General features: G+C 38.1%; 42 protein-coding genes, 2 rRNA genes and 1 pseudogene (1 of these 45 running past the window's edge). 25 read left to right on the forward strand and 20 right to left on the reverse strand.

What is annotated here, in order from left to right:
* Positions 1-998 (forward strand): 23S ribosomal RNA (locus Q8P68_03450); the annotation flags it as partial.
* A gap of 168 nt (positions 999-1166) precedes the next feature.
* Positions 1167-1280, forward strand: a 5S ribosomal RNA gene (gene rrf, locus Q8P68_03455).
* A gap of 63 nt (positions 1281-1343) precedes the next feature.
* Here the strand turns inward: rrf and Q8P68_03460 are convergent.
* Both Q8P68_03460 and Q8P68_03465 read right to left on the reverse strand, forming a co-directional pair.
* Positions 1344-2054, reverse strand: coding sequence for a hypothetical protein (locus Q8P68_03460; protein MDP4008221.1), 711 nt, complete (start codon positions 2052-2054; stop codon positions 1344-1346).
* Between the two features lie 23 nt (positions 2055-2077).
* Positions 2078-2542, reverse strand: coding sequence for a PrgI family protein (locus tag Q8P68_03465; protein MDP4008222.1), 465 nt, complete (start codon positions 2540-2542; stop codon positions 2078-2080).
* Positions 2543-2709: 167 nt separating this feature from the next.
* On the opposite strand from Q8P68_03465, the gene lepA reads away from it, so the two are divergent.
* Complete coding sequence (gene lepA, locus Q8P68_03470) at positions 2710-4560, forward strand: translation elongation factor 4 (protein MDP4008223.1); 1851 nt, start codon at positions 2710-2712, stop codon at positions 4558-4560.
* A 13-nt stretch (positions 4561-4573) separates the two neighbouring features.
* Here the strand turns inward: lepA and Q8P68_03475 are convergent, their stop codons facing one another.
* Entirely contained in the window at positions 4574-6346 is a 1773-nt protein-coding gene (locus tag Q8P68_03475) for a peptidoglycan DD-metalloendopeptidase family protein (GenBank protein MDP4008224.1), read from the reverse strand.
* Between the two features lie 362 nt (positions 6347-6708).
* Between Q8P68_03475 and Q8P68_03480 the strand changes: the two genes are divergently transcribed.
* The 6 genes from Q8P68_03480 (at position 6709) to Q8P68_03505 (ending at position 11237) form a co-directional block, all read left to right on the forward strand.
* Positions 6709-7845 (forward strand): HNH endonuclease signature motif containing protein, encoded by a 1137-nt coding sequence (locus tag Q8P68_03480; GenBank protein MDP4008225.1) that lies wholly within the window; start codon positions 6709-6711, stop codon positions 7843-7845.
* Between the two features lie 173 nt (positions 7846-8018).
* Positions 8019-8300 (forward strand): 50S ribosomal protein L27, encoded by a 282-nt coding sequence (rpmA, locus tag Q8P68_03485; protein MDP4008226.1) that lies wholly within the window; start codon positions 8019-8021, stop codon positions 8298-8300.
* 95 nt (positions 8301-8395) lie between these two features.
* Positions 8396-9205: a hypothetical protein gene (locus tag Q8P68_03490; GenBank protein ID MDP4008227.1), complete on the forward strand. Its 810-nt coding sequence runs from the start codon at positions 8396-8398 to the stop codon at positions 9203-9205.
* 197 nt (positions 9206-9402) lie between these two features.
* Positions 9403-10260, forward strand: a complete 858-nt coding sequence (locus Q8P68_03495; GenBank protein MDP4008228.1) for a nucleotidyl transferase AbiEii/AbiGii toxin family protein — start codon at positions 9403-9405, stop codon at positions 10258-10260.
* Complete coding sequence (locus Q8P68_03500) at positions 10250-10867, forward strand: hypothetical protein (GenBank protein MDP4008229.1); 618 nt, start codon at positions 10250-10252, stop codon at positions 10865-10867. Before Q8P68_03495 ends, Q8P68_03500 begins: the two co-directional genes overlap by 11 nt.
* Before the next feature lie 94 nt (positions 10868-10961).
* Positions 10962-11237: a 2Fe-2S iron-sulfur cluster-binding protein gene (locus Q8P68_03505; protein MDP4008230.1), complete on the forward strand. Its 276-nt coding sequence runs from the start codon at positions 10962-10964 to the stop codon at positions 11235-11237.
* A 5-nt stretch (positions 11238-11242) separates the two neighbouring features.
* Here Q8P68_03505 and Q8P68_03510 read toward each other — a convergent pair whose 3' ends face one another.
* Positions 11243-12172 carry a Fic family protein gene (locus Q8P68_03510; GenBank protein MDP4008231.1) on the reverse strand — a complete coding sequence of 310 codons (930 nt, stop codon included), beginning with the start codon at positions 12170-12172 and terminating at the stop codon, positions 11243-11245.
* 294 nt (positions 12173-12466) lie between these two features.
* On the opposite strand from Q8P68_03510, the gene Q8P68_03515 reads away from it, so the two are divergent.
* Positions 12467-12715, forward strand: a complete 249-nt coding sequence (locus Q8P68_03515) for a hypothetical protein (protein MDP4008232.1) — start codon at positions 12467-12469, stop codon at positions 12713-12715.
* Here Q8P68_03515 and Q8P68_03520 read toward each other — a convergent pair.
* The gene (locus tag Q8P68_03520; protein ID MDP4008233.1) at positions 12689-13324 is read right to left on the reverse strand and encodes a hypothetical protein; all 636 of its coding nucleotides are present in this window, start codon (positions 13322-13324) and stop codon (positions 12689-12691) included. The two genes, Q8P68_03515 and Q8P68_03520, sit on opposite strands and share 27 nt — an antisense overlap.
* 171 nt (positions 13325-13495) lie before the next feature.
* Here Q8P68_03520 and Q8P68_03525 point away from each other — a divergent pair, with 171 nt between their 5' ends.
* The 3 genes from Q8P68_03525 to Q8P68_03535 all read left to right on the forward strand — a co-directional run bounded on the left by Q8P68_03525 (position 13496) and on the right by Q8P68_03535 (position 15115).
* Positions 13496-14284, forward strand: coding sequence for a hypothetical protein (locus Q8P68_03525; GenBank protein ID MDP4008234.1), 789 nt, complete (start codon positions 13496-13498; stop codon positions 14282-14284).
* Positions 14285-14366: 82 nt separating this feature from the next.
* Positions 14367-14804, forward strand: a complete 438-nt coding sequence (locus Q8P68_03530; protein MDP4008235.1) for a hypothetical protein — start codon at positions 14367-14369, stop codon at positions 14802-14804.
* Between the two features lie 158 nt (positions 14805-14962).
* Positions 14963-15115 carry a hypothetical protein gene (locus Q8P68_03535; protein MDP4008236.1) on the forward strand — a complete coding sequence of 51 codons (153 nt, stop codon included), beginning with the start codon at positions 14963-14965 and terminating at the stop codon, positions 15113-15115.
* A 78-nt stretch (positions 15116-15193) separates the two neighbouring features.
* Here Q8P68_03535 and Q8P68_03540 read toward each other — a convergent pair whose 3' ends face one another.
* A complete protein-coding gene (locus Q8P68_03540) occupies positions 15194-17512 on the reverse strand; it encodes a hypothetical protein (protein MDP4008237.1) in 2319 nt (772 codons plus the stop codon).
* A gap of 195 nt (positions 17513-17707) precedes the next feature.
* On the opposite strand from Q8P68_03540, the gene Q8P68_03545 reads away from it, so the two are divergent.
* From Q8P68_03545 to Q8P68_03560, 4 genes are read left to right on the forward strand one after another with little or no spacing between them, the layout of a single operon-like run.
* Positions 17708-18535, forward strand: a complete 828-nt coding sequence (locus tag Q8P68_03545) for a hypothetical protein (protein ID MDP4008238.1) — start codon at positions 17708-17710, stop codon at positions 18533-18535.
* Between the two features lie 24 nt (positions 18536-18559).
* Positions 18560-24769 (forward strand): hypothetical protein, encoded by a 6210-nt coding sequence (locus tag Q8P68_03550; GenBank protein MDP4008239.1) that lies wholly within the window; start codon positions 18560-18562, stop codon positions 24767-24769.
* Positions 24770-24806: 37 nt separating this feature from the next.
* The gene (locus Q8P68_03555) at positions 24807-25067 is read left to right on the forward strand and encodes a hypothetical protein (GenBank protein MDP4008240.1); all 261 of its coding nucleotides are present in this window, start codon (positions 24807-24809) and stop codon (positions 25065-25067) included.
* Between the two features lie 11 nt (positions 25068-25078).
* On the forward strand, positions 25079-28210 hold the full coding sequence (locus Q8P68_03560) for a hypothetical protein (GenBank protein MDP4008241.1): 3132 nt from the start codon (positions 25079-25081) through the stop codon (positions 28208-28210).
* 32 nt (positions 28211-28242) lie between these two features.
* On the opposite strand, the gene Q8P68_03565 is transcribed toward Q8P68_03560, so the two are convergent.
* Both Q8P68_03565 and Q8P68_03570 read right to left on the reverse strand, forming a co-directional pair.
* The gene (locus tag Q8P68_03565) at positions 28243-28842 is read right to left on the reverse strand and encodes a hypothetical protein (GenBank protein ID MDP4008242.1); all 600 of its coding nucleotides are present in this window, start codon (positions 28840-28842) and stop codon (positions 28243-28245) included.
* Between the two features lie 15 nt (positions 28843-28857).
* Entirely contained in the window at positions 28858-33471 is a 4614-nt protein-coding gene (locus Q8P68_03570) for a hypothetical protein (protein ID MDP4008243.1), read from the reverse strand.
* A 200-nt stretch (positions 33472-33671) separates the two neighbouring features.
* On the opposite strand from Q8P68_03570, the gene tig reads away from it, so the two are divergent.
* The 7 genes and pseudogenes from tig to Q8P68_03605 all read left to right on the forward strand — a co-directional run bounded on the left by tig (position 33672) and on the right by Q8P68_03605 (position 39981).
* Positions 33672-34970: a trigger factor gene (gene tig / locus Q8P68_03575; protein ID MDP4008244.1), complete on the forward strand. Its 1299-nt coding sequence runs from the start codon at positions 33672-33674 to the stop codon at positions 34968-34970.
* Between the two features lie 64 nt (positions 34971-35034).
* Positions 35035-35283 carry a hypothetical protein gene (locus tag Q8P68_03580; protein MDP4008245.1) on the forward strand — a complete coding sequence of 83 codons (249 nt, stop codon included), beginning with the start codon at positions 35035-35037 and terminating at the stop codon, positions 35281-35283.
* A gap of 348 nt (positions 35284-35631) precedes the next feature.
* Positions 35632-36210, forward strand: coding sequence for a winged helix-turn-helix domain-containing protein (locus Q8P68_03585; protein MDP4008246.1), 579 nt, complete (start codon positions 35632-35634; stop codon positions 36208-36210).
* Positions 36211-36656: 446 nt separating this feature from the next.
* The gene (locus Q8P68_03590; protein ID MDP4008247.1) at positions 36657-37553 is read left to right on the forward strand and encodes an HNH endonuclease signature motif containing protein; all 897 of its coding nucleotides are present in this window, start codon (positions 36657-36659) and stop codon (positions 37551-37553) included.
* 217 nt (positions 37554-37770) lie between these two features.
* Positions 37771-38112 (forward strand): annotated as a pseudogene (gene rplS / locus Q8P68_03595) (50S ribosomal protein L19).
* Between the two features lie 229 nt (positions 38113-38341).
* Entirely contained in the window at positions 38342-38926 is a 585-nt protein-coding gene (locus tag Q8P68_03600; protein ID MDP4008248.1) for a ribonuclease HII, read from the forward strand.
* Between the two features lie 23 nt (positions 38927-38949).
* Complete coding sequence (locus Q8P68_03605; protein ID MDP4008249.1) at positions 38950-39981, forward strand: polysaccharide pyruvyl transferase family protein; 1032 nt, start codon at positions 38950-38952, stop codon at positions 39979-39981.
* Between the two features lie 2 nt (positions 39982-39983).
* On the opposite strand, the gene Q8P68_03610 is transcribed toward Q8P68_03605, so the two are convergent.
* From Q8P68_03610 to Q8P68_03630, 5 genes are all read right to left on the reverse strand, one after another.
* The gene (locus Q8P68_03610; GenBank protein MDP4008250.1) at positions 39984-40925 is read right to left on the reverse strand and encodes a carbohydrate kinase family protein; all 942 of its coding nucleotides are present in this window, start codon (positions 40923-40925) and stop codon (positions 39984-39986) included.
* A gap of 36 nt (positions 40926-40961) precedes the next feature.
* On the reverse strand, positions 40962-41813 hold the full coding sequence (gene rfbD / locus Q8P68_03615; protein MDP4008251.1) for a dTDP-4-dehydrorhamnose reductase: 852 nt from the start codon (positions 41811-41813) through the stop codon (positions 40962-40964).
* A 10-nt stretch (positions 41814-41823) separates the two neighbouring features.
* Positions 41824-43896, reverse strand: coding sequence for a translation initiation factor IF-2 (gene infB / locus Q8P68_03620; protein ID MDP4008252.1), 2073 nt, complete (start codon positions 43894-43896; stop codon positions 41824-41826).
* A gap of 172 nt (positions 43897-44068) precedes the next feature.
* Positions 44069-45253 carry a hypothetical protein gene (locus Q8P68_03625; GenBank protein ID MDP4008253.1) on the reverse strand — a complete coding sequence of 395 codons (1185 nt, stop codon included), beginning with the start codon at positions 45251-45253 and terminating at the stop codon, positions 44069-44071.
* 109 nt (positions 45254-45362) lie between these two features.
* The gene (locus tag Q8P68_03630; protein MDP4008254.1) at positions 45363-45890 is read right to left on the reverse strand and encodes a hypothetical protein; all 528 of its coding nucleotides are present in this window, start codon (positions 45888-45890) and stop codon (positions 45363-45365) included.
* A 127-nt stretch (positions 45891-46017) separates the two neighbouring features.
* Here Q8P68_03630 and Q8P68_03635 point away from each other — a divergent pair, with 127 nt between their 5' ends.
* Positions 46018-49164 (forward strand): ATP-dependent DNA helicase, encoded by a 3147-nt coding sequence (locus tag Q8P68_03635; GenBank protein MDP4008255.1) that lies wholly within the window; start codon positions 46018-46020, stop codon positions 49162-49164.
* On the opposite strand, the gene Q8P68_03640 is transcribed toward Q8P68_03635, so the two are convergent.
* The 7 genes from Q8P68_03640 to Q8P68_03670 form a co-directional block, all read right to left on the reverse strand.
* Positions 49161-50321 carry a S1 RNA-binding domain-containing protein gene (locus Q8P68_03640; GenBank protein ID MDP4008256.1) on the reverse strand — a complete coding sequence of 387 codons (1161 nt, stop codon included), beginning with the start codon at positions 50319-50321 and terminating at the stop codon, positions 49161-49163. The two genes, Q8P68_03635 and Q8P68_03640, sit on opposite strands and share 4 nt — an antisense overlap.
* A gap of 104 nt (positions 50322-50425) precedes the next feature.
* The gene (locus Q8P68_03645; GenBank protein MDP4008257.1) at positions 50426-53086 is read right to left on the reverse strand and encodes an ATP-dependent Clp protease ATP-binding subunit; all 2661 of its coding nucleotides are present in this window, start codon (positions 53084-53086) and stop codon (positions 50426-50428) included.
* A gap of 207 nt (positions 53087-53293) precedes the next feature.
* A complete protein-coding gene (locus tag Q8P68_03650; protein ID MDP4008258.1) occupies positions 53294-53623 on the reverse strand; it encodes a hypothetical protein in 330 nt (109 codons plus the stop codon).
* 9 nt (positions 53624-53632) lie between these two features.
* Complete coding sequence (locus Q8P68_03655) at positions 53633-53863, reverse strand: hypothetical protein (protein MDP4008259.1); 231 nt, start codon at positions 53861-53863, stop codon at positions 53633-53635.
* Between the two features lie 72 nt (positions 53864-53935).
* Positions 53936-54652: a hypothetical protein gene (locus tag Q8P68_03660; protein ID MDP4008260.1), complete on the reverse strand. Its 717-nt coding sequence runs from the start codon at positions 54650-54652 to the stop codon at positions 53936-53938.
* A 42-nt stretch (positions 54653-54694) separates the two neighbouring features.
* On the reverse strand, positions 54695-56929 hold the full coding sequence (locus tag Q8P68_03665; protein MDP4008261.1) for an S-layer homology domain-containing protein: 2235 nt from the start codon (positions 56927-56929) through the stop codon (positions 54695-54697).
* Positions 56930-57015: 86 nt separating this feature from the next.
* Positions 57016-57671, reverse strand: partial view of a hypothetical protein gene (locus tag Q8P68_03670; protein MDP4008262.1) — the 3' end only. 859 nt of this gene lie beyond the right edge of the window; only the last 656 of its 1515 coding nucleotides appear in the window; its start codon lies off the right edge, out of view — the gene reads right to left on this strand; its stop codon occupies positions 57016-57018.

Consider the following 57671-nt stretch of genomic DNA (forward strand, 5'->3'; position numbering starts at 1 on the left):
CCGAACTGAAGCCCCGGTGAACGGCGGCCGTAACTATAACGGTCCTAAGGTAGCGAAATTCCTTGTCGGGTAAGTTCCGACCCGCACGAAAGGTGTCACGAGTTGGGCACTGTCTCGAGGGGGGGCTCGGCGAAATTGCAGGACCCGTGAAGATGCGGGTTACCCGCTGCAGGACAAAAAGACCCCGTGGAGCTTTACTGTAGCTTGGCGTTGAAGGCGGGCCAGGGATGCGTAGGATAGGTGGGAGGCTTTGAAGCCCCAATCCCGGTTGGGGTGGAGCCAACCTTGAAATACCACTCTTCCCTAGTCTTCCTCCTAACTCCGCTTATAGCGGAAGACAGCGCCTGGTGGGCAGTTTGACTGGGGCGGTCGCCTCCCAAAAGGTAACGGAGGCGCCCAAAGGTCCCCTCAGGCTGGATGGAAATCAGCCGTCGAGCGCATTGGTATAAGGGGGCTTGACTGCGAGGCCAACAAGCCGAGCAGGGGCGAAAGCCGGGCAAAGTGATCCTACGGTTCCGTGTGGAAGGGCCGTGGCTTAACGGATAAAAGCTACCCCGGGGATAACAGGCTGATCTCCCCCAAGCGTTCACAGCGACGGGGAGGTTTGGCACCTCGATGTCGGCTCGTCGCATCCTGGGGCTGAAGTAGGTCCCAAGGGTTGGGCTGTTCGCCCATTAAAGCGGCACGCGAGCTGGGTTCAGAACGTCGTGAGACAGTTCGGCCTTTATCTTCCACGATCGAAGGAAATTTGAGGGAATCTGTTCCTAGTACGAGAGGACCGGAATGGACGAACCTCTGGTGTATCTGTTGTCGCGTCAGCGGCATCGCAGAGTAGCTATGTTCGGAAGGGATAACCGCTGAAAGCATCTAAGCGGGAAGCCCATCCCAAGAAAGATTTCCCTATAGTCTCCCGGTAGATTACCGGGTTGATAGGCCAAAGGTGTAAGCACAGCGATGTGTTCAGCCGATTGGTACTAATAGACAATTGAACTTATTATGCAACGCGCCGTAAGGCTTGCGTTGTAAATAAAAGATGTGCGTAAGCACACCTTAAAGTGAGCATTCTTTCACTGGTTATTACTGGAAAAAACAACATGTGCCATATATATATCGTAGATATGTATATACAAAAACAATTAGGCGAAACACCTGTTAAAGGTTTTCGTCTTGGTGACTTTAGCGAAGGGGGTACACCTGTTCCCATTCCGAACACAGAAGTTAAGCTTTTCAACGCCGATGGTAGTGTGATCTAATCATGCAAGAGTAGGTAGTCGCCAAGACAAAGATCTTTAGCACATACGCTCTCAACGAGAGTGTGTTTTCTGTGATCGACTATAAAATATTTATGATATATCGTCTCCTAAATTCATATCCTGGAGACTATCTATTTTTTCTTGTCTGCTAATTCCCGGATTGTATACTTTATAGAACAACTCGATGAGTTCATGAGTAGTCAGTTCATCGACTTTGAGCCCACATTGCTCAAGTCCGGTCTTTACAACGTTAACACGTTGACTGAGGCCTTTTTTGAGTTGTTCGAACTCACTGTGACGTCTTTTTATTTCAATTACGTTATCTTTTGTTTTCATAAAACTCAGGAATTCCCGTAGAACTCCTTTTTTTTCGGCTCTAGATGGGTCGTATGGTACGATTACATAAAATTCTTTTTCCATAATGTCTGCATACTCAACAAGTTTTTGAATATATTCGGCATATTCGTAGGTTTGTTTTTTTAGAAGAGAATTTTGTTGCTTCTCACCGAGTCCACGGATTTTCTCTATATACTCGTCTATCTCAAGCTTTTTTGAGCGCACTAGCACCTGAATCGGGAACTCTAGTGAATTCAAGAAACCTTGGTATGAATAAACTATTGAATTCTGCTCAGCTTCAGATTTTAAATTAAAATTAATACTGGATGTTTTTAAAATAGTTCGTATTCCTCCATTTTTGAGTACGAGTGTGTTGTCTCTAATCTCCGCTATCTCCATATGCTGTTGAGTAGACATCGCACTAGAGTTCTTGATGTTTTTGACTGTATCTTTTGTATTTGCCATATATTTAATTATTTTTATATAAACTAGTTTCGCCCACTAAGGACTTGAGTTCTGGTATCTCGTGAATCCAAAATAGACGTTAATTCATCAAGATCATTTAATCTAGTTTGGTCATGGCTATGCTTTTTATTAGCTTTTTTTGCAACTTTACTAGGTTTTGCCTTCATGTTTGTAAATGCTGATATATATATGTCGCCTTGGCCTTTTACCCACATACGTTTGCGTGGCTTAAGCCAAAATTCTGCAAGTAGGAAAGTATACTTAACAAAGCTCACTCCAAGCGGCCGCACGAATGCGAATGCCAATGTTATCAAGGAAACAATTGCAACAGGTGGCAGCCAAATTTTCCAGAAATATACTGAAGCAAGTTGTAGATAAATCAAGTATGCAATACCTCCACCAACTCCAAGTACAATCAGTTGTCTGAAAGTAAGTGGCCCAACGATTTTGTCTTCGATCTGTACGTTTTGTGGGATTTTGAATTGCATAGAAGAGAAATTCCTTATTTATATCATATGATTATATCAAAAAAACAAATATAAAGCGAGATTAAACTTTTAAGATGTATTAATTATTTTATCATCTTGAAAAAACATTCTTTTTTGGTATCTTTATGTGCGCTTCTGTTAATATATAAACGAAGTTATTTTTAAAAATGAGAGAACATACAGATAAAATCAGGAATTTCTGCATAATTGCACACATTGATCATGGTAAGTCGACACTTGCAGATAGATTTTTGGAGATCACGCATACGGTTGAAAAACGTGATATGAAGCATGGGCAGCACCTCGATACTATGGAGCTTGAGCAGGAGCGTGGGATCACGATTAAACTTCAGCCTGTTAGGATGCAATGGAAATATTCCGGAGATCAACCTAAATTCGCAGGAGATTATACTTTGAATCTTATCGATACTCCCGGGCATGTGGATTTCTCGTATGAAGTATCTAGGAGCCTCGCTGCTTGTGAGGGAGCTGTATTGGTTGTGGATGCAACTCAGGGGATCGAGGCTCAGACTCTTGCAAATTGTTACATGGCCATAGATCATAATTTGGAAATTATATCTGTATTGAACAAAATAGATCTTCCATCTGCAGATATAGAGGGTAGGGCACGTGAAATTGAAAATGTAATTGGATCAGATGCAGCTGAAATCATTGCTGTTTCAGCAAAAGAAGGTACAAATGTAGAGCGGATTTTGAATCGTATAATAGAAAAACTTCCAGCTCCAAAATTACTGCATGAGCAGGGTGAGACAAAGGCTCTGATATTTGATTCTATTTATGATTCGTACAAGGGAGTTGTTGTTTATGTAAGGGTTATGGAAGGTAGTATAAAAAAAGGTGATACTTTGAAATTTTTGAATACGAAAAAAGATATGACTGCGCTTGAGGTCGGATATTTTAGGCCACAATATGAGCCGGCGGCTGAATTGCAGGAGGGGGAGATAGGATACGTTGTGACGGGGCTGAAGAGTGTAGGGGAGGCTCGTGTCGGAGACACGATGCACAAGCTCTCTTCAGAGGCAAAAAAGGCCAAAGGAGACTCATATGTACCAATCCCACTGCCTGGATACAAGAAGGTTACTCCGTTTGTTTATGCTGGGATTTTTTGTACGGAAGGAGATGATTTCCCATTACTTAGAACCGCTTTAAATAAATTAAGTTTAAATGATTCTGCTATACAATTTGAGCCGGAGCAATCAGGTGCGCTTGGATACGGTTTTAGATGTGGTTTTCTTGGGCTTTTGCATCTTGAGATCGTACAAGAGAGGCTTGAAAGAGAATACGATATGGACATAATTGTCACTGCTCCATCTGTGTCATATGAGGTCAAAGAAGTAGGCGGAAATGAAAAGGTTATTGCAAACCCTGCAGCATTACCGGAAACATATGAAGAAATACGTGAGCCATGGGTGAAAGTTGAAATTGTAACCACAAAAGAATATGTCGGAGCAATTTTAAAATTATTACAGGATAAACGTGGGATTTCAAAAAACTTGAGTTATATGGATGAAAACCGTGTACTTATAACTTATGAAGTACCACTGGCATCTATAGTAATGGATTTTTATGACAAGTTAAAAAGTGCATCTTCCGGTTATGCATCTATGAATTACGAGATAATAGGCTACCGTCCAGGTAATTTAGTTAAATTAGATATTCTTCTTGCAGGGGACAAGGTGGATGCACTTTCTATTATTATTCATAAAGATGAGGCTCATCACTTTGGGATGAAACTATGTAAGGCTTTGAAAGAATTAATCCCGCGCGCCCAATTCGTCATCGCAATTCAGGCCGCAATAGGATCCAATATAATCGCTCGTGAAAGTATTTCTGCTATGAGAAAAGATGTCACAGCCAAGTTATATGGTGGTGACGTGAGTCGTAAGAGAAAACTTTTGGAAAAACAGAAAAAGGGTAAGAAACGCATGAGGTCATTTGGTAAGGTACAGATCCCACAAAACGCATTCTTGGCAGTACTGAAACAAGATGATAACTAGCATAAGGAATTGATTACTCTCCTTCGTACTGTTTTCTTAATTCCTCATATCTTTCGAGGTAGTTGAATGCATCATCCTTTAGGATTTCTTCAGCGTTTGGTATAGCGGTTTCATCCGTGACATCGACTGATTCATCAGTATTCTCCAATGATTTTTCATACTTAGTATTGGCATCTTTTTGCTCGGAAGATTTTTTATCCCATTCATACTGCGTAGCTTCTCCATATTTGTCTTTGAGCTCTTGCTCATATAGAAGTTTGAGTTTATCCTCAGGTATGTATTTTATAGGCAGTGCACCAAGTGGTAGATAGTCGAGCGGATCTACCCTAACTCCAAATCGATGTACTTCAAAATGCAGATGAGGTCCCGTAGTTCTAAATCCGGACCCTGTAGTTCCGATAGTTCCACCGGTAAGTCCGATGATATCCCCTTTTCTAACAAATTGCCCCTCACTCACTATTATCTTAGAAAGATGTCCATATAGCGTTTGAAGGCCATTCCTGTGGGTTACGATCACATAATGGTAATCCAGGTCATCCGACCCTTTGCCCTTCACTGTGAAGACAACCCCATCCGCCGGTGCAAATATAGGTGAACCTTGTGGTGCGCGGATATCGACGGCATTGTGATTTACACCGAAATGTGCTTTGTATGATTCATCAGAGAAATATGCGGTCAGCCCTCGGTAAGGAGAGATTGGCCAGTTTATTTGAGTTGATCCATCGCCCAAATTCAATGTAAATGCTTTTTCTTTTAGGTTAAGTAGGTCATCTCGCATTTGTACAGCTTCGGCAATTTCTTCTTCATTCCCTGCTGATCTTATTTTTGCGAGGGCTGAGTCAAAAGCATGTATATTTAATGTAAGCATACTGATCTCAGTTGCTATTTGTTCTTCTTCTGCACGCTCTTTGGCAGCTAGCTTCTCATATACCTGTTGTTTACCCTGTGTTTCTACGATTAAGCGTTTTTTCCCATCTTTTAGAGCCTCCATATTTGTTTGCTCATCTCGAAGTTCCTGACTTAGAAGCTTTAAAGTCCGTCTATTTATAGCCAAATTGTCTTTTTGAATTTCCAAAGCTTCTTCCAGAGCTATCAATCTTTCAAAAATCAGAGCACCTTGTTGTTGGAAAAGCTGAAGGAATTTGATTTCACTTATGTTTTCAGAGAAAGTATTATCATCGAGCAGAAGTTTGAAAAGGTTAAATTCACGACCTCGATTATCGTAAAAAGTTGAATCCTGGAAATATAAAAAATTCAAATATGCAGATAAAATCTCTGCCTGCTCTTCAATCTGTAAGTTCTTGATATCGATCTGCTCATATATATCACCTATCTCAAGTTCTTTTACACCAATTTGTTTTGTAATGTTCACGATTTTATCTTCTTTTCTAGCGATTTGATCATCAATATTTGTAATTTGTTCTTCCAGAGAAGTGACGCGCTCTTCACTTTCAGCTATTTCAAAATGGAATTCAGTAATTGTGTTTTGTACATCACTAAGTTCATTTACCGAATGTCTAAGTCGTTTTTTCAGACTTTTTAACAAATCTTCCTGATCTTGAATCAGCGCAGTTTTACTTTGCTCGTAAGTATCAGAACTGTCAGTCGCAGTATCGCCAGCCTTTGCATTAATATCCTCATCTGCAGCGATAACCACAGCCGCACCATCAGCGCTTTCAGCCGCAAGACTGATGCTACTAGAGTTAATAATTAGCACTAATAATATGAAAAATACAAAGATTTTATATTTACTAGCTTTGAATAATGTATGTTTGAGAACACTCATTTATAGATTTGAAAAGTCAAAATGATAAGAATCTATTAGCTAAATCATAGCACAAATGATTGTGGAAAAATAGATTGATTAAAGGATATAGTTCCAAAATTGACGATTATACCGCTATGCAATGTTTTATGTTCCGACATGTAGCACAGGTTAAAAGTAAGTTAACGCTCACCACGTAATATTTGGATTTTAATGCAAGTTGAAGTTGTGGTTTTTGGCTTGTGGCAATGGCTTTTCGCAGCTTTTGACTGGTGATTTCGGTTAGAATTTGTTATTATTTTCTCTCAAGGCAAAAGGTATAACTTCTTTCGCCAAAAAAGAATGCGAAGCATAACAATCAACTATTTTTTAATCAAAACTACATGAAAAATTTAACGAAACTTTCCGATAAAGGCTTACTCGCACGCTGCAAAGAGTATGGTGAACAGGCCATACGTTTTCGACGCAAGTTTATCGGACTTTTGCCTGAGGTGAAAAAACGTAAACTTTTCGAAAAGAAAAAATGCAAATCCATATACGAATTCGCAGCAAAATACGGAGGAATAAGCCGCGAACATGTCGATAGAGTTGTGAATTTGAGTGATCGTTTTGCTGAGAAACCTCTCCTGCATAGTTTGCTGGTTAACGGCGAAATAAGTTCAAATAAATTAGCGAGAATAGCTTCTATAGTGGACATGATCGATGAAACTGATTTAGTAGAAGCTGTTAAAAAACTTGCTTGTAGAACAGTTGAAACATATGTTCGAGATGTGAAACGGGAATTTGGGGTAAAAGATTGGTGCATAGGTGAGAGAAATAATTGCCTTGCAGTTGGAGAAGAAAATCTTTTGAACTTTGGTGATAACATATCAACTGATATTTTCGGAATAAATTCTTCTCCTGCCAACTTAGGTGGCGAGGTAAACTTTAATTCCGATGAAAAAAGTTCAAAGATAAAAATCGAAAATGGCTCTCTTGAGCCGCTAAACGACCCTAAATCTGTGCACGTGCACAGGCCTTGCGTAGAGGATAATACGGCAATAAGTCAAATCGAGATAGGATCTAAGGTGGGTGAGTATCATGAAAAAGAGGCATTGCCTCTCAAAAAACTCCAATTAAAACTTTCGCAGGAAACGCTTGAAAATCTGCTTGAGTTGCAGGAGAGAGGCGTAAGCGTCGATAAACTATTTAGAGAATTTTTACAAAAACGCGAAGAGAATCTAACTGAAAACAAAGTAAAAGTTGCAGCAAAGGAGGTGGCAAAAGAGGAGAAACGAAGGGTTGAGGGCAAGAAGGCTAATCGACGATTGTCTGTAGGTGTGAAAAAAGTGTTAAAAGATGAATTTGGAGATCGGTGTTCGGTCAGCGGTTGCCTGAGGGAGTCAGTGCATATTCATCACAAAGTGCCGTTTTCGATCTCTGGAAGCAACGATCCTCGTTTGCTCGCTCCACTGTGTCGAGAGCACCATGATATAGTGCATTCAATTAACGTGAAATATTTGGAGAAGAAAATGCGTTAAAATACCTAAATGTAAAACTGAAATTATAAAAAAAGAAGACATGTTGTAGGTGTAGTGAAAATATTGAATATGATTTTCAAAAAAAACATTGTCAAATAGGTTAAAGTACATTAAAATCCTCCCGCCTTAGTAAAAAAGGTGCGCTTGAAGAGCGCGTTAATTAATACAAAATTATGGCACATAAGAAGGCCGCAGGGTCAACCAAGAACGGTCGCGATTCCCGCGCGAAACGCCTAGGTGTTAAAGTCGGTGGAGGAGAAACTATCCGTGCAGGAGGTATAATCATTCGTCAAAGGGGAACTAAAGTTTTCCCTGGAGAAAATGTAGGTATGGGTAATGATTACACACTTTTCGCAAAAATAGATGGAGTTGTGAAATTCACAGAGAAACGTATGGAGAAATTTGATGGGAATAGTTACAGAAGTAAGATTGCAAACGTAGAGCTGAAGGCTTAATTATACATCGTATTGTTTTTTCAAGAATGTCGTCTTTCTGAGGCGACATTTTCTGTTATAATTTGAATTGTGAATTATTTCTTCAAGTAAATTAAATGTCAGATTTAGAATCATTTGGTGGACTCGATGGTGGCGAGGGGTTGGACCCGGCCGCGCTGGAGCGTTTTAACGAGCAGATGCGAGAAAACGCGGCCCACATAGCCGCATTACAAAAGGCGCAAGCAGCTCAAATGCAGCAAGAAGACAAACTTGTGAAGATTATTTTAAAATTCATACAGACCAGTCAAAAGACTGAGCTTGTGGTATTGGTTACACAATTACTTGAGCAGAACGTCCCTGCCGGATTTATTTTGAGTTTGATAGTTCTGGGAAATGAAGATATTCAAGAAGCCGCTGGAATCAAGCTGTCTCTCCCAGAGGAGGATATGCTCCGGTTGCAGGCCTCTGAAAATGCCAAACATGGCCAATCTCAAAACGCTGACAGTGCGGAGTCATCAAATCAACTTATAATATTCGACTCAGATGTTTCAGTGCTTCCGCTCAAAGTCAGGATTGGTATAGATCTTTGGTCAAAAAACATCCTCGCTGCAGGCCTCGGTAATCCAAACAAGGTGCTCGACAGTGTTTATATGCCAGGTATGCGCATGAAAGCCGCTGCTACATTATCTAATAACATATCAAATGATGAATCCATTTCAGATGATACGTTGATCAAACAAGTTGTAGTAAGCACTGCATTGTTCGTGGTAAAGGAATTTATGTATACAAACAAAGTAGAGGGGCAAAGCGCTCGTATATATCATTTCTGCTTTTTCCTTCTCAAAGGAATTCTCCGCAAAATCGAAGAATCCATCCAAGTGACAGAGCTCCGCGCAGCGGAGAAAGATAGGAAATATGAGGAGTAGGGAGGGGCTTAAAAGGACGATATGGAGCCTCCGTTTAATTACCAATATTACATTGTATGACATTGTAATACTGTGGAAAAATGAATACATCACCAATGTACTATAAATTTGCAGGTAATGAAGCTTTATTTATTGACATAGAATACTAAAAATAATATACTATTTCTGTAAATGTACATTTTAGTCTATTATTGGAAATGAACTACGAATTATTTTTAAAGGCATTTAGGTCAAAATACAGTGGTATTCAAGATACATTGTTACTGTTTCAGTACTTGAGGGAAGAGTTACAGTTTTTAATTTTACAGATTCTTTATACCAAAACGACATACCCTGTTTATTTTATGGGTGGGACTTTGCTTAGGTTGTCATATAAAATGAATCGTTTTTCTGAAGATATCGATCTCTCATTAGACAAACCTGATAAAGGTTTTAAGTCTGAACAATTTTACGAAGATCTAGTCTCTGCATTCTCGAAAAAAGTAACTGGATTTAGTATGAACGGTAAATTAAATGTGAATGGAAATGTGGTGAAAATTATGCTCTCTTTCGGTAATATTTTATTTGATCTTGGTATTTCACCTCTACAATCACAAACGATTAAAATCAAAATCGAGCTTGATACGAATCCACCTGCATATGCAACATATGAAAGAAGGAGCTATGCTGGCTTAATGGGCGATTACATGGTTGGTACTTATGATATCTCAACTACATTTGCAGGTAAATTGTCAGCGATTTTATTAAGAGGATATCAGAAAGGTCGTGATTATTATGATCTTCGATGGTATTTGGAGCGTCATCCAAAGATTGATTTAAATCTGAATTATTTGAATTCAAATTGTGGGCAACAAGGAATCGTACCATTTTTGAATAAACAAGAGGTATATGATGCCGTAAGTAAGCGGGTCAAGAGCCTTGACATTGAGCTGATGCGCAAAGACCTCGAGAGATTTATTATTATGGACAGTGATTCATTTAAGGAGTGGCTTATGCGATATATTCCAGACACTCTAAACATTTTAGAAATTTACAAATCATCAGATGAAAGCTGAAGAACTCAATACATTTTATAATAAAATATTCGGTATTAAAGAGTTGCAGAATTACTTCACTGAGTCTGCGGCATCTATTAGGACTCAGGTATCACGTCTGCAAAAAAGTAAGAAGTTAATCCGTTTAAAAAGAGATTGTTATACATTTCCTGAGTTTCACCCAAATACTTTGGTAATTGGTAATAAAATGGTTTCGCCCTCGTATCATAGTCTTGAGTCTGTCTTGTCCATGAATGGAATTATCCCTGAAAGTGTAACAGCTCATACATTGGTGACTTCAAAAAAAACACAAGAATACAAAAATGATTTTGGTACTTTTAGTTATCGGCATCTGCCGCCAAGATTGTTTTTCGGCGTTGAACAAGGGAGTAGTGGAGAATGGGTTGCGGAAAAAGAGAAAGCTTTATTGGATTATCTTTACCTTAATTCAAGCAAATTCAAGCCTGAAAATACATGTTGGCAGGCCGAACGATTTGATGAATTGGACACTCTGGATTTTGAACTTATGGAGAGCTGGGCGAAGAAATATGGTATGCGAAAACTCGAAAATCTTGTGGAAAGCTTGCGTACATACCTCAATTCCGATGAGTATCAAGCTCATCGTTAATATCCAAATCGAACAAAGGCAGCTGAATGATAAAGTTGCACCGAAGTTTTTTTTTGCTAAAATACTTTTGATTTAAATTTTAAAAAATTTCAAAATGGCATACGTAATTGTAGATGGGAAGAAGGTAGATATAAAGAAAGGTCAGAATTTTATGGATATAGAGGAGGAAGCTGGAATTCCTTTTGCTTGTAGAGCTGGGGTTTGCCAAACCTGTGCGGTTACAGTAAAAAAAGGCGAAGAATTTTTACCTGCTTTGAATGACAACGAGGAAATGATGGGCGCTGAGGGAAATCACAGGCTTGGTTGCCAATTAAGCTGCGAAAGCGACGACCCAAATGCGCAGATCGAGGTTGAGATAGGGTGGATTTAATTCATTTATGAACCGTTCGACCACCTGCCCCCTCTGCCCAATCCTATTTGTTTCGCAACTTTCAACTCACGCAGACGTAGCAGTACCTTTTTGACGGTATTTCTGTTGATGCGCGTTTTTTCAACGATTTCTTTCACTGAAACGGGATGCGAGCTTGATTTAAGTAATTCAAATACAATTGTCTGATTGCCGGAAAGTTCGTTTTCAATATCTTTTCTCTGAAGGACAGCTTTTGCCCTTACGGTTTGTTCGATTAACGTATCAAGAAAGAATCCAATCCAAGGTTCTATATTATGCTCTCTATTTTCACGTTTTTTTTGACTTTCTCGGAGTGAGATGTAGTAGGCGATTTTTCTTTCCTCAATTATTTTTTCCAATGATATGTATTGGATATATGAATACCCGTTTTGGAGAAGTAACAGGTTTGTCAGCGCCCTTGAAAGCCTACCGTTTCCGTCTTGAAAAGGATGAATTGCCAAAAACTCGCATACGAAATTTCCTATTATAATCAGAGGATGGAATTCTCCGCTTTTGAGATTTTGAATAGTAAAATCGGTCAGTTCGCTCATCTCCTTTGGAATGAGGTATGGAGGAGTTGGATTAAAAATTACAGTCTCATTGCCCATAGAATCTCGCGCGATGACCGCATTTGAACCGACTTTGTACTTCCCTCTATGATGGGAATCTTTTTCGGAATACTTGAGCAATATCTTATGAAGATGTTTTATCTCATTTTCGTTCCATTTGATCGCAGAATGATGGTCAAAAATCAACTTTGTCAGTTCGGCGTAACCGGCCACTTCGCATTGACTTCTGTCGTGTAATTTTTGAATTTTTAGACCGGATAACAACTTTTTTACATCGGTATCCGAAAGATCAGCGCCCTCTATGCGAGTTGACGCTCCACTCGATGTGATAAGAGTGGATTTTTTCAAGCGATGTAAAATTTGAGGGCTTATATTCAGATGACCTTTCCAAAAGCCTTTAAATTCATCAAGACAGCGAATTTTCAATTGGAACTCGCTCATTCGTTTTTTTGAGAATAGTAATTTTTTGCACAAATTGTCCATTGGAACGGATAATCTCTAACTTTATCCAATTATATCCAATAACTTATTTCAAGGCAAGTGAAACATGTCCAACGATGATGCAAGCGGGCAAAAGGCATTGGTTAAGTCATATATAAGTAATATACTATGTATGATTTGTTCATATATAATATATTTTTTATGGAAAACACAAGTTTGATAGAAAATGCAAAAGTTAAAAACGTCCGGCCCATATCGGAATTACAAGAAAATCTTGATTTGATACGGCGTATTAAAGAAGGGAAAGAAGAGTTGTTTTCAGGTGATTTGTACGAGTTAGCTGAGTTGCAGGAACTTACAAACATGGCCTCTACGAACAGAGATGAAGATGTTTTAATTGCCGAGGAGGGTATGGAGGACTATTTAAACTTGGTTGACAATGCCGCTTAATACGTAACTTTCGATAAACTCGTATTTCGCCTTGAGGACTTTGGATTTGGCTGTTTTTTGTAGGAATAATTTTCGGTTCGTAAAATACATCGCGAAACTTTCCGCGAAATCTTCGTGCTCGTTAGTGGTTGAATACTCTGTGAGGTAGTTTGGGGCTCCGCCCATACCATATTTCGGCACGCTTTTTGCAAAGGGATTGTTCTCGGAAATCAGAAAATAATGCACATGTCCGAGTTCATGGAAAAACGTGCGGGTAAATCGTGGCTGTGTCAGCTCGCAATTGAGCTTGATAGCATTTGCCGAAGCGACTCCATGCAGATTTGGATTTGACGTAAGCTCTATCGAAAGATTATCGGGCAAAAGTTTAGGATTTGTATTCATCAAGCTGATGGCCAGCTTGTTTTTGCATTCGCTGTCGGCGGAAACGGCATAAATCTTGAGTTCGCCCGCGGTTTGCAGGTGTACGTTTGGGATTTCTCTTGAAACTGTTTGACTTTGCTCTTGGGCACCGGCTACCTGAGTCAGGGCAAAGCTTTTTTGCGACAAAGTGTCTTTTAACATTGTTATCACAACCAATGCCGATAGGATGCCAAGTGTTTTTTTGAACATAGATTCAAACGTAACGATTTAAGCCTGTATTCAAGCGTATTATTGACGAAATGTCAAATCCCATACTTTGCAAAAGCCACCTCAAAGCCTAAACTTTTCCTAAAAAAACTCTAAAAAGTTTGACTTGGGTTTGCGATAGTACTAAGGTCTATCCTTGTTAATCAAATAGCCATGAAAACTTTACGAATGATTCCGGCACTGACGGCATCGGCAGGGCTGGCGCTGGCAAGCTGGCAATGCTCTGACACTCCATTACCAAAAAAGGTTGAAGACGGGATTGAGGATGTGCGGGGAGGGGTTGGGGAAGTCGTGGAACCTAGTACTACCCTACAAGCCGAAGGGAATGGAGTCATTCCGGGTGGATTGGAATTAGAGCATCACATCTCTGCATCGGCATTACTAAAAGACAGTCCGGAAGTTGAGATGGCTTACTCGCGAATCGATGATCAGTTGATCGGAACGTCTCTTTATTTTGATAGAGACAGAGATAAAAGGAAGATGGTTCAAGGTTCCATGTTTGAATTGGAAAAGGCGTACGATAACGATAGATTTGTTTATAAAAAGGATCCTACCTGGCAGATGCTTGATTTATTGGAAAGGACTGGGAGTTGGGGGACGGATTTCGGCGATAATGACCCGATAGTTGGACAACATTTCGGGAACGAGCATATAAAGCGACTTTTTGATGAGTATATTATGAAACGCGTGAACGAGAGATTTTTCAATATGTTGGATAAAGATTACAAAATAACTTATTTTGATGCCAAATGGCTCGTTACGATAGCGAAACTGTGGAATGAAAACTCATCTCCGAATGGAAAGGAGCTGGAGCTCTATGCCCTCCTTGAAAAACTTGAAAAAGAAACAGGATGGAAAGATGAGGATCCTAGGATAGATATTTTTTTGCGAGATAAGAAGTCAGATATCGAAAATTTCAAAGAGAAAGTTCGTTCTTTATAGCAATAAAACTGAGAGGAGCTTCGGCAAAAGTCCAATTTGCTTTTGCGCTTCTACTACGGTTTACCATTGTAACCAAATCATTATGAAAATACCGAGTTTAAGTGCACTGGCATTATCGATGTCATTGGCCCTACCAGCTTGCGCTAAAAAAGAGCCCGAACGGGAAGTACCTGAAGAAGTTGTCACCGAGATATCGGAAACAAGGGAAAGATTGGCTGTTGTCGACGATGGTAAATACACAGCAGCTCTTCAAAAGCTTAAAGCCGCAGATATATTTGTCTATGATGAATTTGTCGTTGCTCTTACGCAAGAGAAAGGTAGAAATGATCAATATATTGAAGCCCTTCTGAAATTAAATCGAGCGGATATTTTTATTGATGTGGATTTTGTAAATGCGCTTACCCTAGAGAAAGGTACGAGTCCCCAATATATAGATAAACTTTTACAATTACATAGAAGCGATATATTTATAAACGCAGAGTTTGTAGCCGCTTACAGTATGGAAAAAAGTGAGGGTTAATCTTTAGAAACAATGCGAAATCGTATGTCACGAATAGAACAATAATAATTTCATTATGGATAGAGCTGATAAGCAGATACCATCAAATTTCCCAAGAACTTGATACGAGAGAACAAATTAAACCCGGTGCGGAGCTTTATGGACGCGTACATTCTTTTATGCTGCGTTGGAATAATGTATATGGAAGTGATGCTCATCTTCATATCGATACTGTCGAGCAGGCTCGCGATGTCATAAATCTTTTCGCGGGCAAAACGCCGGAAAGGCGTCCGCATGACGAGATAGAAGATGAAAGAGAGAGGATTTTATGAATCCCAAGGTCGCTGATATTCATAAGGCTACTTGCGCCATAGAGTACGAAATCTAATCCCCAGAGATTTGCGCAGTATTTATTGTTTTTCAGGCTCACGAGGTGTACGTTCATCATTTGCTTTATCAGTTGTAGATGCTTCAAATTGATCGGAATCATCACTTACATCTTCATTTAAGGCACCTTCCAATTCATCTTGATCGATACCATGATTTTCGATCATACCACGGACAGTCGAAGGTATAGCCAAAATACCTTTTACCCCACCTCTTACTCCATTTGCGACAGCTTTGAGTGTTCCTTTAGCGAGTTTGAAACCAAAATCAACTCCGGCTGCAACTCGAGGTCCGGTAGTGAGAAAACGTTTCATATATGTGGTTTCAGCCCATTTCTTGCGTCTGAAATATCCAATTGTCATAAGTGGAAGTAGTATATAAAATCTAAATTTTTCCGACCAGCTATCTAAGAGTTCCTCACCTCTATCATGTCGTGTAGTCATGCCTAGATCTGGGTCAAGTTGTGGGTCAAACCAAAGGTCGGCGGCCTCTAGTGGGGCGAAAACTTTCATTAAAAATCCATTGCCAACAGTTCCTGCGCCACCGAATATGAGAGTTCCTTTTGTAGAAAAAATATTTGCAGCAGCCCAAAAGCGACTTAGTTCTTCACCAGTATTAAATGCAGTAACCGCAGTCGCTTCAGTCGAGTCAACCATATTTAAGCCATTTTTCGCTTCCATCATTGCGGTGTAATCGATATAGCCTTTACCAAGTTCAAGTGGGAAGCCTACCCATGGTGATACATGTCTTGTAGAGTATGCTGCAACTTCATCTAGCGATGCATATTTATCACTCGTAGGTGTGGCTTTGAATTTCCCCCCAAGATTAGAAACGACCCATGTTTCAACTGCACCACGTATACTATCAGGATCTTTGCCCCAAGTTGCCTCTGCGATAGTTTTTCCATTTGGGCGCTTTTCAATAGATTCACGATTAGTTTGATACTCAAGAACCATTGTCTTAATAGTATCCGGATTTAGTTCAAGTAGTTCGAGCGTTAATGCTATATCTAGATTTTTTGCAGGGTCAAAATTACCCCACTCAATACCAGCTTCATAGGCTAATTTTGTATCACTACCATCAGGCAACCATGCGGTAGCTGCGTTGCGAGTCATTAAAGCTCTATTCCCTAAAATTTGCGTATTAAAATATGAAGCAGCCTCTTCAGGTGTCATATCAATCATTTTACTAAAAAATACTCCTAAACTATCAGGCTCTTGCTCGCAAAGATTGTATAAAACTTCTTTATATGGACGTATGTGAAGCATTTGCTTCATAAAAGCATTTCTAGTAGATTCACCTAAACCAGCTAGACCTTTTTCATTCCAATTCACAAGGATTTTTGAAAGTTCTTGCATCGTATCTCCATATAACTCAACTGCGCCACTACTGGCACTGCCGATGCCTTCAAAAATTCGTCCTATAAGTGGGGTGGGGTTTGCATCTTCCAATTCAGACGTTGTCATATTACCATCGTCATGAAATTTCTGCATTAACTCAAATAATTGTTTTCTAGGGTCTGTTTCGAGGGTGCCAAGTCTAAGGCCATCCAAATGTAAATCTTTAGCGGCTTTTTGATGATTTTTCTGAGCAAAGCCAAAATCAATATTTCGTATGCCTTGTTCAAGGTATTCTAGGGCTTTTACATACTTATTATACGCCTCTTTGTTTTCTGACGAGGAGTCGCTTGACACATATCCGTCACGAACACGTATCACCATGTCAGCTAAAAGCTGTGAAAGTAGACCGGCATCCGACTCCATTACACTACCAGGCTTTTCAAATTCACTCATATCCCATTCTGGAGTATCTGGACCTAAAATCCACGTTGCATGACTTACGTCATAAAACCTCTCAAGCGCAGCTATTTGTTGGGCTGAATTAGGGGAATGGGCAATAGTCGCAATTAAATAAGCAGATAAAGCCTGTAATGCTTCTTTTGTAACGCCAGGATTTTTAATATCGCTTCTAAATTTACCATTTCTAAATAAGTTTTCTATGTAAATTTCCGCCCAAATTTGTAATAACTCTTCTTCTTTTGGAGTTATGACACCATCATCAGTTTTTAAGGCTTCTAAGCATGATCCTATTTTCTCAAATTCATCAAATGGACTAATGGAAAAAGCCTTTTCACCAATAGTTCTACGGATATCTTCTGTCACAGGTCCGGTTACATGATTATGTACGCCATCCGGATCTGTCAAACCACATTCACCTTTCATTCTAGCATCTGTATCAGAATATTCTTTGTCAGACATACCCCATACTGTTGCCCCAAGGCCAAGCATACCAGCTGCTAATAATGCTAATTTGCCACCGGATTGTGTAAGTTTCTTTGCCATAAATCCTATTTTATCGAGTACCTCATATTAACTAAAAAAGACAAACTGTCAAGTCCTGATGAAGCAGCTACGGGTAACTCGCCTTGAGAAATGGACGCTTATAATACAATTGTTCGAAGTGCCAGTCAAGGCTAAATGAATGAAGGTTAACTAAAAATATAGTAAAATTAACAGATTTATTAATCTGTTGAAAATATGAGTGAGACAATAGGAGAAGCAATAGGGGATTTCAAAGGCGCAAAAGATCGGGGTATATTCGGTGGGCTTTCATCTGTCTTAACTGTTTTGACACCAGATCATTGGAAGGGTGCTGCTAGTGGTGTAGCTGATGTCGCTTATAGAACTCCAAAAGCATTGGCATACAGTGGAGCGTATAAATCGATGAAAGATGAATTTTTCGCACCGGGGCCCAATTATAATGGTGTAATAGATGCAACTAGAGCGGAATTAGCTAATTTCCTCCCGGAAACATGGGGTGATGTGAAGTCGATTTTTGATACTGAGATTGTGAAAGATATTTTGAAGCCTTTTACTTACGGTGCAGGGCATGCATATTACAAAGTTTTACTTCCATTACTTTCTACATTGAGGCATCCAGTACAGCTTACAGGGTACATTAGTGTCGTTGGAGGCCTTATCGGTATGATCCCAGCAATTGCTACTGGGACACTTTCAATGGTGACACATTTGATACCTGATTTAATCAGCTTCCCACTTCATGCATTTGGGTCAATAAACAAAACTATTTCAGGGATATTAAGGCGTGGATTTGCAATTGCAGAAAGCGTCGGGGCAAATATACCTATTTTTGGTAAGTTGAACAAAGCTACTACTGGTACATTTAGGCGCTTTTTTGCCGCTGCGGAAGCTATGAGTGAACAAGTGCTAGTTGGAAGTGACTTGGCGGAACGCGGTTTAAATAAAATGTTTGTACCAAGAGGATGGAGGGAGGGTAAGAGATCGGAACATCCATATATTGCCAAATGGGGTCAAGGTATAGGTGGCGCATTGGCAACAAGTTAAACATATATAATATAACTATGTCGAATGGGAAATGAGTTCACACCAAGTTGGAGAGATGCAAGGTCAATCGGAGAGGCTTTCGTAGGTTCGGGTGTGGATTTCATGAAAGAGGCAATTGCTAAAAAGGCATTTAAACCGTTAGAAATCCTTGAAGCTTGTCGTGAGTATGGTCCAGAGTTAGCTAGGGACTCATTAACTGATATGGAAAATGAGCTTTATGAACGTGGATTGATATCTATCATAAAAGGAGTAGCTATGTTGACCGGCTCAAACCCGGATGCAGATGAGAGTGGCGATGTTAATATGGAGGAAGCAAGAAAATTTATACGTGAAATGCGAATGATAAATGGAGAGATTGCGAATGCGCTTATTTCTGGTGTACGTGCGGATATAATTCGAACGGCAGCGGTGGTTACTAGTAGAAAACAATTTGAAGGGCGTTTTAGAAAATTATCAGATGGGGAATCTACAAGCAGTGAGGATGAAAAAGAATTTGAAGATTTCATACATACAAATATTGTTGATATTTCCTTGCCACCCATGAAAAGAGAAGATTTTTTAACAGATGAAAAATTCGAAGAGTATGAGAAGGCACGTGTATATATGGAAGCATTTGGAAACTACGCAGTGGATGTTCTCAAGGATTATAGTAAACAAAAAGTTACGCTCAAGGATGGTACGAAAACTACAAAGGCTAAGCTTGTGATTAGAGCTTTGGGCAATATGTACGAAGTTACGGAGGGTTGGTTAGGCCCAGATTTGGGTGAGTTGCATAGAGATGAAGTGACTGAGGAATCCGATCCTGTTATTTTAGCGGAATTCAGCGCTGACATAGCTATTTCTATAACTAAATCTGTTAAATCAAAAGAAGGAGCAACTGTTGATGATTTATCTGCAGTTTTTGAAGGGATTCAAAGTGCGTTCATCATTTCGGGATTTGGCATTGGGAATAAACCTACTATGTTAAATAGTATAAATGAAATCTTTACACTTGTAACAGCTAATGGTGTAGAGGGTATAGATTTATATGGGAAGGGGAGGAATGCAATTGGATTATTGGCTGCTCAAGCAAATGATGAGTTATTAGATTTGGCTGATCACGAAGAACAGGGAGTACTTGGTAAAATGTTCGATGGAGTTGCTATGGTTGCAGGCTTAACAAAATATTTAATTTTCGATATAGGAATAGGAACTTTATTTAAGGTTGCTGGTGTCCTTGCTAGAGGGGATGGGCTAGAAGGACTTGTTAAAGAATTAGGGCAGCCGGTAGTAGATAAAATAAAGCGTTTCTTCGCAAAAGGTTTGTTACTTTCACATTCAACGGATGAAGTTTTGGATGGTCTTGCTGAAAATGATTATAGAATTAAGGGTTTTGTTAGCAGGATGTTAACTATGGCTCCCAAACAAGCCGGTAGTGAATTTGATGAAATGTTAAAAGATGAAAGTATAATAAGTAAAAATGTTTCAGATGTATGGCTCACAGATGGTGGAGTGTTGTCATTAGTGATTAGTGCAGCCAACTTAAAGTCAGATAAAGATTTAAAAGAAATATTTACAATAGGATTTACATTTTGGGTGCTCGATCTCAAGGGTGAAGATATAACAGAATTAGTCACAGAATATCAAAAAAACCCTTCAGCCTACAATAGGCCTTTGAATGGTAAGAACCTTGCTCAATCAATGTGGGAAGCGGAGAGTAAATGGGAGTCTAAAGATGGGAGTGACAAAAGTGCATCGTGGGAATCTGATGTAAGGAATAATGCTACCAGTTTCATGACTGAAAAAGTTGACGAAGAAATGCCATATAGAACAATGTGGCAGACTTTGAAACAAGGTTCTTATGAGTCATTGATATTAGCTCCTTTGCTTATGCAAGGTATACTTGGTGGTGGTAGGGAGGGGCTTAGGGGTTTCGCACGCAACTCATCAGGTCTACTGGTTGCTTTAGATTTGGTAACTGATCTTAGGAAATATTACTATGACCATATAGAAAGAGAAAAGCTAAAAAACCCTAATTCTGGAGCTGGTCTTTGGGATAGAACGGGTGGCTTCTTAGTGGAAGAGGGGCCTGAGATTTTGCAAAATAGAGGTCAAGAGTTAATTCACCAATTATGGACTATGCATTTGATAGGTAAAGGTTTACCAGAAAGCAAATTTATAGATTTTTTAAAAAAACTTGGCTTTAAAGCTTTAAAGCCTGGAAAATGGATTATAAATAAATTACCACTTAGTACGGGTAAAGCGGTTACTACAGGGGTCGAATGGGGTGGGGCTAAGATTGCCGGTTTAACAGTAAAGCTGGCTGGCCCAGCTTCAATTTTCTTCGGTGTTAGAATTATTTGGAGAGATGCCATATTAGATTTGGAATATGATCCGGTAACAGGGAAATGGGAACCAAGTGGGGAAATCAATCTAACTGGTAGAGGGGCTGCGGCAATAGCAGGGCTTCTTCAAATCGCATTTGGATGGGGTATGTGTGCAGATTGGGTTGCCTCTAAAGCTGATAGTCATGGTGTGGATTGGGCAGGTAAAGATTCTAAGTTTTATAGAGTTTCAAAATATCCAAGTAGCAAGTTAGCCATAAAAACACCTGAGAAGGCTGCAGATAAGGCATATAAATCAAGAGGACTTGGAAGGACGAGCTTTGTATTAAATGAAGCTAGTGGCGTATTTCTAGGTGAAACTAGTGGTTTTGAAGGGTCTCCTGTGGCAAGGGCGGATAAAATAGATTCTGTAATTATACAGCCAAAGGATGGTAATCCAAAGGCAAAATCAGGGAGAGTTATAATCATAGAAGAGGTGACGGTAATGGATGGAGATGGGAGTATAACTGGTAGAGGAGCTAGAGCGGGGATAGAGGCTGAACATATAATAATAAGTGACGTAAAAGAGCCTCAGCCAAATTTTATTGACAGAAAAATTCTTGGTCGAAAAAAAGTTACAACATGGGGGGTGACGACTACCCATAAATTGGTTCTTTCAGATGGAAGGGTCGTTGATTGTAGCAATATTAATGGACTGGGAACTACAACTGAAGTTGTATATAGCAATCCCATGGAAGAGGCTGAAAAGTTAAAAAAAGAGATTGCTGAGAGAAAGTTGGAGATAAGTGCTAAAGCTAAAAAAGCTGAGGATGGAAAGTCAAGTGGTACGGTAGAAGAAAAAAAACCATTAGAAACTAAGGAGTTTAAGAGTCAGTATAGGGAGCAGAAACTAACATACAGCTCAGCCTCTTCAAGGGGTAAAACAACGGAAACTTTTAAACTAATTGATAAAATAGGAAGCAATACGAATACAAGAATTGTAGAGGTCATAACTGATACTACAAAAACACCAACTGAATATACATTGAAGTATACTGATCAAAGTGGCAATGTATCCAGAAGGGTTTACAATACAGAGTTACCACCTGCTATTAATAACTCGATAGATAATTTTGAGGTAAGTCGTAAGGGTGTTTTAGAGATTAATTCTACCTTAGATGCATTGGAAGTGGGTGGATTAAAAGCTGATCATCCAGTAACAAGGTTTTTAGAATTAGATACTCAGGTGAGTACGGAACTATCTTCTCCTCCTAGAGGTGGAAGGGGCGGTGGCACTAGAGGCGGAGGCGGAGGCGGAGGCGGTATGCCACGTAGCTCATTGGATCCGATTGCAGATATAGGTGGATTGACGCCACCACGACGCACGGGAATCCCAATTGGACGTATATCAGTTGGAATGAATAGTGTCGGTGTTTTAGAATCACCAATGGCTTTTTTCGACTCTCCAAGTGAGATTTTCAAACAAGATATGGAATTGGCGAAGAGATTTATAAGGAAAGTATATGGAGAAATAGTGGATGCATCTGGAATTGAAAGATTGATGCAACATTTAGAAAAAAACAAAGGTCCGGTACTGAGTGCATACGCAAAAGAATTTGAGGCCGTAAAGGCTTTGGATTGGGCGGAAGCTAAGACACGCCTTCGGGCAGCGCAGCTGAGTATGCGAATGGAGACGATATTTAGTATTTTGATGGTTGTAGGGATCATGGTTTCGGCATACGAGGCTAAGCAATTTAAAAAAAATGCTGCAAGTGATACTGGATTTGAATTCGCAATGGTTATGGCTGGGGCTCTGCCGTCTGGTTTGGGAGGTGCAATGTTAGGAGCTAGAGCTTTTGCGGGTTTTGGACCTGTTGGTTCAGTTGTTGGAGCCCTTGCCTTTGGTTTTGCCGGTGCATGGCTTGGTGGCGATATGGCGCATAACGCAGCATTAACTATGGAACAGCAATTTCCTTACCTTGCACGTGATTTAGGTAAAATATCACAAGTGTTTTTACAAGGGGGTGGGTTGGCAAATCTAGTGATTGATGGTATCAAAAAAACAGATGGCACATATGGTTCATTCATAGCTGGTGAAACAGTTGGTTTCGGAGAGAGCAGTCGAACTATAAGTGATGTGACCGGTGGCAGGGTGCCTTTAGATTGGCATTTGCCGGATTTATCTAAATTAGAGGTTAGTTCTATTCATGTGAATGATGCACCATGGTGGGATAAAAACGATGAATATGGATATTATCGAAGGTTAAAGGATTCTGAATTACCAGCAGCTCTAAGAGAAATGTATTCGGCAAAAGCTGACGCAATGAGGCATCCTAGTGATTCTTTTCATAAAAAGTATGAAAAGAAAAAAGCTATATATGATATAAAAAAGGCTGAATTTGACACTCTGGAGAAGGCCATAGTAGAAATCGAAGCTGGGATTGACCCTACAGAGACAGTCTTTGCAAGGAAATATCTTGAGAGAGAGGCGGTTCTTGCGCAGGGCAGGGAGGTTTTGCAAGATTTCACCAGAGCAAACTTGCGAGCATGTGAATTTCCTGAACGCGTTGTTGATACAGCAGGTTTAGCATTAGATAGGTTGCCAGAAGGTCCTGAAGGTTGGATGTTAGCTGGTGGAATAAAGAGGGAGATTAATTTAATTCATGCAATTGAAGATGAGCTTGTTGACAATAGAGATTATTTTAAATTTGGAGCATTGAAGGAGACTTTGGCTGACGTATATGACGATTTGGAATCATTTTATGATAAGTATAATAATGTAGCTGATAGGGTTGCGAGTGATTTAGAGGGGGATATAGATAGGCTACGAGAAGCCAACTATGATGCATGGGATAATCTTGTAGATGTACGTCGTAATGGGGGAGGGAGAGGGTACTTTGATCAGAGATCTGCGTTAAAAGATGCGGAAAAGGCCTATGAAGAATCGGGCGAGTTACTTGAAAAAGCGAATAAGAATTTAAAAGATGTTTACAATCCTAACTCTGAATATGCAAAAAATCATGAGGAGCTCGGTGAAATGGCTATTGCTATAGTAGAGCTAGAAAAACAAATTGATGATGAGCAGAAAGCTACGGTAACTTCCGTTGCAGAAATGAGGGCTAAGTTCAATAAAGCTAAATCTTTGTATGGTACTTCAGATAAAGGTGAAATACTAAATAATACTGATGACTTATATAAGGAGGCCTTGGTGCGAACTGCTCATACTTATATGCAACAACCGGAACTAAGACCTGACAAAATAACATTTACTGAAACGGAAGCAAGGATGCTTATGAGGCTTGAAGATGCTGAAATGGTTGAGGCGAAATATTTCGAAGCGAACCGTGATTTATGTTTGCTTACGGCGCCATATATTACTAAAGATGAATTCTGGTTTGGATTAAATGACAAAGAAGCTTATAGGGATTCAATTGAGTTACATGCGTTGAATACATTTGAAGATAAAGGAACTTTTGACCCAAAGCCAGGATATCAAGCGGAGGATTCATTTATCTATGGTCATAGATCGGGGATAGATGATTATGAAACAGATGATCTTAAAGTGACTGAGAGAGCTGGTTATAAAATCTTGGATGAAATGACAAAAAATATTCCTGGAGAAGAAAATAGAAAACAAGCGAAGAGGGCGTTTTTTGATCAGATTATACTTGCGGAGAGGATTTTCTATGAATCATCTTTATATACTCGATTCGGTGTATTCAAGAATCCTACTCAGTGGCAAGATATTAAAATTGAACAAGGTAGGCAAGACGATAACGTGGAGCCACCTCAAGATAGGATGTCTACTGCACTTACTGCATTAAATGAGAAATATCAAGAAGTTAAGGATGATCCAAGTTGGTTAAATAAAGATGGAGTATTTGATTATGATAGATTGATAGATGAATTTGAGATGACTGATTTTGGTTAACAGAGATAGAAACATATAAATATTAAATAAAAAATAAATGAACGATCTACAAAACATCAATAAGGAATTTACACGGCTATTAAGTACTTCTGTAATGAGTGCTGACGATAAAGAAAGTATCCTCAAGAAGATGGAGGGTAACGCTATGGATCAGGAAGAATTTGCAAATTTGTATCTGTATTTAGTGTCAGAGGAGGAGGTGAGAAAAGCTAATTTACCTAATGCCATGATTAAATTAGGTCATTTGCAAGGGAAAATGATCGCATCAGAGGTAAAGCAATTTAGAAATAGAAATTAAGAATAATATAAATGAGATCAAAAAATGAACAAGCTGAATCGGGGCAAGGCATAGATAATACACCTATTGATACTATAGTGCCTGCGAATGGCCATGTCGATATGGCGGTAGATCCAATGGCGGAACTAGAAGCTCTTGATCGTGATGTAAAGAAATCTGATGAAAGGGTTGCGGCATGGTATGATTTTCTTGTGCCTGACAATTCAGCACTTCCAAAATCAATTGAGAAGAAAATAGATGCAGCTTTACCACCTTCGATAGTGTTGGAAAATATATATGCCCCAGAGATGTTAGCAGACAAAGATGCTTTGAAAGCTTCCTCCGTAGGTTTGAAGGACGCTGCTAGGGTAAGCCAAAAATCAAGTTATTCGCAGTTTGAGACTTATAAGAACCCGCAGACAATTATTGAGAGACTTGGGCAGGAGCGATTATCTTTTATTAAATATTTAAGTGAGACATCTGGTATACCTGCCGCAGTAATTGCCTCAATTATGGTGATAGAATCAGGCGGTAATCCTAACCTAATGTCATATGGAGGTGCCGCTGGTAGGTTTCAACATGTCAAAGCAACGGCACGTTCTATGAAAGTTGGTGGTGGAAGAGAGGTAGTAACGTATAGAGCGGGGGAGGTTGATGACAAAAGGAAGGTTGTGCAAGTAGGATCCAAAGATTATACGATAGGCAGGGAGGGTGATTATAAAGATTCAGAGGGGAAGTATTATCCGGTAGAAGATGGGCGGTTTGGATTTGAGCATTGGGCAGGGACGGTGAATATACTTTATGGATGTTATAAAGCCGCAGGGGACTCATGGTTAGAAGCTCCTCGACATTACCATGGTGACGAAGGCCCTGTTGAAAGATATATTGCACAATTTGCATATGTTGTACAAGGAGCATCAGATATTAATTGGAGCTTACTTCCGGCATACCAGCCTAAGCATGAAGTTCACGAAGTTAAAGAACCAATTAATTTATATGATCTTTTGTATTCAGATGAAGAATATTCTATATTAGATTTCGTAGATGATTCGGATCCAAATGCCTCACTTAATAACCAATTAAGTTTATTCAGAGTGCCATTAGGGGCTTTAAGTTCTGATTTGAAAATTCCAGAAGATAATGTGAATAAATATTTTTTATCCAGAAAGTTAGAAAAACGTTTGATTTTATCAGATCATTGGGTTGGTTACGACGATTCATCTTTTTTTGAAATAATAGTTGGTAACGAAAAAGGTCCAACAGGTTTTTACCATCAGGCTAAAAATGGTGTTGGTGCGACTGATGTATATACGAAAAATTCAGATGGCACTGTAACAATTAACCGCGACGCATTTAGATATGATCAGGCAGATATAGATGCATGGAGGGGAGTTGGTGACTTCTACGATGAAGAAACTTCAGTTGATCCGGAGTTCACATGGCAAAGACGTGGAGTGAATCATCCACCAACAATCGATGACCTTCGACGTTCGGGAATATCTTTTCGAGAGATTATTCAGTTAAATCCTGATGTGTTTGGCGTAGGACAGGGCGGGGTAACCACTATGGATCCGGCTATAAAGCGATATTTGCAAACAACATATTTAAGACCCGGATATTTATTGGAAATTAAAGTTGGTAAAGCCAAAGGGACAAAAGGTGGGACGGAAAAGATGGAGCAAGCAAAGAAAGGTCCAACGGAGGGAGAGATATTAGCCGATCGAAATACAGATAGTGAGGTAAAGGGCTACATAGCAAAATCAATGTTTAAGAAAAAGAAAGAAGGAGATCGTGTGTATCATATGATAAGACTTGCATCAGAATTGAATTCATTCGTAATGAAATACCATATCGATTCAGCGACGAAAACTCTTTTGGAAGAAACTGTTGAATATTGTCGGAACCTTTCTAGCGATCAGGATTTACTTACAACTTTAGCTAGTAATCCATCATTAATGAGATCTTGGTTAGATCTTTTTTTATACAAAAATGTCGAAGAGATGATGAGTAGAAAAAGTGAGCTTACTGTTGATGAGGTTGAATTTTTTATGATGACCGTTAAGGTTTACCAAGGGCTTATAGGTAATTACAAGTCAGCATTCAAATTACTTCCAAGTTTTTGGAAACAATATAAGCAGATGATAGCTTGGCATGGTGAGCTTGTGAAAATTGAGGGAGATAAACAAGGTACGCAAGCGAAAATTGATGAAGCTAAAGCTGCTAAAAGGTATGCTGATATAGCTGCAATAAAATTACGTGAAAGTTATCGAGAGGCAAATGAGATAGTTGTAGTTCAAACCCTACTTAATGATGAAGATGTGAAAAAAGAAATTGGCTTATTGGAAACAAGAGAATTTGCAAATCAGGCACTTGTTAAAATACAAGAAGAACTGAAGAAATTCTCAGCTATTGGTCTATCAGCTTCTGTGAAGGAAATAGTAGAAGTGGGTGATGGGAGTCCAACAGGCGAAATCAGTATTCCCATTGAAATCACCGATCAAACATCAAAAACTGGTAAATCGATGATTGCAAAAGCAACTTTCAATAAAAAGAATGGGTTGAAGAAATTTGATTTGTACTCCATGGTTCCATCTGAAGGGTTTGACTTAGATTCAATGTATACGGAGCGGTACGATGAAGGGTCAAATGCACAATTGGAACGTATTGATGTTGAAAATATAAATGACATGTTATTTGGGTATTTGATGTATAGATTGGTGCATACTCCTGAGAAGAAAAAACAATCTACGGAGAGTGGTTTAAGGGAAGGTATGGTGGAGTATGGAGGTAGTACAAAATATAAAATATTTACAACAGAATATAATTCAAGTGTGTACGTTGGTCTTATTAACCCCTCAACAATTACTACATTTAATTCTGAAGAATATGTAGGGGCATTCTATATTAATGTCTATGAATCTCTTGATGATGATGCGGAGATGGATGGTAATTTTATCACTTTGACAACAAAAAGATGGGAAGTAGTTGATGGCAAAATGGTAAGAGCTTCAGACGCTGAAGGGAAGCGATTGCCTGAAATTGTATTAGGGCGATTTAAATCGGTTGATGATTTAATAATGGCAATTAATAGTGCGAATATAATTGATGGATATTCCACTGAAAATAAAAAAGATTTTATAAAAAGGCCAATCGTAACTAAATAGAATTGGGTATCTCAAGGTATCTAACTATATAGTTAGCCTCTACCCTTATCCCCATCTCTGTCTTCATCAGCTGGTGGTTTTGGCTTTTCTTTCTTTTTGCCTTTCTTTGGATCTTCTTTCTTTGGATCTTCTTTCTTCAAAACATCACCCGGATAAAAACCATCTAAAAGATTCACAACTGTACGTGCTTCATCTACATTCCTAATTTGTACATCAAGAGTATCAGATTTTGGGAAAAGACCATTCCACCAGTGCATAAATGCTTCTAGAGAAATTGACAACGCATCCATCGGATTATTAAGGTTTATTTTAGGATCAATAGCTCCATTTATATCAAGTCTTCGCAGCTTTTGAATAACAGCCATGATATTTTCAGGGGTTGCTGAGTTCAAAAACAAAGCAATTTGTATGGTATTCGCATCTGTGATACGTGTTGTATCAATTGTTATATTTGGGACTTGATCAGTGAGTAAAGCTAGTCTATCTTCATTTAAATGAAGATCATTTCTAAATGCTTCTAACTCCATGATAGGGTCGATAGTCATGTCTACCGAATTATCAGAATTGTTTTGACCTTCTAACTCAGATGCCAACTCCATCCCTGTTTTGAATTGTTTATCTCCTTCTGACATATTTGATATGTTAATTTAAGGTAATGTATTCAAAGTAGTAATCAGCCGTGAACCAATAAGATTAGAATTCAAGTTGCGTACAAAAGCATTTTCCATATTTGTATTGAGTGTTTCTAATAGCACATCTCCAGCACCGGCAGTTCCCAAAGTATTCACTACACTTGGAGCAGTATTTGTTGCAATGAACTGATCAATATAAATTGCCGCCTCGCTTTTAAAATTATTGACACCACGTCGTGGATCAGGGAAAGCAAGAGCTCCCGCTAGTCCCGGTGGGTAAAGTCCGACAGCATCAAGCGTCCTCCAAACTATGTCATAATGTTCGAAATCAAATACTCTAGCTAAAGATCCTCGTAATAGTGGCAATTCAAGGCTACCCCAACTGCCTTTGGTTGCATCATATTTACCAGCACTATCTAGGGGTAGGCTAGGTGGTGTTCCAGCTATTAACCTTGTGTCTAAAGTCCCCCAATTATGATATTGGAAACCAAATGGCTGCCATTTGATTTTTGAAAGTAATGGGGCTGTAACGAGATCTGTATGTTGTAGCCACATGCGTTGCACATCATATACTGTATTAACAAAATCAAATCTCATTCGATCATTAGTATTGGCATTTATATATTCATCAAATGTTGGCCATTCATAAGAGCCTTGCCCTAATGTTACGTCACCTCCGGAAGTTCGGATCGTATCACGACTAGGTTGCTGAGATTCATCGACAGTAATTGATCTTTCAAGGGACTGTACATCAGCTGTATCAATTTGGGCAAACATTCCCCCCATCTTGGCTTTATTAAAATGAGTTGTCATTTTCTCTACATAATAATGTAGGAATTTTTGTGCATTTGCTTTATCAGTCGGGTTTCCATTGGTTAAAACATCCATAGCAGTACGACCGGTTCTATCTTTTTTTAATGCTTGTTTTTGAAATAAGTCCATCAAATCTCTAAATGCTTCAGGTTCAAAATCATAAAATCTCTCCATACGTGATTTAAAATAGCTGTATTCAGCAATAAATTCATCTGGGTATCCCAAGGTTTCAAGTTCAAGTGCAAAATTATCAAATGTGCTGTTGTCGACCTCCTTATTAAGTGCGATGTCTCTTTGTACCTTTTCTTCAAATTTCGCTAATTCAATCAGCACATCATTTAGATTACTTAGTTGTGATTGACTCATATCTCCGCTTTCTATTTGTTGGATAAGTAAATCGCGACGTGTAGTAAGAAGATTTGTCCATTCCTCTTCACTTACAGAACCGCCATTTTTGAAATCTTTGAAGTATTTCCATGGGAATTTAAGTGGGAATAAATTTTTGAACCATCTTTCATTCATCTCACTCGCAAGACTTATCATGTTGTCAAACCTAGTATTTACAACATCAGTAAGTACATCTCTCCATGCATTCTCTTTTTCTGAAGTCGTATAACCTTTAACATCAAATGTGAATACTAACTCAGAATTAGCTCCGGCCCATCCGCTAGATGTGGAAGCTACCTTATCTCTAGATGCCGCATCACGTACTTCAATACCTTGTTGAGGTGTACCTCCTGTAACATCAGTGAATTCACCTTTGAATGTAACAGTTCTACTAGTTCCACGTGTCACAATACCATTAATTGAAGTAGCTGTACCATCTTTGATTTGTGACCAGTTTTCTATTTCAATATCATCGGTTGCAAATGGAAAATGATAAGAACGCAATATCCATGATTTGAAATTATCCTTTTCTATTTTTTCAGTTAATTTGGTTAGAGAACCAGCTGTATCAAGAGCTGCCTTCTCTTTATCCCAATATTTATCATTTTGATAAAATCTAATACCAAAGGTAGCCTTATCCAAAGGCCCATATGGTTTTATATATATATTATGGAAACTAGTAGGGATTGTTAGGGTATGTTTCATATCATCAGCATTAATCTCAATCGGCTTCGGCTCAACCTTAAATCCTGGTACCATCCATTTCATCTCTGATTGATTCCATTCAAGTGTCTTTGAAGCTTGGTGATAGAAATCCTCCATAAGCTTCTTGTCCTCAGCATTGTCTTTTATCTGAGGCATAGTTTTGAGAGCAGTATCACGTACAAGCCCTTTTGCAAATCCCATGATTTCTTCAGGATTATTTTCACCAAAGTGGAAAATCTTTTCAGATCCATCTACATTATAAAATACAAAACCATCTATTCGCTCTCCAGGCTTGTAATCTTGTACCTTTGTACCATATAAAAATCTTACTTTTGTCATTACTCCACCTGGAAGTGTGACGATATTTTCAGTTTTATTCGGCATTCCTATATCAAACCCATAGTCTGCACTAGGCAGGATTTCCCTCAAATAATTAACTAATCTATATTTATTACCACCTATCCAATTACCTATATATCCATGCAATCTATCAATAACTTTACCTCCAAGTGAAGTAGCTCCATCAAATCCATGTCCAAACATATTTGCTAAATAATAAAAAGGTTGTTTCTGTGCACGCGAATCATTATTTACAGAAACCAAAAGTTTAGTTACCTCAAGCATAGTCATCCCAGCTAAAGCGACAATGCCTTTATCATTCTCATATTCATCGATAAATTTACCATATCTTCTGTCAAACATAGCCATGGCTTCATAAAACGCCTGATCATTATCCATTCCCTCTATAAGATTAGGATTCAGAACCCCAGGAATATTTAATTTTTTTGGTTTCGCACTAGACTTTTTAACTTGCTGGTATCTGTCCCACAATTCCATAAAAGGAATATCCTTGGTTACACCAATAAGTATCTCAAAATTCTCAATTTCTTTTTCATTTGTAGCATAATCAGAGAAAATTCTTCTTAGATTATCATCTAATCTATGTGCATCCATACTTGTTAATTTTTCTACTTCTTCAATTGGACTTTTTCCGGTTAAGGCTTTGACCCATAAATCACCTCCATACACTCCATAAATTCCAAGACCTCCATATATCATAGCCTTTCTAAAGGCTCCCATTTTCGGATTTTTACTTGTAAGAACCCATCCAAGTACGCCAATACCTGCAACAAGTGCGGCAATACCTTTGTTTGGGTCTTTTGCAAAGGCAGTTTCAACACCATATCTTATCCTTCTAAGTTTTCCTTTTATTTGACGTCCAATATGCTGCCTTGGTCGCATCTCTCGTCTTTCATCAACTGCTCCAAGTACAGATTCACCAAGTTGCATTTGAATACGTACTTTTTCTTGTAAAGTTTTAACTGTAAGTGCTATGTGTGCCAACTCATCGGCAGCTTGCATCAATTCAGCTTCAGTTGGCATGTTCTGCGCATGACCTTTTAAAACTTCATTTTGCATGAATTTAAGGTCAAATTTATTTGGATCATAGTTGGCTGCATTAAGCAAAGCTTGAGTAGTTAACCCTGTTCCATGGAAATTTTTATCTTGTAATTGCACAATAAGTCTTTGTTCTTGCGCCGAAAGGTTCTCAGATTGCACTGCCAATTGAAAAACACGCCTATCTATTGCTGCTAATCTGTCAGTAGATAGTCTAGTTTTATCTACAGGCCCACCATTATCAAAATATGGCTTTAATTCTTGTAAATATGTAAGTGCATCTTTAAGTTTTTGTTCGTCAGGTGTTAGAAATGCTTGAGCTTTGAGGCCTTCAAGTTCTCTGAATAGCCCTGATGTCATCCCACGAGGTGAATTAAAAAGAAGGCTATACACTTCAATCATATGTTCATCATTCGATGTATACGCTGTGATATTTGTTTCTAGAGTAGTCTTTCGTACAATAATGGCATCTAGCTCAGTTTGAATCGTTGGTTTGTCGGAAGCCTCTGCAGCGGTTAATTTGTCCTTTAATTCTTGTTCGCTTTTTAATACTGAACCCATCTCTGCCGTTGCATCACTTTTAGCTTGTTTTTTAGCTGTTAAAGCTTGGTATTCAGCTTTAAGAGTATCAAAAGTAGCTTGGCCATTGGTTGGATCTTTATCTAATAAGTAATCTTTGAGATCTTTTTTCTTTGTACCTCTAGATTCTTCAGTTCTATCATCATTTGCAGTAAAAGGACCAACGATTTGTAGATCTCTAAGTGCGAAAAGTAATTCTTCTTTTTCCTTTTGTTCTAGTTCCGATCCAAGGAATTTTCCAGTAAGTGCCCCTGAGAATTCATCTTCAAGTTCTTTGAAAACTAGATTTAAGTCTTCCGTCATACGGCTACCATTCTGAATAAGCTTCAAGGTTCGAAGTAAAAGATTTTGGTAAGTGCTTAACTCTGCTTCTCGTGACAGTTGTCTAACGAGGAATTGAGCAACATCTTTAGGATTCATAGCTTGCTTTGCAGAAAGCTTTTCATTGCCGGCCCAAGTAAGCAAGCCGTTATAGCTATAAGAAAAGTTTTTAGAACCAATTGATTCCCCATATTTGTCAGCAGCAGATTCTATAGAGCCACGATCTTGACCGTCCATATGAGAAATAGCTCTTCCACCTGGACTGTACGGAGTATGGTCATCATGTACTTCATTACCTGTGCCTGCAGCAAACCAAACCCTCTTCCCAAACTCTCTCTCAAATTCAAAAGAGCCGGTATGAGATAGGCGGCCTGATCTATCGAAACCGTCTTCGAACGCCGAATTTTGGAATATTTTTGGTGTCATGACCTTTTTTAAATCTTTACATTATACCGTAAAACAACCATCTGTTCAGTCAAAACTAGTGGACTAAACTAGTGGAATATTGGTTAATATACTAAGGGTGATTTACAGGCGAGTTCGATTTGGGTAGGCTACCTTCGTTGCAAATCTAAGTGAATTCATGCAAACTACGATTTAAATCAATAAAAATTAATTCAAAACATATGGCAAATGAAGTGACTATTAAGAAAATCAAGGATTCTCAGGCTGAAATTAATGTAAAAGTAAGCGTTGCTGAGTTTAAGAAATACAAAGAAAAGTCTCTGAAAGAGCTTGGTAGAAACGTGAAGATCAAAGGTTTTCGCGCAGGGCATGTACCGCATGATGTACTTGAAAAACATGTTAGCAAAGAAGGTATCCTCGGTCTTGCAATTGATATGGCGCTTACTGCTTCATACCGTGAAGCTATTATTGAGCACAAAGTTGAGGTGATGAGTCGGCCAAATGTGAAAATCGAATCGGAAGATCCACTTGAATATACAGTTACTGTAGCGATCAAGCCCGATGCGAAGGTAAAAGATTACAAGAAGATCAAAGTAGATATAAAAGAACAAAAAGTAAGCAAAAAAGAAATCGAGGAAACTGTGCAAGATCTTCTAAAAGGGAAGGGGGAATGGCACGACACGGATAGAAATGCGAAATCCGGGGATAGGGTAGAGGTTGATTTTCAGGGGTATGATGGGACCAAAGTCGCAGAAGGTAAGGAAGTGCCAAATACTAAGAGTACAAACCATCCATTGATTCTTGGTTCAAATTCATTTGTTCCGGGTTTTGAAGATGCGATTCAAGGCATGAAAGTAGGGGATACAAAGGAATTTACTGTTACTTTCCCAAAAGATTATCACGTAGATGATTTCAAAAATAAAAAAGTTACATTCAAAGCGAACCTCAAACGTTTGGAAGAGCAAAAACTTCCGGAGTACAATGATGAATTTATAAAAGAAGCTACAAATGGCTTAAAAACCAATAAAAAAGATTTTGAGATTTACGTAGAAGAAGTGCTTTCAGATAAGAAAAAAGATGATGCCAAAGGCAAGGCCGAAGGTGAGCTTATCGAGAAAATCCTAAAAGCGACTGAGGTAGAAATCGCTCCACAGCTCATCGAACAAGAGACTGAGGTGATATTTAATGATTACAAACGTCAGATAGAATCAAAGGGTATAACTTTTGAGAAACATCTTGAGATGTCAAAGGCTGATCCGGAAGCTATGAAAAAAGAAATGGCAAAAGAGGCGGGGAAACGAGTAAAAATGCGCTTCGCACTTGATTACATCATAGAACAAGAGAAGTTTGACGTGACAGAAAAAGAAGTGGAAAAGGAAATAGAAATGATCACATCACGTTATCCTGCAGGAGAGCATTCAAAAATAGCGGAACACTACAAAAAAGACTCTGATAACTTTATCAGACTCAAAAACATGCTAGTTGTTGGAAAGGTATTTGAAATGTACTTTGCTAAGTAGTTTGATTTCAGAGCGAACTTTGATATACTCTTTTTAAAAGAAAAATAAATTATAACATTTTACGATGCTTAAATACTTATATCTTGTTGGCGCGCTCATCACAACGGTGATAATTTTCGTGATAGCATTTGAAAACATACAAGCTCTTTGCGTGGACATGGTGATTTTTTTCACCCCAGTTAGTTCAAGTACCACGCCAACCATTTTAATTTTCTGGGTTTCAGCTTTTGGTATACTATGTGGATTCTTCTATCATGGCCTGATACATTCCATGTTTGAGAAAAAGGACGATGATGAAGAAGACGATTACTAAGAAAATTTGAACTAAATACTTATAAACAGCCTTGATTTTAAGGCTGTTTTTTTTGCCTAAAAATATATTTATAAAAATCCCTCATTTAATGTATAAAAAAGTTGTACACGAGTATATATTTTATTAAAAAAATGGCTCGTTTTCATAAAGTGAAGTGCTGGATTGTTGTTTTATATAAAGGAATCCAGCGTTCGTGAACAAATTATTTGTAAAAAGGTATTGCAATTTATTTCGAAAAGATTTAAAGTAGCTCTGCTGTACAAATTATGTGTACTCATAGTACGGATTTGAACATCTCTTTTGCTCACATTCAACCTTACCCCCTACTTACCTCACCCACTTAGTAGAATGGAAATATTAAAAGCGCTTTTCACATCGCGTACTCGAGTTAAACTTCTGACTATTTTTATGCAGAATCCGGACGGTGAGTTCTTTATAAGGGAACTTACCAGAATACTGGATGAGCAAATAAATTCTGTGAGAAGGGAGCTTGATAGTTTGCGAAAAACAGGGTTGCTTCGTTCTAGGACTAAGAATAGAAAGAAATTCTACACTGTTAACAAGAATTTCATTCTTTTTAATGAGCTTCATTCTATGATTATGAAGAGTTTAAGCTCAAAAGAGGGCTTAGTTAAGAAAATTGGCAAGTTGGGAGATATCGAATTCCTACTTCTTTCCGGAGCTTTCCTGGGAAGGAATTCAAATTGCGATCTGTTACTTGTAGGTAAAGTGAATAAATCTGAATTGGAAAAACTTTTAGATGAAGAAGGTGATACTAAGGAACCTATAAAGTTTAGTATCATGAGTAAAGAAGACTTCTTGTATAGAATCAAATGTAATGATAAGTTTATAAAGGATTTAGTACAAGATTCTACAAATATAGTCGGTATCAACAAACTTGCAAAACATATTGAATCGGTAGAGTAAGCGCAGTAAATGACAAATCATTCAAAGTAACGGAAAAATATTGCTCTCTCTCCAGAATATTTTTCCGTTTTTTTTGGATCAACGGATTTTTTCTATGAGAAAATTTTGGAGTGACGGAAGTGTGGTGGGATTGATCGTTTGCAGAGAAGTTTTTAGCCGCTTTTTTACGATTTTTCGCAGCATTGGTATGAAATATTTCATATATATATAGCTATAACATCGCCAATAAGTAAGTTAGTTTTTTTTCTGTATGGCATATTATTCACTACGACACACTTTAAGGGTAAGCTAATACTCACTATGTAATATTTGGGTTTTTGTGCAAGTTAAAGTTGTAGTTTTTGGCTTAAAGCTAGCCTTTTTTGGCATTTAAGGCTTGACCCAAAATGGTGAGTGAATGGTATTATTTTTTTGTAAAAACAGCTTTATTTTTTAATCAAAAAACCATGGGAAATATAACAAAGTTTACAGATAGAAAATTACTTTATCTTTGTAAAGAATATGGTGATCAAACGCTACTTTGGCGACGAAAGTTCATCGGGCTTTTGCCGGAAGTAAATAGAAGAGGGTTGTATGAACGGAAGGGGTTCTCATCAATTGTTGAATTTGGCAAACGCATGGCAGGTTTGAGCGAAGCTCAAATCCGCCTCGCTATAAACCTCGAAAAACGTTTTGAAGACAAGCCAGTCCTCAAATCGATGCTAGTGGCTGGCGAGGTCAGCATCAATAAACTAGCTCGTGTCGTTTCACTCGCAAGTTCAGAAAATGAAGAATTGCTGGCGCAGAGCGCAAAGGTTTTGTCAAAGTCTTCACTTGAAGTTTTTGTAAGAGATATACGACTTGCAAGAAATAACGGCGTTGAGAATAGCCAGACCTTGCAAAATCAAAACGGCTTGTTTGAGCCGCAAATCGAACCAAAAAGTCTGCCCGGGCATACTTTAAATTTATCAAATGAAGTGGTTGGAAAGCTGCTTGATCTTCAAAATAAGGGCATAGATTTGAATAAAATTCTTCTTGAATTACTTAAGAAACATGATGAGGGGATTATTGAAAATAAGGCGAAAGAAAGCGAAAAAACGCTTGCTAAAGAGGAAAAAAGAAAGGCAGATGGCAAAGGCTCATCGAAGTATATGAGCGTCGGAATCAAAGAGGTGCTGAAAGCGGAATTTGGAGATCGATGTTCGGTCAAAGGTTGCGTAAGGGAGGCTAAACAGGTGCACCATAAAATACCGTTTTCGATTTCTGGCAGCAATGATCCGAGTATGCTCGTTCCACTTTGTCGCGAGCACCATGATATAGTGCATTCGATAAATTCGAAATATATTGAGAAAAAGCTAGGATAAAAATAAGTAAAAATACGCGCATTTAAGTTTTAAAAAGCTGAGCTGAAATATGTAAAGCGAATGCTAGCAAGTATAAAAAAAACGCCGTGAATCAAACTACGTTTATAATTATCAACTATTTATTCATAGAAATTTTCCGTTGATCGTTTTTTTGCTTGCATGTTCAATTTCACGTCTATATAATCGGCCTGCTTTAAATTTTGACGTACACAAAAAAATGAATCAAATACTAACGAAAAAAATAAGTCTGAGTTCTCTTAAGTCAAACGTGCCTGACCTTCGTCCAGGACACACCGTTCGTGTATCTCAAAAGATCAAAGAAGGAGATAAAGAACGTTTACAAATTTTTGAAGGATTGATAATCAAGGTAAGTAGTGGACATGGGGTAAATAAGACATTTACAGTACGTAAGATAGTTAGCGGAGTTGGTGTTGAGAAGATCTTCCCACTTCATTCAACTACTATAAGTAAAATCGAAGTTGTTAAAAAAGCGAAAGTTAGAAGAGCTAAGCTTTATTACATGAGAGATCTAACAGGTAAAAGCGCTCGTCTAAAAGAAACTTACTATGGAGAGAATGATGAGATGGCAATGGATTCATCTGCACACGAAGAAGATATTTTAGAAGAAGAACCGGTCATAGAGGAAGAGGTGGTTGCTGAAGAGAAGGCTGAAGAAGCTCCAGCGGAAGCTGAAGAAAAAGAAGAGGTTGTGGAAGAAGAAAAGGCAGAGGAAGTTGTAGAGGAAGCACCTGCGGTAGAGGCTACTGAAGAAGAGAAGAAGGAAGACAATGCCTAAGGTGTTGTTTGAAGCCGGTATCGATGAGGCGGGTAGGGGCCCATGGGCAGGTCCACTTTTTGCTGCATGTGTTATTTTGCCAGCAAATCACGGCATAAAAGGCTTGGATGATTCAAAAAAGTTATCAGAAGCCGCTCGTGAAAGGCTTTATCCGGAGATTACGGATAAGACTTATTTTTATATAGCAAAATGTTCTGAGAAATTTATAGATAAACATGGCCTGCGCAAGGCCTGTAAATCCGTTTTCAAAAAAGCATACAAAGGACTTTTGTCTAAATATAAAGAGATTTCGATCAGTGAGCTATTGATAGATGGGCGTGACAACTTTGAATTTGATATAAAGGCTACATATATTATCAAAGGAGATAGTAAAATCCCTTGTATTTCAGCAGCTTCTATCTTGGCAAAGGTGTCGCGTGATCATTATATGCAAAAAATGCACAAAAAGTACCCTGAATACGACTTTTTGAGTCATAAGGGGTATGGAACAAGAACTCATAAAAAACTACTTGAGAAGCACGGTATATGCGAAATTCATAGAAAGACCTACAAACCTATCGCAGACATGCTAAAATAGTAGCAATTATTCATATATAGAATATGGGAAATTACATTGTTTGTGGTAACTATGGGGCGAATAACATTGGAGATGAAGCAATTCTTGAAGGTTTGTTATACGTGTTAAAACAATCTGATTCTGACGCGAAATTTATAGTGATGAGTGGTAATCCGGAGGAAACAAAAGATATCCATGGGGTTGAAGCGGTTAAATTCTTCCCATCAGGACTTAGATCACTACTGAATTTCGCTACAATTAAGGCTACTTTAAACGCATATAAAAAATCTGACACATTCGTACTTGGTGGAGGAGGGCTGTTTACTGACCATAGTTCTCTCAAAGCAGTCTGGATATGGTTTATACAAACGCTCCTTGCAAAGATATACGGCAAGAAAATAGTAATGATAGGCCAATCAGTAGGGCCTTTGGATTCAAAAATAGCCAGATTTATTACTAAGACAGTTTTTTCATGGGCGAGCTCAATATCTGTAAGGGATGAATCTTCAAAAAAAGTATTATCTGACATTGGTGTGAATTTAGAAGTCGAGATGAGAGGTGACTTGGCTATGAATTTAACTGAAATTTATAAGGATATTTTACTAGAGAAAAAGACTGCACAACTTGATCAGAAAACTTACTCGGTGGTCAATTTAAAATACATAGGTCGAACAAATAATGTGTACGAGCAAGAGGTGGTTAAATTCATTGAGTTCTTGATTAATCAAAGTACACAAGAGGTTTACCTTAAGCCATTTGGGGCTGGGCAAATTTCTGACGAGAAATACTTGAACAAATTAATTGTACAATATAACTTGGATAAAAATAAGGTTCATGTACATACTGATTACTCACTTAAAGGCACATTAAAATTACTCACAAACGCAGAATTTGTACTGGGTATGAGGCTACATTCTTTGATTCTTTCAAGGGTATGTAGAGTGCCATTTATCGGATTAAATTATCATGATAAAGTGAGAGATTATTTTAAGAATTCATCTCAAATATTAGATCTCGACAAAATAACTTACGAAAAATTACGTAGTTGCTATGAGGAAGTAATAAAAGATAAATAATTTTATTCTTCTAAATTCACTTCTTTATTGAAAGCTTTTTTTAAGCGTTCGTTAAATTCTTCAAGTTCGAAGTAATGATTTTGAGTTCCATATTCTTCTATGGCAAAGCTTGCTATAGTTGCTGCCATTTGCCCTGTTAATTCCCAGTCAAAACCACAGATCATTCCGGATATTATGCCCGCTCTATACGCATCCCCAACGCCTGTTGGATCAACGACTTCTTTTGGCTTAGCAATACCTATATGTATATGTTTACCAAGATTGAAAATATCCGATCCTTTTGCTCCTCTTGTGATTATAAGAGTTGGGATTTTTTGGATCAATTCAAGGTCAGAAAGACCTGTTTTTTGTTTTATAATATCAAATTCATAAGAATTCACTATAACAACTTGCGCTCTTCTCATACCGTGGAGTAATTCTTCCTTTAATAAGGCTGTGACTTGCTGCCCCGGATCAAATATAAAAGGTGTGTTTTCTTCACAATAATTAACTGCTTGCATCATCCAATCAACATCTTCCGGGGATATAATTGCCAAATTATATGTAGATGAAGCATGGGGTTTAAATTTATCATCCTTCTTCATAGCTCCCGGATAAAAAGATGTAATCTGGTTACCGGCAGAATCTGATGTTATGTAGGCAATAGCTGTATCCAGATCATCATGAATATGAATATGGTCTGTATTGATACCATTTTCCGTAAGCCATTCTTCATAATCACCAAAATCTCTACCGGCACGACCTATCAAATCCGTATCCTCACCAAGTAAACTTAAATTATATGCAATATTACCACCACAACCACCAAATTCTTTTTCTTTCGTATCAATCAAAAAAGAAACATTAAGATGATCCAATTTCCCTTGGATTAGATGGTCTGTAAATTTCCCTTCATGGGTCATTATGATGTCGTATGCGAGCGAACCTGTAACGAGTATAGCCATGGTATTTATACTAAAAAGTAGATGGATTTAAGTGAGCTATCTGTAATTTTCAAGATAATCTTTTACGGCCTCTTGCCATGAACGGAGGAGTGGCCCTTTGTTGTTCTTTAAAATTGAATACTTTGGTCTTTTGGCCGGTCGCGGAAATTCAGAACTATCGATAGGATGAACCGGAGTCAATATAGATGAATACTCAAAAATCTTACACGTGTACTCATACCATGTGCAATCATCATTATTTGTAAGATGATAAATTCCAAATGGATATTTACCACCTGTATCTTCAAGTAATTTTATAGTGGCTTCCGCAAGATCAATAGTGAAAGTAGGGCTGCCATGCTGATCATTTACAACGGAAATAGAATCTTTTTCTTTGGAAAGCCGAAGCATAGTTTCTACAAAATTCGGCCCCCCTGGCCCATATAGCCAGGCAGTTCTAATTATATAATACTTACCTTTATTTTCACCGAGTATATTTTCAATCTCTTCTTCTCCTTTTGCTTTAGATAAACCATAAGCATTTATCGGGTCACGCAAATCATCTTCATTGTAACTCTCCTTTGAACCATCAAATACATAATCAGTACTGTAATGAATAAGTAATACTTTGTTTTCCAAGGCGGCTTTCGCAAGGTTTTGTACGCCATGCGCATTTATATTGAGAGCAATATCAATTTCCTCTTCAGCCTTGTCTACAGCTGTATATGCCGCACAGTTCAAAACGACGTCCGGTTTGAATTCATCAAAGATTTTCTTCACAGAAGACTCATCGGTAATATCACATACATCTTTATCACACGCATAAATCTCAGCATTATGAAGAGCTTGGAGTTTGTTTTTTAAAGCGTAAGCGAGCATGCCATTGCCACCTGTAATAAGAAATTTCATAGGTTACAGGTTAAGCCTCTTCTAGGGTTCTCATACGTGTTTCAATCTTATACGCCTTGAGTATATCGCCCATTTCTACTTTGATCTTACTCTCTAATTTGATCCCACATTCATGCCCGGAAGTAACTTCATCCACAACCTTATCTGTTTTTTGTAAGCTGGTAACTATACCATCGCCAATATGCTCTCCATTTCTTTCTATACGTACTTTAGCTCGTTTTTGCATTATACCGGAAGTCACTTTACCACCAATAATCATATCTTTTTTCTTAGTATAGAAAATACCTCTAATCTCTAAATCTCCAAGTGCGACTTCTATTATCTCAGGTTCAAGTAAACCTGATAATAGTTTCTTAACCTCATCTAAAAGATTGTAAATAATGTCATATTTAAGAATCTGCACATTTTCTTGCTCTGCAATTCGGTCTACCTGAGCAGTTGTGTTTACATGGAAGCAAAGTATAACAGCGTGACTTGCCGCACACATATTTACATCTGACTCAGTTACATTACCAACTCCAGAGTGAATTATACGAATTCCAACATCTTTTCCTGTTATTTTAGCCAAACTCTCAGCAATTGCCTCAATCGAACCTTGTGTATCAGCTTTGAGAACTACTTTTAATGTTTTAAGTTTTCCGGATTTAATATGAGATATTAGAGTCTCCATAGATATACCCATAGATCCGGCTATACGAGCTCTTTCAATTTGTTCGATTGAAGTTGCCTTCATCCTTGCTTCTCTTTCTCCTTGTACAACTTGTAAGATATCACCACTTTGAGGTGCTTTAGATAGTCCTGAAATTTGCGCAGTATCCGATGGTAATAACATTTTTAATTTCTTGCCTCTGTGATCTTTCATAGTTTTAACACGACCATATGCACTACCTATAATTATAGAATCCATAACCTTAAGTGTACCTGTATTTATCAGCACGGTTGCAACAGGGCCGAGATTCAAGTCCAAATGAGCCTCAATAACAGTACCGACAGCCGGTCTATCCGGATTTGCCTTCATGTCTTCGATATCAGCAGTAAGTAGGATCATTTCAAGTAATTGATCGATTCCGTCCCCTGTCATAGCAGAAACAGGAACGGTAATAGTTTTCCCTCCCCAATCTTCCGGCTGTAAACCGTTTTCAGTAAGTCCACCTTTTACTTTTTCCAGATTTACATTTGGTTTGTCCATTTTTGTGATAGCCACAATAATAGGAACATTCGCTTCTTTGGCATGATTTATAGCTTCAACTGTCTGTGGCTTGATACCTTCGTCTCCGGCTACAACTAGAATCGCAATATCAGTTACTTTGGCACCGCGAGCACGCATAGCAGTAAATGCCTCATGCCCCGGAGTGTCCAAAAATGTAATTTTACGATCATTCTTTACAACTTGATATGCACCAATATGCTGCGTAATACCGCCGGCTTCGCCGGCTACCACGTTTGTCTCGCGTATATAGTCCAATAATTTTGTCTTACCATGATCAACGTGCCCCATAATTGTAACAACGGGTGGTCTGGAAGAAAGCTTTGATTTATCAGGTTCATCTAGAAGTTTTTCCAAATTACCTTTCATAACATCTTCAATATTAACTTCTCCACGTTTACGATCTAATTGCACACCAAATCCATCAGCCAATATTTCAAGCGTATCAAAATCAATTTGTTGATTTATATTTGCCAGAACACCATTCTTCATCAATTCACCAATAATTTTCGCAGGACTTATACCTGTTTTTTCCGCAAATTCTTTGACAGATATAGTATCACCAATTTCAATTGTATTTGGTCTTTCTTGTACGCTTTCATCTTCACCTTTTCTCTCTTTTTTCTTTTTTTCCTTACCGGCCATCTGTTTACGCTGACTTTTAACCAATTCTTTATCCATCTCTTTGGCCGTGAGCTCATCATACATCCCGACTATATCTCCATCAGATTTCAATTCTTCCTCAACCAAATCAGCAATATCTTCCTCAAGGCCCTTAACCTCATCATACTCAAAACCAAGATCATCCAGCTTTATTTTGAGTTCGGCTGCATTGATACCTATACGTTTCGCAAGACTTTCTAGAGTGACAAACATAAATTCCAACTGATTAAAGAGCGACCGCAGTCTACAAGAAAGTGACTCTTTATACAAAGGAAAAATGCAGATTCCTTGCGAATAACAAAAATAAATGCTACAATTATATAATTTGTATAGCGTAAAAGCTAGAATTCCCCCATAGAACCTATTTTCTGGACAGACCTATTTATCAGTCAAGCAAGCTACTTTGAACATTTACAAGATCTTCCGTAGCCACTTCAGGTTCTTTTGGCTCAACTAAGCCTTTGATTTGCTTTATTTGCTCCTCAGGATTTTGGATGAATCGTTTTAAATCGTTTGGTTTGAGATTTTCGACTCTCATTTTCTTCTTTGTAGTCTCAATATCTCCTCTTATGTCATTGCTCAAAGTGCCTTTTTGATGCATAACTTTCAAGCCTTCTACAGTTGTAAGCAAATTAATCGCATTTTGACGGCTGATATGTTGATCGTAAGTCGCTATCAAATTAACAATATTTTCTCTTTCTTTTGGGTCGAAGCTCTCTGCAAGGTCATAGTTCATAACTCGCTTAAAACTCGATAATATCGCTTCGAACGCCTCTATAGGTAAAGCAAAAAATGAATAACCTTCTTCATAGAAATGAGTTTTCTTCAAATTATCAAATTCGATAGTTGGAACGATGAAAAACACAGTATTATAAATTTCTTCTTCATTTTTTGATCCTTTAATTTTTTTTACAGTTTTCTTAACTTGATCATTTAGATAATTTTGTAAACTTGCCGATCTAGACATCTTCGCATCAAATATTATATATTGCCCAAGGAATTCAACCAAGAAATCCGGCTTAAGCCCGCCATCAAATGAATCGGGTAGGGTGGTGTTTCCATAAAAAGCAAATCCTAACTCAGGCTTTTGACAAACCTCTTTCATAGCAGATAAACAAGCATTTTCATGTTCATTCCATATTCTATCTCTTTCCCTTTCTTCATCCTCCATCCTCTCGATGTCTTCACGACGAATACGCACCTTCTCATCCTCAAGCGCCTTCCGAGCCTCTTCCAGATCAGTAACTTTCTTTGAAAATTCTTTTGTACGAGCCTCTTCTTCACTCTCAAAACGAGTTAATTTTTTCGCAGTTTCTTGCAGCTTTTCATCCAAAGTTTGGCTTTTCTCTTTGAGTGAAGTCAGATGAACAAACATCTCTTTACCCTTACCGGAAAGCTCATCTCTTTCAGACTCAGCCTTTTTTAAGCTAACTTCAAGATCAGTCATCTTCTCACGATATTTATCTTCAAATTCTTGCTTTAGATTTACATCTTCTATCTTCGCCTTAGTCTTATCCCAAACGATAAATCCGATAAGTCCCAAAAGTGCCAGTAAAGTAACATATTCCATCAGTAAATTGGTTATTGAAGCAGCAGAATTCTACCACGAAGATATATAAAAGTAAGGTGAGTATAATTGCACCCTCGATCTATGGCAATAGATTTTTTTATTAGCCAATTTAACAAAAGCCATCTTTCTCTAATTCTTTCTGACTTTTGATCTTTGACCCTTCTTTATCAATGTTTTCATCATAGTTACCATCTTCTATCCTATCAGTTCCCTCAGAATCAGCTTTGCTTGTATAGCATTGAGCAACTCCAAGTGCAGCAGCAGCTAGAGTACCTAAAATAGCAAGCATTATAGCTTTACGTTTACTGCCATAAATTTCCATTAATTTACTTTTGAAACTTTTACGTTCAATCAATTGACCTTCCCCCATTTTTCTTGTTTTCATATTAAAAGGGTACTCAATGAACTCGCAATCTGATATTGGTATAATAATAGTAACATTTGGATGTTCACTACCAAGATACCAATCTTCAATCTCTTCATCGCAATAAGTAACTTGCCAATTTCCACCATCAAGTATCACTATAGAAAGATCCCCATCATCACTTGTAATTACACAATCTTTTGGAGCTTGCTCCAAGGTTTGAGGAGTTATCAATGCTTCTGATAGACCCAATTCGTCATCTATTCCAGCCATGAGAATCTATTTAATAAATAGCCTAGTTACCATTGAAGCATATTTTGAGATAAAGTCAATGACTGGTTCACATTGCATTCAGACTTTCATCTCATATACTATGAACTACCCTAAGTGATATAAGGAAATGACAACAATCTTCCAACAACGTCTCGAAAAATTAAATCCTGAGCAGCGCAAAGCTGTGGAGGCTATTGAAGGTCCGGTTATGGTTATTGCGGGGCCCGGGACGGGTAAAACTGAGGTTTTGTCGGCGAGGATTGCGAATATCTTGCAATCAACAGATGCAGGGCCACATAACATATTATGTCTCACCTTTACTGATGCCGGCACTATTGCTATGAGAAAGCGCCTGCTTGAGTTTATAGGGCCGGAGGCCTACAAAGTTAACATCTATACATTCCATGCGTTCTGCAACGACGTAATTCAAGAAAATCTGGATTATTTTGAAAAAAGAGAATTATCTCTGGTGTCTGAGCTGGAAGTTGTACAATTTTTAGAAAAATTAATAGATAAATTCCAACCTGATCATCCTCTTTATCATGTATCGAGTTATTATGAAGTAGGGAGATTGAAGGATCTTTTTCAAACCATGAAAGCGGAAAATTGGACAACTTCTGACGTCATCGCTGCCTCTGATGAATATTTAAAAAACCTCCCGAACGATCCGGAATTTCAATACAAAAGAGCGAATTCTTCAAAAGGAGTCAAAGTCGGAGATCCGAATGACCGCCTAATATCGCCTGAAATAGAAAAAATCGAAAAACTCAAAGCCGGCGCAAAAGAATTTGATAATTATCAGAAATTTTTAAATGACAAAGAAAGATACGATTATCAAGATATGATCGCTTGGATCGTAAAAGCATTCAAAGAAGATGAAAACATGCTCGCAACATACCAAGAGAGGTTTTTATATATTTTGGTTGATGAATATCAAGATACAAATGGAGCCCAAAATGAAATTATAAATCTACTTACTAACTTCTGGGACAGTCCAAATATATTTATAGTTGGTGACGATGATCAGTCTATTTATCGTTTTCAGGGAGCCAATCTTCGTAATATTATGAGTTTTTATCATACTCATCCAACTAGCGAAAAAGTGATGATTACACAAAACTATCGTTCATCTCAAAACATCCTGAATTCGGCAATGTCCTTGATAGAAGGAAATAATGAAAGACTTATAAATGAGATCCCGGGACTTGAAAAAAACTTAACAGCTTCAAATGCAGAGCTTGCAGGTTCAGAAACAAAAACTAGGGTTTTTGAATATTACAATACAGCGCATGAAGAGGCGGGAATCGTTGAAATTATAGAAAAACTTCATAAATCAAATATTGATTTAAATGAAGTTGCAATAATCTACAGTCAGCATAGGCAAGCCTATAATATAATTAAGTTACTCGAACAAAAGAAAATACCACTAAACGTAAAAGAATCCACGAATATCTTAGATCTTCCTTTCGCCAAAACGATAATAAACATACTGACATATATCGCTGGAGAATTTGAGAATCCATATTCTATGGAAAGCGTACTTTTTCATATTTTACATTATGATTTTTTCAAGATTTCTGTGAGGGACATAGCTATGTTATCAGCAAAACTTAGGCAGCTTGAGAGCGAGCACAGGGCTCAAAAAAAATCAGCAAATTTGATGCAATTACCAACCCTTGAGCCGAAACTTCGTGAACTTATCACAGATGAAGCGACTATAAGAGATTTGATCTCAATTGATTCTCAAGAGAAATTATTGAAACTCGGGGAAGGTTTGAACAAATGGATAAGAAATATACCTCACATGACTCTACAAGAATTAATAGAGACTATTTTTTCAGAAGGTGGGATTCTCGAATATGTTATGAACGCCGAAGACAAAGTTTGGCATATGAGAATACTCACGACATTCTTTGATTTTATCAAAGAAGAATCACGTAAAAATCCAAACACAAGTTTAAAAGACTTATTACAGATGCTAAAAAAGATGGAAGAACATGGTATCTCCTTACCACTTGCCAAAATGACTTTCGCAAAAAATGGAGTGAACTTTATAACCGCTCATTCATCCAAAGGACTTGAATTCAAATACGTATTTATAATAGGTTGTCAGAAAAAAATATGGGACTCCTCCAGAGCAAACCGAGGCTCTTTCTCTTTTCCAAACACTTTAACGTTATCCAACACCGGAGATGACACAGAGGAGGCGCGAAGACTTTTTTACGTAGCAATGACGCGTGCCAAAAAGCATTTAGTGATCAGTTATTCTGCAAGGGATATGAATGATAAAGATATCGAGATGAGTCAATTTGTCGCAGAAGTTATCGAAAATAGTAAAAAACATGCTCTAGATATACATATTGAGCCCTGCGCTCTCTCAGATGAAAGTATGATGAGTTATTACTCATTTCTTATGAGCAGTCAGCAGGTCAAAAACAACGACATAATAGAAGAACAATACATAACCGACCTTCTCAAAGATTATAAACTTTCACCAACTCATTTGAACAAATATCTAGAGTGCCCTATAGCATTTTATTTTGAAAATGTACTCAGAGTACCGCGCCCACTAAATGAATATATGGCTTTTGGTAATTCTATTCACTATGCGCTTGAACACTTCTTCAAAAACACAAAAAAGCATGGCAGTTTTGATAATTTGGATAGATTGATACAGTATTTCACTTATTATATGGATTTAAATCGCTCATCTTTCACTGAAATTCAATTTGAAAAACGATCTGCATATGGAGCAAAGGTACTTGAAGAATATTTCAACCACTACAAATCATCATGGACTCCAAATGTAAGAGTTGAGTACAATGTATGGCAGGCTCAGATTGATGGCGTACCGATTACCGGAAAGATAGATAAGATCGAATTCGAAAATACGGAGGCGAATATTGTAGATTACAAAACCGGACAATATTCGAACTCAATACAAAATCTCAAAGCTCCATCAGAGGCGGAACCTCTAGGTGGGAATTATTGGCGCCAGATCGTATTTTACAAAATTCTCACAGATTCAGACAAAAAAGAATCATGGAATATGACATCAGGTGAAATGGATTTCGTAGAAAGAGATTCAAAATCAGGCGAATTCAAAAAAGTAAAAATGGAAGTAAGCCACGAAGATGTCGAAATCGTCAAAGCCCAAATAAAAGACACATACACAAAGATAATGAATCATCAATTCTCGCAAGGCTGCGGCAAAGAAGACTGCCAATGGTGCAACTTCGTAAAACAAGAATATAGAGTAGGGGCTTCGAATTAAGCAGCAGCTTCTTCTTCAACTTTAACTACAGCTAGTGCTTCGACTTCTCCACTTATAGCTTTTTTTGCAGTTTCTTCACGAACTGAAAGTGCAATTCTATGTTCGTTTTGATCTACAGCGATTACCCATGCTTCGATTTTTTCACCTGCCTTGAATACAGTTATAGGATCTCTTGAATCTCCGGCATCTTCATATAATTCAGATATATGTATAAGTCCGTTAATTTGATCGTTTAGAGCTACAAATACTCCAAATGGAGTAACTTTGTTTACAACTGCTGTAACTTTTTGTCCAAGTGGGAAGTCTTTTTCGATATTCTCCCATGGATTTGAAGTAAGTCTCTTCATAGAGAGAGAAATCTTACCGTTTTCGATACCGATAACCATAACCTCAACTTCTTCTCCAACTTTTCCATAGTTACGAGTGTCTTTACAGTGACCCCATTCGATTTCAGATACATGGACTAGCCCTTCTACCTGACCGAATGTAACGAATATACCGAATGCAACTATACCGGATATTCTACCTTTGATCTTTTGACCAATTGCAAGTTTATCAAGTGTATCGCTTCTATCTCCTTGGAATGCGGCTTTTTCAGATAAAATCAATTTACCATTTTCTTTATCAAGGTTAAGGATCTTAACTTCCAATTCAACACCCATAAGTTCTTTCAGTTTAGTAAGGATTTGGTTCGCATCAGCTCCATTTACACGTGGGTAATGAAGAGGGGATAGTTGAGATACCGGTATAAATCCTTTAATTCCATCAAGATCAAGTAGTAGACCACCTTTGTTAGCCTCAGTTGGTTTAACTTTGATCGCTTCATCTTTTGAATACGCATCGATGAATTTCTTCCATGTTTTCTCCTGACTTGCTTTACGGAAAGAAAGAACTACGAAACCTTCTTCATTTTCTTCTTCAAGTACTGCAGCGATAACAGTATCACCAGGTTTTAAACCTTTTGCAGTATCAAATGCATCTTTTGATTCTTTACCGGAAATACTTCCTGTTAAAGTCCCATTAAGATCAACTAATATACAGTTTTTCTGTATAGAAATAACGGCACCTTCGATAAGTTCTCCAGGTACCACCTTAAAAGGTGAGAAATCTTTGAGTAGCTCATCCATTGCATGGGGAGCTTGTTTTGTTGCAGCCATAAGCTTATTTTGCGACTTTCTTAAAATATAATAGCTCTTAAACTACGTGTCGCATATAGCAAAAAGCAGAGGGATTCTACTGTCTGAGCCTCAAAATTGCAAGCTTACTTTTTTGCAGCTACTGTAGCTTTGGCGGTGCTTAGTGTGATTTTTTCCTTTGTTAATCCAATATTTATCGTGTCGCCTTCTTTGATTTTGCCATCTATCCAAAGGTCAGAGAATTGGTCTTCGATAATTTCTTGGAGTTTGCGGCGGACGGGACGTGCGCCGTACTCAGGATCATAACTTACGTTCGCCAAGTGTTCTAAAGCTTTATCACTTACATTGAAATGAATATTTTTTTCAGACAAACGCTCTTCGATCTGAGCTATGTGTAATTTCACTATTTGTTTGATCTGATCGTGAGTAAGCGGTCTAAATACAAGAACTCCATCCAAACGATTGATAAATTCAGGTTTGAAATGTTCCTTCATCTTCTCAAGTACTTGAGCTTTTTTCTCCTCATAAGCTTCTTCAGCTTCATTTAACTCATCTTTACTGAGTGAGAATCCGATTTTTGCAGCTTTGTTAGTCAATTCTTCAGATCCAATATTTGAAGTCATGATTATAATTGTATTTTTGAAATCCACTTTACGTCCTTTACCATCTGTAAGTTCACCATCTTCCATGATTTGAAGAAGAATATTGAAAACATCAGGATGAGCTTTTTCTACTTCATCAAATAAGACGATAGAGTAGGGTTGTTTACGAATTTTTTCAGTAAGCTGACCTCCTTCCTCATATCCAACATAACCGGCTGTAGTACCGGTAAGACGTGAAGTATTATGACGTTCCATAAATTCAGACATATCTATCTTTATGAGAGCATGCTCATTGTCATAAACTTGCTTAGCAAGTTGTTTTACAAGCTCCGTCTTACCAACTCCGGTTGGCCCCATGAACATAAACGCACCAATTGGTCTTTTGTGATTACCAATACCTGTACGAGAGCGACGTATCGCTTGAGCAACACCGTGAATAGCCTCTTCTTGACCTATTATAACGCTACCAAGTTTCTCTTCGAGATTCTTTAGCTTTTTCGCATCTTCTTGCAATAATTTTGAGACCGGTATACCGGTCATTCTTTCAATAACTTTTGCAACATCGTCAGCATCTATACTCTCACGTTGGCTACGTGGGATTTTAACTCGTTTCGCTTCATTGATTTCTTCCATAAGCTTAAGTTCCTGCGAACGAAGCTGCGCTGCGGCTTCATATTCTTGGTTTGAAACAGCGATTTCTTTATCTTTATTGATTTTCTTAAGATCTTTTTGCAATCCTTTTATAGAATTTGATTGTTGAGGACTCTTGATAACTTTAAGAGCCGCAGCTTCATCGACAAGATCGATTGCTTTATCAGGCAAAAATCTATCATTGATATATCTATGAGAAAGAGTAACTGCGCTTTCAAGAGCGTCATCAGTTATAAGCAAGTTATGATGATCTTCAAAACTCTCACGAAGACCTCTAAGAATCTCAAGTGAATCTTCGGCATTTGGTTCTCCAACTACAATTGGCTGGAATCTACGTTCAAGAGCGGTATCCGGTTCAATATGTTTTGAGTAATCATTAAGCGTTGTCGCTCCAATCATTTGAATTTTTGAACGAGAAAGTGCCGGCTTCAATATATTTGCGGCATCCAAACTTCCTTCCGCTGATCCCGCTCCAACTACAGTATGTAGCTCATCTATAAATAGAATTACATTATCAAGCGTAGTCGCTTCATCAATAATTTGTTTAATTCGTTCTTCGAATTCCCCACGATATTTTGTACCTGCTACGACTGAGGCCATAGATAATGAAAGAATTTTTTTGTCTAACATAGAAGTTGGCACTTCTTCATTGACAATCGCGTAAGCTAGTCCTTCAGCAACAGCTGTTTTACCAACTCCGGGCTCACCTATAAGTACCGGGTTATTCTTTGTTTTACGTTGTAATATACTTACCATTCTCTCTATTTCAGAGCTTCGCCCAATAACCGGCCCAAGCTTTCCTTCACGACATTCTTTTGTCATATCCGTTGTGAAGTAATCAAGGGCAGGAGTGGCAGTTCCTTTTTGCTGAGTATCAGCAGGTTTATTCGCAGCCTTTTCGTAAGCTTCTTGCGGCTCGTTGTTATTCGCCTGCAATACCCCATGAAGTCCACTCAAGAAGAATTCCAAAGGATTCATGCCATTTTTCTGCATATCAGCAGGATTACCGGCAGAGCTTCGTTTACCACCACCGGCAGTTTTATTCATATCACCGGTCATTGCTCCGGCAGGAGATTTTAAATTATCAAAAGTTTCAGCGATCTTACCTTTTATATCATTAGTTGAAACCTTCATATTTTCCAATATAACTGTAGCAGCTGTATTTTCTTGGCTAACGACTGCAAAAAGCAGGTGTTCAGTCCCAACGAATGAATGCTCATGTTCATGAGCACATTTTACTGCATCCTCAATAACTTTTTTAGCAAAACCGGAAAGCCCCCCTTGCTGTCCAGGTTTCATTTGAGTACTTGTGACACGTCCAACTGACTTAAGAACAAGTTCTACATTACCAAGTGAAACACCAAATTCATTTAGAATAGATGCTCCAAGCGATGATTGCTGACTGAGCACACCAATAAGTAGGTGTTCCGTACCTACATATGAAGATGTCATTTGCTTAGCTGTCTCTTGCGCGACCATCAAAGCCTGCTTAGCCTCTTTGGTAAACTTTTCGAAACGTCCTTCGGATGTCATTTTTATTTTGTATTAAGGGATGAAAATATTGAAGTAGCTTCATTCTACCTCATTTTGCGCTTTTTTTTAAGTTCTCATGCCAATTCTTCGCTTTACTTTTTACCTCTAATATCCTGCAATATATTAAACGGAGTAGTGGCCAATGTATTACATAGCAAATTGGCACTCTAGATTATAGAGTGCCAACCGCATTATTGCAACGAAAAATTATCGAATTAATTCCTCAATTATTTTATCAAAATGATACTGCAACTGATTTTCACTTATACTTTCTTCTTGATTTTTACTATAGATGCAGAGTGGAGCTAAAAGATCTTTGTTTACATATACATAAATATAGCACCTTAAACTTCCGGATTTACCTTTATTTTGATCGGAGCTTTTTATTCTCACTTTATAAATCGATTTCCCGATGTGAATTTCATTTTTGAAATCAATGGTTTTTATCTTCAAAAGCAAATCCTCTTTTGCGTGAGGGAATCTTTTCATCAATTTTTTTAATTGATGTTTAAAATGATTGGCAAAAAAAGGCTTCATGAAAATTCCTTATATGTCTGACAGTTGCTCTTCGGCTGAAGGAAGTGTATCGGTATCGATTTTATCGAGTAACTTATTGAGAATGTTGATTGAATTATCAAGAGAGTTTTTTTTGGTCAAAAAATAGTATTTGATAAGAAAAGTAAACGTGGCGGTACGATTTCCCAATCCCTCTTCCTCTTGAATCAAATCAAGTTCTTGCGGAATTTTTTCATTTACTTTGAATAGTATTGAACTCATATACTTTATATTACATTCTATTTATCATATAAAATATATACTTTTTATATAAAAAACGCAATTGAAAAGTATTTATTCCTCGAATCTGAAGCTCGCCACCATCTGCTCGAAGATTTTTTCTTCCTCCGGAGTTGGACCGGCCACACTCATGATATATAATTTACCGTCTTTTGCAAAATAAGCACTCATCCTTACATTCGATGAGCCCATACTGAGTCCGTCTTCCGGCATTTCACCGCGTACAATAATGATTGACCATGCTTCAGCATATATATGTATTCTTTTCGTCACATTATTCAACCATTTTTCTTGTTCCGCAATCATTGCCTCAACTGAAGAATAACCTTCGGGCATACCTACCATAACAACGATTTTTCCAGCATATTCCGACCCAAGAGTTTCAGGCAGGGCGGTGGAATCAAAGCTTGCATAGTCCATACCATTCACAATTCCATAATGATGCCAGTACCAATTCTTCGGGAAGTCTATGGAGTATTTATAAATTTTGTTCGTGAAGGTTTGCGGTTCGAAGACCGTTTCCGCGGTCAATTCCAACACTTCGGATTCAGCTTCGTTTTCTACCACAGGAGCTGTTTCGGTAGAGGGTGTTTCTTCCACAATCGGCGCAGGCACTACCACTTCTTCTTCGGATTCGATGACCACTTCATTCTCTTCCGGTTCTTCAACGACGCTTTCTACATTCTTATTATTGTACCAATACATACCGCCTCCAACGATGATCGCAGTGATGAGAATTGCGAGAATGGGTGACTTCGCTTCATTATACATAATGTAAAATTAAAGAATTAAATTCAGCCTTACTATAACGGTTTAGTCCCGGTTATTCAAATATTGATAGATAGCGATAGCCACTTCATCACGTGTAAGTAGTTTAGAAGGATTTAATTTATTACCTCTATCAGGGAATAAATTATATTTTGAAGCTATACCTGCATATTGCGCGTACCATGCATTCGCATCAACATCAGTAAATCGATGTGAAAGGCCGGTTTGCAGTTCAAAGGTAAGTGTAAGCATCTTTAAAAATTCAGCCGTGTTCACAGTGCTTGCCGGTCCAAATGATCCGTCCCCGTAACCACTTATGATACCAAGGCCTGCTGCAGTAATTACATATTTTGTATACCACTGACTATTTAGTACATCGGTGAAATATCCATTGTTTACATTGTCAGGGACTTCTTCATAACGACTCAAAAGTAAGAATTTAGCGGCTTCCGCACGGTTTACAGGACGAGAACCTTTGAATCCTCCATCAGGGAATCCTCCGATAATCGCATATCTATATAGAGCTGCGGCCGCCTTACCGGCGAGTGTATTTATATTTGTGTCAGAAAATGGATTTTCTTGCGTCACAGTCGCAACTTGCACATCTTTTTCAAAGCCGGCAGGCGGCACAGTAACATTACTATTGTTTGCAGCACTCACCCTAGTACTACCAGTATTTGAGCTATTATAAACAACAGCCTCCGAATCACCATCAAACGCAATCGTCATAGAATTGTTAGTTTCATCAGTTTCAGCTATATATCCAGCGTAATCTGGATACTGAGAAAGAAATTGATTATTATAAGAACGGTCAACAGTTACTTTAATACTGTTCTTTCCAGGATAGATATAGTTCACCCTTTTATTGCCATTCATTATCTGAGCAGGAATATTGAAGCTAAAAGTGCGAGTATGCCCTTTTTCTAAAAAAAGATGTCTTCCATTTACATTCTTTGTTGACATTTGATGCCATCCCCACTCATCATCCCCATTTAGGAAATCAACCCAAAGGCCAACAACATCGTATGGAGAATAGGCATCTTCATCTCCAGCATTCACAACAACTACTTTTAGAGATCTATTAGATACCCCAAGATTAGAAGAATAGCTACTTAAATTTTCATCAAGATTAGCATCATAATCAAGCACTTGAACACTAACAACTTTTAAGTCTGGGCCAAAAGATTCATTACTTACATCTCCATAACCGTATTTTGATACACAAGAATCACCATTCCTTACATAGCCACTTTCACATTGAAAATTATATCTTTCGATATACCTACCATTTTCTATCTTATCGATACAGCTAGATGGCATAAAATGAGCAGGTGGGTTTTGACAAGCTGGCACGGGGTCTGTACACGTACCTTTGTACATAACATATGGTGCATTACAAGTATTTGAAGGAGCAGGGACTGGGGCCGCATTACCATTAATTAATGTTCTTGTTAAACAATTATCAGCCTCGTTAGATTCATCTACAATATTTAGTGCATCTATACAGGCTTTCACAATATGAGTTCCATATAAATCTTGTGGCTGAATAGAAGAACCATTATTTGCATAAAGAAAATTTCTTCTGGATGGTTCAAGTGTATCCCATCTATAAGTCCAAACAGGTGTTATCATATCATCTATCCAAATATATGTAGACCCAAGTGTTGAAGGATTCACATCAACATTTGAAGTATTTTGCTGTGCTACTGTTAGCTCATTATTCCCACCAAAAACAATATTTTCAATTTTAAGATTAGGCTTTTCGTTAGAATTATTATCTGCACCAACCTGATAACGAAACGACATCGTTGACTGTACAGTTCTAGAGGCGGCGGCATTGCCAAGAAGATTCCAACAATAACTACCTTCGACTGCACAATATACCAAAGCTTCAGTTATATAACTTCCTTGCACCGTTGGAGCTGGGAAGGTCGCATGCCAATACGCACCATCGAACGTTGCATTATATTGACTATTCGTAACGTACGATTGAATATATGAAGCAGGGGACGTTGCATCATAAGTGTAATATTGAACCGCCCACCCTTGCGATGGTGCGGCGGCGGTGATGGCCGGTGTGTTGACTGTTTTAATTTCCACATCAATAGTCTCACCGGGCAAATAAGATGAATATTCTCCGGTGATGTCAGTTATATCTACATATGATGAAGACATATTTCCATAAAGTGCAAAAGCACTATTCACGAAAAGTGAGGACAGAATAAGCGCTGAAATTACCAGTGCACTTATTTTTCTTGTAAAACTACTTGGTCTATACATGTTAAATTGGTTAATTTATGAAATTTATTAAAGTAGAAAAACGTTTCAAAAGTTAAAGTACAAATTTTAGAAAAAGGTTACAAAAATTAATTTCCAACAATACTCCTTGCCATCTTCATAAGTCGCTCTTCCTCAGAAGAAGTTGCCCAAAGCACATAAGTTTCTCCTTCGGTTTCACGCTGCATTACAAGATAAACACCATACTTATCCCCATCTGTTGGATGGGAAATAAAAGCTTCTTTATCAGGAATCAAATTTGTTTTCTCAAATGAAAATGGTATGTCTGACATAGCGTCAGCAATTTTTTCCTTCCGTACTTCGATTGAAATCAGATAATTACCTTTGAGAGGTTTATCATTAAACAAATATTTTCCACTTTGACCTTGAACATACCAATTGGACGGATATTGCACGGAAAAATGAAACGGAACACTTTCAAATAATCTATATCCCTCTTCAAGTACTATTGGGCTCGTATCTCCATCTTCAGATTCCCTGATTACTAGAGTAGAGAGACCTTTTATTTTATCTTCACCGTCAACGATCTCCCAATCGGTAACAGTCCCTTCTTTGAATATAGCCTCAACCATAACATCAGAGATTTTGGACTGAGAGAAGTGATAAGAAGTCAGTATACGACCGAATTTTTCGTTTGATTCATATGCGACATAGACATAACCGGCTTCATCCGGTGGAAGACCTTCATCCGGTGTATTTAAAAATTCAAATCTGGATATAGAGT

This window comes from Candidatus Peregrinibacteria bacterium (assembly GCA_030700255.1).
GTDB lineage: Bacteria > Patescibacteriota > Gracilibacteria > UBA1369 > JABINC01 > JABINC01.

What these genes read in the sequence shown, in the direction of transcription:
- Q8P68_03460 (MDP4008221.1), bottom strand. Translation starts at nt 2,054, where the DNA reads ATGGCAAATACAAAAGATACAGTCAAAAACATCAAGAACTCTAGTGCG.
- Q8P68_03465 (MDP4008222.1), bottom strand. Translation starts at nt 2,542, where the DNA reads ATGCAATTCAAAATCCCACAAAACGTACAGATCGAAGACAAAATCGTT.
- lepA (MDP4008223.1), top strand. Translation starts at nt 2,710, where the DNA reads ATGAGAGAACATACAGATAAAATCAGGAATTTCTGCATAATTGCACAC.
- Q8P68_03475 (MDP4008224.1), bottom strand. Translation starts at nt 6,346, where the DNA reads ATGAGTGTTCTCAAACATACATTATTCAAAGCTAGTAAATATAAAATC.
- Q8P68_03480 (MDP4008225.1), top strand. Translation starts at nt 6,709, where the DNA reads ATGAAAAATTTAACGAAACTTTCCGATAAAGGCTTACTCGCACGCTGC.
- rpmA (MDP4008226.1), top strand. Translation starts at nt 8,019, where the DNA reads ATGGCACATAAGAAGGCCGCAGGGTCAACCAAGAACGGTCGCGATTCC.
- Q8P68_03490 (MDP4008227.1), top strand. Translation starts at nt 8,396, where the DNA reads ATGTCAGATTTAGAATCATTTGGTGGACTCGATGGTGGCGAGGGGTTG.
- Q8P68_03495 (MDP4008228.1), top strand. Translation starts at nt 9,403, where the DNA reads ATGAACTACGAATTATTTTTAAAGGCATTTAGGTCAAAATACAGTGGT.
- Q8P68_03500 (MDP4008229.1), top strand. Translation starts at nt 10,250, where the DNA reads ATGAAAGCTGAAGAACTCAATACATTTTATAATAAAATATTCGGTATT.
- Q8P68_03505 (MDP4008230.1), top strand. Translation starts at nt 10,962, where the DNA reads ATGGCATACGTAATTGTAGATGGGAAGAAGGTAGATATAAAGAAAGGT.
- Q8P68_03515 (MDP4008232.1), top strand. Translation starts at nt 12,467, where the DNA reads ATGGAAAACACAAGTTTGATAGAAAATGCAAAAGTTAAAAACGTCCGG.
- Q8P68_03520 (MDP4008233.1), bottom strand. Translation starts at nt 13,324, where the DNA reads ATGTTCAAAAAAACACTTGGCATCCTATCGGCATTGGTTGTGATAACA.
- Q8P68_03525 (MDP4008234.1), top strand. Translation starts at nt 13,496, where the DNA reads ATGAAAACTTTACGAATGATTCCGGCACTGACGGCATCGGCAGGGCTG.
- Q8P68_03530 (MDP4008235.1), top strand. Translation starts at nt 14,367, where the DNA reads ATGAAAATACCGAGTTTAAGTGCACTGGCATTATCGATGTCATTGGCC.
- Q8P68_03535 (MDP4008236.1), top strand. Translation starts at nt 14,963, where the DNA reads ATGCTGCGTTGGAATAATGTATATGGAAGTGATGCTCATCTTCATATC.
- Q8P68_03540 (MDP4008237.1), bottom strand. Translation starts at nt 17,512, where the DNA reads ATGGCAAAGAAACTTACACAATCCGGTGGCAAATTAGCATTATTAGCA.
- Q8P68_03545 (MDP4008238.1), top strand. Translation starts at nt 17,708, where the DNA reads ATGAGTGAGACAATAGGAGAAGCAATAGGGGATTTCAAAGGCGCAAAA.
- Q8P68_03550 (MDP4008239.1), top strand. Translation starts at nt 18,560, where the DNA reads ATGGGAAATGAGTTCACACCAAGTTGGAGAGATGCAAGGTCAATCGGA.
- Q8P68_03555 (MDP4008240.1), top strand. Translation starts at nt 24,807, where the DNA reads ATGAACGATCTACAAAACATCAATAAGGAATTTACACGGCTATTAAGT.
- Q8P68_03560 (MDP4008241.1), top strand. Translation starts at nt 25,079, where the DNA reads ATGAGATCAAAAAATGAACAAGCTGAATCGGGGCAAGGCATAGATAAT.
- Q8P68_03565 (MDP4008242.1), bottom strand. Translation starts at nt 28,842, where the DNA reads ATGTCAGAAGGAGATAAACAATTCAAAACAGGGATGGAGTTGGCATCT.
- Q8P68_03570 (MDP4008243.1), bottom strand. Translation starts at nt 33,471, where the DNA reads ATGACACCAAAAATATTCCAAAATTCGGCGTTCGAAGACGGTTTCGAT.
- tig (MDP4008244.1), top strand. Translation starts at nt 33,672, where the DNA reads ATGGCAAATGAAGTGACTATTAAGAAAATCAAGGATTCTCAGGCTGAA.
- Q8P68_03580 (MDP4008245.1), top strand. Translation starts at nt 35,035, where the DNA reads ATGCTTAAATACTTATATCTTGTTGGCGCGCTCATCACAACGGTGATA.
- Q8P68_03585 (MDP4008246.1), top strand. Translation starts at nt 35,632, where the DNA reads ATGGAAATATTAAAAGCGCTTTTCACATCGCGTACTCGAGTTAAACTT.
- Q8P68_03590 (MDP4008247.1), top strand. Translation starts at nt 36,657, where the DNA reads ATGGGAAATATAACAAAGTTTACAGATAGAAAATTACTTTATCTTTGT.
- Q8P68_03600 (MDP4008248.1), top strand. Translation starts at nt 38,342, where the DNA reads ATGCCTAAGGTGTTGTTTGAAGCCGGTATCGATGAGGCGGGTAGGGGC.
- Q8P68_03605 (MDP4008249.1), top strand. Translation starts at nt 38,950, where the DNA reads ATGGGAAATTACATTGTTTGTGGTAACTATGGGGCGAATAACATTGGA.
- Q8P68_03610 (MDP4008250.1), bottom strand. Translation starts at nt 40,925, where the DNA reads ATGGCTATACTCGTTACAGGTTCGCTCGCATACGACATCATAATGACC.
- rfbD (MDP4008251.1), bottom strand. Translation starts at nt 41,813, where the DNA reads ATGAAATTTCTTATTACAGGTGGCAATGGCATGCTCGCTTACGCTTTA.
- infB (MDP4008252.1), bottom strand. Translation starts at nt 43,896, where the DNA reads ATGTTTGTCACTCTAGAAAGTCTTGCGAAACGTATAGGTATCAATGCA.
- Q8P68_03625 (MDP4008253.1), bottom strand. Translation starts at nt 45,253, where the DNA reads ATGGAATATGTTACTTTACTGGCACTTTTGGGACTTATCGGATTTATC.
- Q8P68_03630 (MDP4008254.1), bottom strand. Translation starts at nt 45,890, where the DNA reads ATGGCTGGAATAGATGACGAATTGGGTCTATCAGAAGCATTGATAACT.
- Q8P68_03635 (MDP4008255.1), top strand. Translation starts at nt 46,018, where the DNA reads ATGACAACAATCTTCCAACAACGTCTCGAAAAATTAAATCCTGAGCAG.
- Q8P68_03640 (MDP4008256.1), bottom strand. Translation starts at nt 50,321, where the DNA reads ATGGCTGCAACAAAACAAGCTCCCCATGCAATGGATGAGCTACTCAAA.
- Q8P68_03645 (MDP4008257.1), bottom strand. Translation starts at nt 53,086, where the DNA reads ATGACATCCGAAGGACGTTTCGAAAAGTTTACCAAAGAGGCTAAGCAG.
- Q8P68_03650 (MDP4008258.1), bottom strand. Translation starts at nt 53,623, where the DNA reads ATGAAGCCTTTTTTTGCCAATCATTTTAAACATCAATTAAAAAAATTG.
- Q8P68_03655 (MDP4008259.1), bottom strand. Translation starts at nt 53,863, where the DNA reads ATGAGTTCAATACTATTCAAAGTAAATGAAAAAATTCCGCAAGAACTT.
- Q8P68_03660 (MDP4008260.1), bottom strand. Translation starts at nt 54,652, where the DNA reads ATGTATAATGAAGCGAAGTCACCCATTCTCGCAATTCTCATCACTGCG.
- Q8P68_03665 (MDP4008261.1), bottom strand. Translation starts at nt 56,929, where the DNA reads ATGTATAGACCAAGTAGTTTTACAAGAAAAATAAGTGCACTGGTAATT.